Here is a 56521-nt window from a genome sequence, read left to right as displayed (position 1 = left end):
CACGACCAGCGGCCACCGGTCGGCGCCTGCCGCGCCCCGGACCTGGAACACCGGCGTCTCCGGAGTGGCCAGGCGGCCGGCGATCCGGCCCAGCGGGTTGTCCACCCTGGTCTGGTCCAGCGGGGCCAGTTGCTGTTCCTTCAGCGAGAACCGGGCCTCGGGAACGGGCATCAGCAGTCCGGCCACCAGCGCGCAGGCCACCGCCAGCACCACCGGCGGGACGAGCAGCAACAACGGCACCGGCTGGGCGCGCTCCCGTGCCCGGCCGGGATCCGGTCGCTCCCGCCGGGAGGCCGCCAGCAACGTGCCGGCCACGGCGGCGTACCCGATCCCGGCGAGCACCGCGGCTCCGGCGGTGAGCGCCACGTAGAACTGGCTCAGCACCAGCACCAGCACGCTCGGCAGCAGTGACCACAGTGGACTGTCCACTCGGTACAGCAGTTCCAGTCCGAGCACGCAGGCGAACAGCACCAGCAGCGGGACGAACAGCACCAGGTCCGGATCCGCCTGTGCCGGCCAGGTCGACTGCAGCGTCGACTGCCAGGAGTCGGTGACCCCGGCCGCCAGCGCCCGCAGGGTTTCACCGGTGGGCAGCCCGGCGGCGGTGGTCGGCCACAGCACGACCTCGACCACCGCCAGCAGTCCGGCCACCGTGACCGCCACCGGACGCCACGCCGCTCCCGCGGCGCCGCGGGAGCAGAGCAGGGCGGCGAGGTATCCGGCCAGCGCCGGCACGCCGAGGGGCAGGAGAAGTTCGGCGATCCCGAACACCGGGGCGAACAGCAGCCCGGCGACCACGGCCGCAAGCACCACGCAGGCCGCGGGCAGTGCACGCACCGGGCTCACGTCGTCACCTCGTTCCACCGCCGGATCGCCTCCTCCGCGGACCGTGCGGCAAGCACCTTCATCCCGGCCGCGGCGGGCGGGCGCCCGTCGGCGGACAACGCGATCACGAAGACCGTGCCGTAACGGCGGCGCAGCAGGGCGAGCGAACCCAGGTCCGCGGCGGCGGCCGTGACCACGGCGAGGCAGCCGCCGCCGGTCCGCCCCGTCGTCAGCGCGGCCGGGACCAGCGCGGCGCCGCGCTCGCCGTCCTGCCCGAGATCACAGAGCTCGTCGAGCAGCGACCGGGCCGCCCTCGGGCCGCCGGAGGTGGGCAGGTCGGTACCGCCCGAAGCGGCCAGCCTGCTGTGATGCCCTGCCCGCGCGGAGGCCGCGAGCAACGAGGCGGCCACATCGACGGCCTCCTCGAAATCGTTGCCCGGCAAGGAATCCGGCCTGGTGTCCAGTAGTACCGTGAACCGCGGCTGCTCCGGGTCGGCGAGGTCGCGCACCATCAGCCGCCCGGTCCGCGCGGTCGCCTTCCAGTGCATGAGCCGGACCTCGTCGCCGGGCACGTACTCACGGACGTCGGTGAGGTCGATCGAGCCGCGTAGCGAGTCGTCGATGCTGGTCGTCTCGTGGTGGTGCCGGGGATGCCCGCCGACGAGCGCGTGCGCGGGCCACTGCCGCGGGTGCACCCGCAGGGTCACCGTGCCGCCCGCGGGACGGCTGTTGCGGGCCAGGCCGAACAGGTCGACCCGGTGCACGGTCAACGGACCCACGGTCATCCGGCCGCGAACGCCGGTCGGCAGTTCGTAGTGGTAGGTGGCCTCGGCGCCGGGCAGCAGCGGCCGAATCCGGATCGTGCGCTCCCCGCCGCCCTCACCGTCGGTGGCCAGCAACCCGGCCAGCCGCGAGGTGTTCGGGTTGGCGACCTGGAGTTGCGCCAGTGCCGGACGCCCGCGCTCCACCCGATCCGGGTAGACGGCCCGGCGGATGCCGACCGCGGGCTGCCGGATCAGCACCAGCGCGGCGGCGGCCACCGCTCCGAGCAGGGTCGCACCGAGTAGGGACAACAGCGGGAATCCCGTCCACTGGCCGAATCCGAGCAGGCAGACCGCCGAGACGAGCAGGGCGATGCCGCGCCCGGTGAGGCGCATGGTCAGCGCGTCCTCGCATTCATCGCGGGCACCGGCGTCGCACCGAGCACCTCCGCGATCACCTCACCGGTTCTGCGCTGGTTCAGCTCCGCGTCCGCTGTGAGGATCAGCCGGTGCGCCAGTACCGGCTCGGCGACGTCCTTCACATCGTCCGGGGTGACGAAGGTCCGTCCCTGCGTCGCGGCCAGTGCCTGCGCGGTACGGACCAGCGCGATGCTCCCGCGCGGGCTGGCACCGAAGCGGACGGCGGCGTGTTCCCGGGTGGCCGCGGCGAGACGGGCCGCGTAGTCACAGACCGCGCGGTCGATGTGCGACCGGCGGACCTCGCCGATCGCCGCCCGCAGCGCCTCGATGTCCAGCGCCACCGGCAGGTCCTCGGGGCTCACTCCCGCGCAGTCGCTCATGATCACCAGTACCTCGGAGTCGACGTCCGGGTAACCCATCGACAGCCGCATCAGGAACCGGTCGAGCTGCGCCTCGGGCAGCCGGTAGGTGCCCTCCATCTCGATCGGGTTCTGCGTGGCCACCACCAGGAACGGCCGCGGCACCTCGTGCGCCGTGGCGTCCACCGTGACCCTGCCCTCCGACATCACCTCGAGCAGCGCCGACTGCGTCTTCGGCGTACCGCGGTTGATCTCGTCGGCCACCACGATGTTCGCGAACACCCCACCCGGGTGGAAGACGAACGTGCCGTCCTGCTGGCGGAACACGGTGACCCCGGTGATGTCGCCGGGCAGCAGGTCGGGGGTGAACTGGATGCGGCTCCACCGGCCGCCGATGCTGCGCGCGAGGCACCGGGCCAGCGTCGTCTTGCCGACGCCGGGCACATCCTCGATCAGCAGATGCCCTTCGGCCAGCAGTGCGGCCACGGCCAGCCGGACCAGCTCCGGCTTTCCGCGTACCACCTGCTGCACGTTCTGCATCAGCAGCGCGGAGACCTCTCCGGCGCGGGTACCGCTCACTGCTCACTCCACAGGAAATGGTTGGATTCGGCGCCGTCCACCGTGACCCAGACGTGCTGGCCCACCCCGTCGAAGGGGAACCGGTCGTCGATGGTCATCGATCCGTTCTCGTCGGTGGTCAGCGTGACGCCGGGATTGAAGTCACCCCATTCGTCGGCGTGCGGATTGATCGTGTACTCGGTGTCCGGCTCGAAACCGGACATCTCGACCCGCACGAAGGCACAGTTCGGCGCCACGCACTTCTCGTACGTGGTGTCCGCGCCCCGGGACACCGTCACCGAGCGGTCGCCCGGCGGCCCGTCACCCTCGATCAGGGTCACCGCGCTCGCCTCGGTGCCGCGGCCCGCGCTGTTCTCCGCTGCCAGCGTGACGCGGTAACGACCGCCCTCCTGCACCCCGGTCACGATCGCCGACCGGTCGCCCGCGGCCTTGGTGGTCGAGCCGTCACCGCCTGCACCGTTGAGCGAGGTCCAGCTCAGCCGGTATCCGGTCACCTCGGCGCCGTTCGCCGCGGCCTCGCCCCAGGTCACCAGCAGCCCGCCGTTACCGGATCCGGCGAACAGGTCCGGGGGCATGCCCGGTGGGCTGGCCGGCTGCGGTACGGGCGGTTCGGGCTCGGGCGGCTGTGGCGGAGCCGGATCGGGTGCGGGCTCGGGTTCCGGTTCCGTGGTCGGTTCGGGTTCCGTGGTCGGTTCGGGAGCGACGGTGCGCTGCCGCTCCGGGGACGGCGTGGCCTCCGGCGCGGGCGGTTCCACCGCAGGGGGCGGAGCGGGTGCCTCGGCCACCGGCGGCGCGCTCGGCGGCGGCGTCGCGTCCGGCTCGGCGGGTTCCTCCGGCCGGTCGCCCTCGACCAGCGGGACCTCGCTGACCTCGCCGCCGTCGCCGACCACCATCACGTGCCTGCCCTCGGCGCCGTCCACGTACACCCGCTGGTCGTCGCCCTTGGTCAGCCTCGGCTCGCCGTTCTCCCGCGGGACGGGGGTGATCGCGCGCTGCTCGCCGGTACCGGAGTAGACGTGCACCTTGCTGCCCTCGCGGTCCAGCAGGACCACGGAGTCGCCGCTGCTGGCCGGATCGCTGTAGTCACCCGCGGGCAGTTCGACGGTGACCGGCGTGGCGGCGGTCTCGCCGCCACGGGTCTCGGCGGTGTCCACCAGGTGCATCCGGCCGGCACCGGAGTCGAGCACCGGCACCCTGCCCGCGGCGTCGCTGGCGCCGATCTTCGACTCCGGACGCAGATCCACGTTGGCGGGCACCGCGGTGCCCGGCCCTTCCGCGGAGACCGGGATCAACTGGTCCGCGGTGGTGTCGACGAACATGGGAGCACCCGCGGCGACGGTCAGCCCGCCGTCGTGACCGGCCGGCAGCGCTCCGGGGCAGGACAGTTCCGCGGAGTCCTTCGGCAGCATGCAGACCACGCCGGTGCTCTGCCGGTGCAGCCACAGCGTGCCGTCCGGGGCGACGACAGGACTGCCGACCGGACCGCCGGTGGGAATGGTCGCGTGCCGGTCGCCCAGCCGGACCACCCGCCCGGCCTGCCGGTAGACGAGGTACGGGCCACCGGCCGCCTCGATCGTCTCCGGCCGTTCGGGCACCGGCGGGGTCAGCGTGCGCTGCACGGACAGCGTGGACTTGCCGAACTCGATGATGCGCGAGCTGCCGACCACGTACCCGTTCATCGCGCCCTGGACGACCTGGCTGTCCGCCTCGAGCCCGGGCACGTTTCCCTGCGCGTCCACGGTTTTCGCCGCACCGTCCACATGGAATACGACGCCCAGTTCGGGATTGGCCACCCAGTGGCCGGCCTGCGCGAACTCGAGGTCCTGCACCGGTTTGGCCGCGCCGGTGACGGCCGCGACGACGCCTGCCGCGCAGGCAGCCACCAGGAAGATCAGTGGAAGTTTGCCGCCGAGACGGTTGGTGGCAGGTCGTCCGCGTTCTGTGCCGGGTCGCCTGCGCCCAGTGAACCCGAGCATCGCGTCAGCATAGTTGAGCGCCTTCCCGCCACGTCAACCTCGCCGCGGCAGGAAGCTGCCACCCCGGGCCCGGGACGGGGCGGTCGCGACAGACCTAGGCGTCCACCACGGGCAGCGACAGCTCGAAAATGGCGCCGCCCTCCCTGGCGTTGTAGACGGTCAGGGTGCCGCCATGGGCCTGTGCGACCCACCGGACGATGGAGAGGCCGAGGCCGCTGGAGCCACCGCTGCTGCTGAACCGGTCGAAGTTCTCCTCCGCCTTCGCCGCGTCGATCCCCGGCCCGTGGTCGGCCACCGTGACCCGCCCGCCCGCGACGGTGATGTGCACGATCGCCTCGGAACCCGGTATCCGGCCGTAGCGGATCGCATTGTCGAGCAGGTTCCCGATGGCCCGCTGCACCAGGTTCGGATCGGCGAGCACGGTCGTCGGCGCGGTCGTCAGGGTGACCCGGGCCTCGGCCTTCGGCGTCTCCTGCACCACGGCGCCGACGAGCTGGTCGAGCTGGATCGGCTGCCGGTCGAGCTGTTCGACCCCGGCGGCCAGCCGGGCGCGCACCAGCAGCCCGTCGATGATGCTGCCCATCCGCGCGGCCAGCCGCACCGTGCGCGGCAGCAGTTCGGTGCGTTCCGCCGGATTGCGCAGGGCCGTCTCGGCCAGCGCGCGCAGCGCGGCGACCGGCGTCCGCAGATCGTGCGCGGTCTCGGCCAGCAGTACCTCCTGCTGCTCCAGCGCCGCCGCCGCGGGCCGCAGCGCCCGGCCAGCCAGCAGGTACCCGGAGACCGCCACCACCAGCACCAGCAGGAGGCAGCCGCCGACGACCATCCACACCAGACGGTCGTGCCGGGACTGCTCCGGTCCCGCGTCGGTGATCGCCACGACCGCGCCGATGTACTGGCCGGAGTCGGCGAGGAACGGTTCCACCCCGGCCCGCAGCCACTCCCCGTTCTGGCCGCGGATGTAACCGTTGATCAGCGAACCGGACCGCGCCGACTGACCCACCAGCCCGCCCAGCACCGCGGGGTCGACGGTCACGCAGGCCTTCGCGCTCAGGTAGCCCTCGAACTCCTTGCCGCTGCCGGGAAGCACGGCGAACTGGGGGCACTGCCGGTTCAGCGGGTCGCCGTCGACGAGGCCGGTGCGCAGGGTGCCGTCGAACTGGATGAGCCGGGTGACGGTCGAGGTCACCCGGCGCAGCTCGCCGTCCATCCGCTGCTCACTCTGCGAGGTGTCCTCCCGCAGCACCAGCCAGGCGAAGGCGACCAGGCCGATCGCGTTCATGACGGTGAACAGCAGGGTGAGCAGCCAGCGCAGTCGTTGCAGCCGGGCGACCGCGGAGGTGTTCACGAAGCCGCCAGCCGGTATCCGCGACCGCGCACGGTGTGGATCAGCTCGGGCGCGCCCAGCTTGCGGCGCAGCCTGCGCACCACCACGTCGACGACGTTGGACATCGGGTCGGTACTGGAGTCCCAGCAGTGCTCGATCAGCTCGCTGCGCTCGGCCGCCGACTCGGGGCGGGTCAGCAGGAACTCCAGGACGGCGAACTCCTTGTCGCTCAAGGTGAGCAGTGTTCCGGCCCGGCGCACCTCGCGTGCCGCACAGTCCATCTCCAGATCGGCGTGCCGCAGCACCGACGGCCTGCCGTGTCCGGCACGGCGGCACAGCACCAGCACCCGCGCGGTCATCTCCGCCACCGCGAACGGCTTGACCAGGTAGTCGTCGCCGCCGAGTTCGAACCCGGTGACCCGGTCGGCGAGGGTGTCCCGTGCGGTGAGGAACAGCACCGGGGTCGCCCAGCCGTGCTGGCGGCGGCGGTGCACGAAGTCCGCCGCGTCCCCGTCCGGCAGCATCCGGTCCAGGACCGCGCAGGCGTAGTCCGCGCGGTCGAACGCGGCGTCGGCGGTCGCCAGGTCACCGGCCTGGTCCACCCGCAGCCCGTTCGCCGCGAGCTCGGTGACGACGGCGAACCGCAGGTCCTCGTCGTCCTCGACCACCATCACCCGCATGTCGGGGGCCTTCCCGTCCGGTCCGGCTGAGGCCGGGCCCGGGCGTGCGGCGACGGTGCCGCCGGGTCAGCCGTCGGTGTTGTCATCGGAACCTCATGTACACGCGAAGAGAGTAGGAGCCGAACACAGGCGGTCACGACCGGGAGGTGCGAGCACGGTGCTCTTCGAATCCACACGCTCGATCGAGGTCGGCGGCGAGCCCGGGTCCCGTGGCGACACGGGCCTGCCGGTGCCCGTCGGCCACCCGTGGTCGCACATTAGCCGCTCGTCATCGGCTCGTCAGCCGTTGCCGGGCAGATGGCAGGAACCGGTCGGACACGGCCGCCGGATCGGCTGAGGGGAAGCCATGACTGGGGAGCAGGAGGCGCGGACCGCCGGTACGCGCGCAGACCAGACCGGGCCAGGGGGCGCACCCCCGGCCCCCCGGCCGCTGGCGACGGTGTCGGTGGCGCGGCGGACGATGGCGCCGCCACGAGCCGCGGCGCCGGCACCACCGGCGGCGGGGTTCAGGCCGGGTCACCTCCCGGCGGCGGCCCCGCAGGGAGCACAGCGGGCAGTGGCACCCGTGCCGGTCGCGGCCAACGCGCCCCGCGGCATGGCGGCCGGCCGGCCGATGGCCTCGGCCCGGGCGTCCGCCGGTGCCGCCGCGGCCCCGGCGGTGCCCTCGGCCCCCTCGATGCCGCCTGTCCTGCCCCGGCCCGTCGCACCGGCGGCTCCCGCTCCGGACGCGGCGGAGAGCGGCCTCGCGCCGGATGCCGATCCGGAGACCGGGAAACCCGCGGCGTTGCCGTTGCTCCGCATCGTCTGCTGGGAACTGGCCGTGGTGCTGGGTTTCCTGGCCATCGGACGTTCCCTGCCGGTCACCATCGGCCTGGCCGTGGGTGCGGTGACCCTGCTCGCGGTGACCGCGATCCGGGTACGCGGCACCTGGCTGTCCACCGTGCTGTTACGCAGGGCCGGCCTGCTGGTCCGCCGCCGCACGGTGGACCTGGACACCGTCGAGGACGCCCCGGCCACCCTGCTGGACCTGCTCGCCCCGGCGGCGACGGTGCGCACGGCGGACCTCGCGGGCACCCCCTGCGGTCTGCTCAGCCGCCCGGAGGAGGTGGTGGCCGTGCTGCGCGCCACCGAGGCGGTGCCCGGCCTGCTCGCCCGCGCGGCGCTGGCCGGGACGCTGCTTCCCGACCGTGAGCCGGACGGTCCCGAGCCCGCACTGCGGCTGGTGCTGCACCGCGGACCTCGGGAATCCGGCGGGGCGCCCTCCGCGGGCCGCGCCTGGCTGGCCGTGCGGGTCATCCGCGAGGTCGACCTCGCCGAGGACGAGACGCTGCGGGTGACCCTGTCGAACACGGTGCGCCGGATGCGGCGGCGGTTGCGGCGGGCGGGCCTCGAGGTGACGGCGTTGTCCGAGGACGAACTCCGCACCACGCTCACGGCGCTGACGCACACCGGCCCCGGCCGGAGCAGCGTCCGCGAGGAGTGGCGGTGCTGGCGGACCGGCCGGATCACCCAGGTCGGGATCCGGGTCGCCGGGATCGGCGCGCGCACCGGCGCCGACCGAGCCCCCGTACTGGAACACCTGCTGGCCGCCGTTCCCGGCGTCGCCTGCACCATCGCCGCCGACGCGGGTCCGGACACCGGGGCGGTGCTGCGGCTGGCCTCCACCACCGAGGCCGCCGTCGACGCCGCCGTGGAAGCGCTGGACAGGCTCGCGCCGGCGCTCGGCCTTCACCTCGAGCGGCTGGACGGGCTGCACGCGCCCGCCGTCGCCGCCTCACTGCCGATCGGAGGGAACCTCACATGACCGTCCCCGCTCCCACCCGCCTGCCGCGCGGCCCCCAGCTCGCCGTGCTGGGCGGCCGGTCCCCGGCCCCCGCTCCCGCCCCGTTGTCGCTCTCGACGCACGTCCGGGTCGACAGCAAGCTGGCCACCGCCACCCACGAGGTGCTGGTGATCAGCACGATGTCCGACGTGCTGGGCGATCCGACCGCCATGTTCCGCCAGGTCGACCGGCACAACCTGCACCGGGGGGTGCGCTACCGGGTGCTGTTCCCGGACCGGGCGCGCACCAACCCGGCGGTCGCGAAGCGGCTGAACCGGCTGACCGTGGCCGGTGCCGAGGTGCGCACGATGCCGGAGGTACCGGTGAACGCTCTGGTGATCGACGGCAAGGTCGCGGTCCTGCCCAGCGAGCCCGAGGACGGCCGCCCGGCAGGTGTGGCGATGTTCCGGCTACCCAGCGTGGTCCGCACCATCGTGGAGCTGTTCGACCAGGTGTGGCCGGCGGCGGTGGCGCTGTCCGCCTGCCGGACGCCGGACGGTACCGAACTCACCGAACGGGAGAAGGAACTTCTCAGCCTGCTCTCGGCGGGCTGCACCGACGAGTCGGTCGGCGCCCAGCTCGGCATCTCGGTGCGCACGGTCCGCCGGATGGTCTCCGGGATCATGAACCGGCTCGGCGCGCGCAGCCGGTTCCAGGCCGGGGCGAAGGCCGCGGACCGCGGCTGGCTCATGGAGAGGGTGAACTGATGGCGAGCGCGCCCGCCGCGCTGCGCACCGTACTGGTCGACCCGGGGAGGCACGGTGCCTATCCGACGATCGGCGAGGCGCTGGTGGACGCCGCCGAGGGCACCTGCGTCACGATCGCGGCGGGCACCTACGCGGAGACCTTCGAACTGGTCGGCCGCAGGCTCACGCTGTGCGCGGCCGACGGGGCCGAGGTCGTGCTGGACGGCACCGGCGGAGACAGTCCGGTGCTGCTGTCCCGGGGCGGCGCGGTGGAGCTGCGCGGGCTGACGGTGCGGGCGGGCGACGCGGGCGCGATCCAGAGCGAGGGCACCGAACTGACCGTTTCGGGCTGCACGGTGCACGCCCGGATCGGGGCCGGGATCTGCGCGCGCGGCACCGGCCCGGTCACCGTGCGGGACACCACGATCAGCGGTGCCGAGCACGGCATCGTGCTCGAATCGACTTCCGGCCTGCTGGAGAACGTCGTCGTGGACAACGTCTCCGGCGACGGGATGATCATCGGGCTGGGCGCCGACCCGACCCTCCGGTCCTGCACGGTGTCCGGTTGCGGAAACCGTGGACTGTACGTCTACCAGCATGCCCGGCCCGCCGTGGAGGGCTGCCGGATCACCCGCACCGGCCAGGCCGGGATCGCGGTGGCCCACCGGAGCGCACCGGCACTGCGGCACAGCACGGTGCGCGACGCCCTCGGCGTCGGCATCGAGTTCGGCGCGGGCTGCGGGGGCTCGGTGCAGGCGTGCGAGGTGGGGAACACCGCGGAGCCGGCGATCCTGCTCGACCCGGAGGCCACCACCCGCGTGCTCGCCGACACCGGGCTCGCCGGTGGTGGTGGCGAGGGCGGCACGCTCGACGCCCTGCTCGCCGAGCTGGACGGGATGGTCGGGTTGCCCGGGGTGAAGGACTCGGTGCGCGCGCTCGTCGACGAGATCCAGGTGAACACCTGGCGACGGCGGGCGGGCCTTTCCACCGGCGCCGTCAGCCATCACCTGGTCTTCGCCGGTGCCCCGGGCACCGGGAAGACCACCATCGCCCGCGCCTACGGCAGGCTGCTCAGGGAACTGGGCGTGCTGCCGCGCGGGGAGTTCCGGGAAGTCTCCCGGCGCGACCTGGTCGGCCAGTACATCGGGCACACCGCGGAGAAAACGGCGGGTGTGTTCGAGGAGGCGATGGGCGGCGTCCTGTTCATCGACGAGGCGTACGCCCTGTCCCGGCTGGCCGGTGCCGGTGGCGACTTCGGCCAGGAGGCCATCGACACCCTGGTGAAGCTGATGGAGGACCACCGTGACGAGGTGGCGGTGATCGTCGCCGGCTACACGGCCGAGATGATCGACTTCCTGGCGGCCAACCCGGGGCTGGCGTCCCGGTTCTCCAAGACCATCGAGTTCGAGAACTACACGCCGGACGAGCTCGTGTCGATCATGGTCCGGATGATCGGTGCCGGGGACTACGAACTGGACACGGCCTCGCTCCCGGTGCTGGCCGAGCATTTCGCGCGGCATCGGGAGGACGCCGACTTCGGCAACGCCCGGGACGCACGGCGGCTGTTCGAGGGGATGCGCAAGGCCCAGTCGCAACGGCTGCGCAGACTGGGCCGCGTTCCGGAACCGGCCGAGCTACGGGCGCTGCGGGTCGAGGACGCACGTGCGGTGATCGGCGGCTGATCCGATCCCGCCCGGGGCGGGCGGCTACCGTCTGTCCCTGTGCGCGTACTGATCACCGAGGACGACGACGATCTGCGGGTGGCGGTCGAGGCCGCCGTCCGCGGCGCCGGGTTCGCGGTGGACGTCGCGGCGGACATCCCGGCGGCCGACGAGGCACTGAGCGTGAACGCCTACGACTGCGCGGTGTTCGACCGCATGCTGCCCTCCGGCGACTCGCTGCGCTACGTCGAGCAGCGGCGGCGGGCGGGCTGGTGGGTGCCGGTGCTGTTCCTGACCGCACGGGACTCGGTGGCCGACCGGATCGCCGGGCTCGCCTACGGCGACGACTACCTGGTCAAGCCGTTCGAGGTGCTGGAACTGGTCAGCCGGGTGCGCAGCCTGTGCAGGCGGAGCACACCGGAGCCCGCGGCCTCGCCGTCGCTGCGCTGGCGGGAGCTCGCGCTGGATTCGGACCGGCAGGAGGTGCGGCGCGGGGACATCGCGCTGAACCTGACTGCGAAGGAGTTCGCGGTGATGCGGGTGCTGCTGGCCGCGGGCGGCGAACCGGTGCCCCGCGCCGAGTTGATCGCCTCCGCCTGGGACGAGTTCGTGGCACCCGCGTCGAACGTGCTGGACGTACTCATCGCCCAGTTGCGGCGCAAGCTCGGCGCTCCCCCGGTGCTGCACACCGTACGTGGCGTCGGCTACGTGCTGCGCTGACCGCTGCGACATGCGGCGACAAATGAGCGCTTCACCGCGCGATCGCGGCAACGTTCGAATAACGACCGGACCGTTACCCTTGTACCGCGGCGGTTATTTGACTCGGATGGCGAACCATGTTCGCTTCAAGCACGTCGCCTCCCGACGAGTCCGCAGTACATATCGTAGCCGCGGAAGGCGGTGCCCTGTCCGGCATCGAAAACGCAATCAACACCGTGTTCAACCCGGTGTCGGAGTTCATGTCAGGCTTCGTGTTCGCCGAGATCACAGTCTTCGGTGTCACGTTTCCATGGATCGTCTCGTGGCTGATCGTCGCGGCCGCGATCTTCACCGTCTACTTTGGATTCATCCAGCTTCGCGGTTTCAAGATGGCGCTGGACATCGTCCGCGGCAAGTACACCAAGAGCGACGAGCCCGGCGAGATCACCCACTTCCAGGCCTTGGCCTCGGCGTTGTCGGGCACCGTCGGCCTCGGCAACATCGCCGGCGTGGGCGTGGCGATGACCATCGGTGGTCCCGGTGCGACGTTCTGGATGATCCTGGCCGGACTGCTCGGCATGTGCACCAAGTTCGTCGAGTGCACTCTCGGAGTCAAGTACCGGGAGGAGCATCCGGACGGCACCGTGTCGGGTGGGCCGATGCACTACCTGCGCAAGGGAGTCGCCGAGCGATTCGGCAACGGTTTCGGCGTGGGACTCGGCAAGCTGCTCGCCGGTCTCGCCGCCGTGATGATCCTGTTCTTCGGCATCGCCGGTGGCAACATGTTCCAGGCGAACCAGACCTTCGCCCAGCTCAAGGACGTGACCGGCGGGGCGGACGGCTTGCTCGGAAGTGACGGTGCCGCATTGATCTTCGGCCTGCTCCTGGCCGCACTGGTCGGTGCCGTGGTCATCGGCGGGATCAAGTCCATCGGCTCGGTGACCAGCAAGCTCGTCCCGGCGATGGGGATCATCTACGTCGCCGCGTGCCTGGTGGTCATCGGCGTGAACATCGACTCGGTGCCGACGGCGTTCGGGGAGATCTTCGCCGGCGCGTTCACCGGTGAAGGCGTGGCGGGCGGCGCGATCGGCGCGCTCATCGTCGGCTTCCAGCGCGCCGCGTTCTCCAACGAAGCGGGCATCGGTTCCGCCCCGATCGCACATTCGGCCGTGAAGACCCGGAATCCGGTCACCGAGGGATACGTCGCACTGCTCGAGCCCTTCGTGGACACGGTGATCATCTGCACGATGACCGCCCTGACGATCATCATCGCCCGCCCGCAGTTCTGGGTGGACGCGCAGGCCACCGTCGCGGCGGGGGGCGAGGACCCCGACGGCGTCACCGTCACCTCCGAGGCGTTCGCCACGGCGCTGCCCTGGTTCCCCTACGTTCTCACGATCGCGGTCGCGCTCTTCGCGATCTCGACGATCATCACCTGGGGCTACTACGGGCAGAAGGCCTGGACCTACCTGTTCGGGCGCAGCGTGATCAGCGAGCGGGCCTACTACGTGGTGTTCTGCACCTTTGTCGTGATCGGTTCCGTACTGACCCTGGGCAGCGTGCTGGACTTCGCCGACGCGGTGTTGTTCCTTCTCGCTCTGGTCAACATCATCGGCCTCTACCTGCTGATGCCGGTCGTCAAACGAGAACTCAAAGCCTTCCGCGGCAAGGTCCGCGACGGCGAGATCGTCAAGACCAAGTAAGCACCGAACGACCCCGGGTCGTGGTCGAGGGCTCCCTCCGGAGCCCCGGCCACGACCCGTTTTCTCGTTCAGAGCCGATACCTTCGCCTTGGCACGGTCGCCGTGGACCAGTGTCTGTACGAACGTATAGTATACGTTCGTACAGACATTCTTGAACGACCGGAAGGGGTGGCGAAGTGGATGCCGACAAGCGGGCGCTGTTCGCGGGAGCGTCGATGGTGGCGATCGGTTCGGCGCTGCGGCTGACCACCGGGGAGGTACCGACACCGATGGTGAGCCTGCCGAAGATCGGGCTGGTGCTGCTGGTTCTGGGCGTGCTGGAGATCGCCGGCACCCTGATCTGGATGGCGTGGCCGGGTAAGGCCCGCGGCCGGTGAGCCCACCGATCAGGCGGGGCGCACACCTGCTCGACGCCGTCGTCGAGGTGGTCGCCGAGCACGGGATCGGCGCCGTCAGCATGCGCTCGGTCGCCGCGGCCGCCGGGGTGTCGACCGCGCAGGTCCAGTACTACTTCCCCAGCAAGGACAGGCTCGTCGCGGCCGCCTTCGAGCACGTCTGCCAGGGAGTGGAACGGCGCGGCGGCGGGGTCGACACCTCGGGCACCGCCCGGGAGGTGCTGAGCCGACTGCTGCGGCTGTGGCTGCCCTCGGACGCCGGACGCGCGCGCGATGCCCGGGTGTGGCTGGCGTTCACCGCCGCCGCGGCGACCTCCCCCGCGCTGCGGGCGATCAACGACGAGGTCGAGCGTGATCTGCGCGCCGGTTTCGCCGGGTTGCTGCGGGACGCGCGGCAGACGGGGGAACTGCCCCAGGACCGGGATCCCGAGCTGCACGCCGTGGTGCTGCTCGCCGTCGTCGACGGCCTGGTCACCCAGGCCGTGCTGGCACCGGGCACCGACCGGCAACGGTCCGCACTGGCCGAACGTGGCCTCGACGCACACCTGACCCTGCTGTTCGGCAAGGAGCGGACATGACGGCGACAACCGACCTCACCGCACCGCGTGCCCGCACCGGCACCGCGATCGGCCGCGCGCTGCTGGCGGCCGCCGTGATGGCCACCGGGCTGGGCGCGGGCACCGGGCTCGGCGCGGCACTGGCTGCGGCGACCGGTCTCGACGGAGCCCTCGGACGCCTGCTGCCCGCCGTGCTCTGCTGCGCGCTGGTCGTCCCGGCCGTGCTTCTACTGCGGACCCGGCGGGACCGGCTGACGGTGACCGGAATCGGGCTCACCGCCCCTCGATCCGCGATGAGCGGGTTCGCGCTCGGGGTCGCGGTCACGCTCGGCAGCGCCGTCGCCGTGCTCGGCGCCGGGACGGCCGCCGGCTGGCTTCGGTGGGGCCCGGTCGCCCCGGCGACGCTGCTCGCCTTCGTACTGGTCAACGGCCTCACCGCACTGCTTCTGGAGGCACTGCCCGAGGAGGTGTCACTGCGCGGCTACGCCTGGACCTCGATGCGCGAACGGCACCGTGCGCTCCTCGCGACCACAGTGACCACGGCGCTGTTCCTGGTCGTCCCGGGGGCGAGCACGGTGGTGCACGCCGGGGTCACCAGCGTGCTCGGCGGTGAACCCTCGGTTGTCGGGATCGTCCCGGCGGGCGAGGACCCGGTGTCGTACCTGGTGCTGCTACTGGTGTTCGGGCTGACGCTGGTCGCCGCCCGGACGGCGACCCCGTCCCGGTCGTTGTGGACCTGTGTCGGCACGCACCTGGCGTTCCTCACCGTCAACCGGGTCACCTTCTTCGGCGGGCAACGGGAGGCGGGCTGGTCCACCGAACCCGCCACCCCGGACGTCGTGCTCCTCGTCCCCGCCTACCTCGTCCTGGCGGCACTGGCGTACCTGCTCATCGCCCGCCTCCGCCGCCCCACCTGACTGTCAGGCGCAACGGCAGGCCGTGTCAGGCGTCGCCGGTGCGGTCACCGGCTCGCCGGGGACGTGCTCGCCAGGTCCTGGTCGGCGAACTGGGTCCGGTACAGCTCGGCGTAGTGGCCACCGGCCGCGAGCAGTTCGGTGTGGGTGCCCCGCTCGGCGATGCGCCCCTCGTGCACCACCAGGATCTGGTCGGCGCTGCGGACGGTGGCGAGACGATGCGCGATCACCAGCGAGGTCCGCCCGGCCAGTGCGGACGCGAGTGCCCGTTGCACGGCCGCCTCGGACTCGGAGTCCAGGTGCGCGGTCGCCTCGTCGAGCACCACGATCCCCGGTGCCTTGAGCAGCAGACGGGCGATGGCGAGCCGCTGCTTCTCGCCACCGGAGAGCCGGTAACCACGGTCTCCGACGACGGTGTCCAGGCCGTCCGGCAGGTCGTCGAGCAGCCGGGACAGGTGCGCCGAACGCAGCACGCCGAGCAGTTCCTCCTCGCTCGCGGACGGCCGGGCGTAGCGCAGGTTCGCACGGATCGTGTCGTGGAAGAGGTGGGCGTCCTGGGTGACCACGCCGACCCGGGAGTACAGCGAGGACAGGGTCACCTCGCGCACGTCCCGTCCACCGATCCGCACCGTCCCGCTGTCGGTGTCGTAGAGCCGGGAGGCGAGCTGGATCAGCGTGGTCTTGCCTGCCCCGGACGCACCGACCAGCGCGATCATCTCGCCCGGTCCCGCCCGGAAGCTGACGTCGTGGATGACCTGCTGGTGCCGGGTGCTCTCCTGGTGCGCGACGGATTCCAGCGAGGCGAGCGAGACCTTGTCCGAGCCGGGGTAGCCGAAGGACACGCCGTCGAACTCCACCGAGGCGGCGTCCGCGGGCAGTTCGACGGCATCCTCGCGTTCGGTGATCATCGGTTCGAGGTCGAGCACCTCGAAGACGCGGTCGAAGCTGACGAGCGCGGTCATCACGTCGACGTGCACGTTGGACAGCGCGGTCAGCGGCCCGTACAGGCGGGCAAGCAGCGCGGTGATGGCGACCAGGGTGCCGAGCTGGAACCGGCCGTCCACCACGAGGAAGCCACCGAAGCCGTAGGTGATGGCGGTGGCCAGCGAGGCGAGCAGGGTCAGCGAGGTGAAGAAGATGGTCGAGTACATCGCCGAGCTGACGCCGAGGTCGCGTACCGCACCGGCCTTCGCGGAGAACGCGGCCGTTTCCTCCCGCGGACGCCCGTAGAGCTTGGCGAGGATGGCGCCGGAGACGTTGAACCGCTCGGTCATCATCGAGCTCATCTCGGCGTCGCGCTGCATCTGTTCCCTGGTGACCTGCGCGAGCTTGCGGCCGAACCAGCGCGCGGGCAGCACGAAGACCGGCAGCAACACCAGGGCGACGACGGTCACCTGCCAGGACAACAACAACATGGTGGTGAGCACGATGACCAGGCTGAGCGCGTTGGACAGTACGGCGGAGAGGGTCCCGGTGAGGGCGCGCTGCGCTCCGATCACGTCGGAGTTCAACCGGGAGACCAGCGCACCCGTCTGCGTGCGCACGAAGAACGCCACCGGCATCCGCTGGACGTGGTCGAACACCTCGCCGCGCAGGTCGTAGATGAGTCCCTCGCCGAGGCGGGCGGACAGCATCCGCTCCACCAGCGTCAGTCCGGAGCTGAGCAGCGCGACACCGGCGGCCGCGGCGGCGAGCCAGCCGACCACGGCCAGATCCGCCGGGATGATCCCGTCGTCGATGATGGCGCGCAGCAGCAGTGGATTCGCCACGCTCAGCGCGGCACCGAGCGCCACGAGAGCGAGGAAGGCGACCACGAGCCGCTTGTAGCGCGCGGCGTATCCCATGATCCGCCGCAGGGTTCCCCTGGTAAGCCGTTGCCGTGCGACGGAACGATCCGTGGAGTAGGACCGCATCGTCGACCAACCCGCGATTTCTGACATACCCCCAGGATCGCACCTCAAGTATTGTCGAGGTCAAGTCCCGCGTTGCCACAATGTGTCGTTTTGGGGCGGCCCCGGGGCTCGTGGACTGAACCGACCGAGGCCTTGACCACCGGGTTCCCGGGAACTCGATCGGCCCGTTGGTATGGCGTACCCACGGGCGGGAACCGGTAATCACCTACGACCGGAAAAAGCGGATCCGATCGTCCCGCCCGTGGTCATGGGCCAAAGCCCGACGGTGCGCGGTCCCCGGACGGCCCTGATACTGCTCGCACCGGGACCAACCGCGTAGCACCGCGGAACCGGCCGCACCGCGACGCCAGGAGTGACGGATGGATTCGATCGACAAGGGCATCGTGTCCTGCCTGGTCGCCAACGCACGCGCCAGTTACGCCGACATCGGCAAGTCGGTCAACCTGTCCACCCCGGCGGTCAAACGCCGGGTCGACCGGCTCCTGCGCACCGGGGTGCTGCGCGGGTTCACCGCCGTCGTCGACCCGGAGGCGCTCGGCTGGGCGACCGAGGCGCTCGTCGACATCTTCTGCCGGAACAACGTCGCGCCCGAGCGAATCCGGGAGCACCTGGAGCCGTTCGCCGAGATCGCCGCCGCGTACACGGTGACCGGTGCGGCGAACGTCGTCGTGCACCTGCGCGCCCGCGACATCGGCAAGCTGGAAACGGTGCTGGAACGCTTGCGCGGGCTCGACATGGTCGAACGGACGACGTCCACGGTGATCCTGTCCACCCTGCTCGACCGCCGGGCAGGCGTCGGGCCGCGGTGACCACCTCCGGCAATCAGCATTTCGGCTGAGGCGACCGGTGCCCCTGTGTTCCTACGGTGAAATCCGTACGTATTCACGACAAAGGAGACGCTCATGTCCACGACGAACGCGATCACCCGTCGAGCCGAATCCGTCGATGTGCCCTTCGGCAGGCTGCAGGATTTCTACGAGCAGAGTGCCGCGTACACCCCGGCGCTGGCCGTGACCGGCATCGGTGACGTCGCCCTCGCCGCGATCGGGGGCGCTGCGATCGAATCGATGGTCCCCGAGGGCGTTGCGGGCGAGCACGCCTCCGTCCGGGAGCTGGTGTCCCTGCGCACCACGGCGGTCCGCGCCTGAGCCCGCGTACCGCGGGGAAACCGGACCCCGGCCCGCCGTCGGGGTCCGGCCCGGCGGGGGCGGGCACAGCCGGTGACTTGACGCGCCCCCGGCGAATGGGCAGGCTGCGCCCGTGGCCGAAGAAACGGACATATCGGTTGCCGACCGGATGGATTCGGTGATCCACCGGATCGCGCGCGAAGCCGGTCTCTCCCGCGCCCGCAGCGGCAGACTGCGCCGCAGGCTGGCGGAATCCCCGCGCTGGCAGGCGCTGATCGCGCCCGCGCGGACCGACCACGGAGCGCGCCGGGTGCGCGCCCGCGTCATCGCCGAGGTCCGTGCGGAACTGGCCCCGCGGACCGACACGAGCACTCTGCAACGCGCCGTGCACACCGCCGTGCTCCTCGACGAGGTCTCGCTGCTTCCGCCCCGGCAGCGGTACGCCCTGTGGTCCGCGGCGATCGAAGGCAGGCCCGCCGCCGACATCGCCCGCCGGACCGGGTGGACCGCCTCCCAGGTGCACAGGCTGCTCGGCAGCGCGCTGACCACTGTCACCGTCCGCGCCCAGCGCTGGTGACCGGGCGCTCTCAGACGGACGGATTCAGCCAGAAGTCGACGACCTCCAGCACCGCGGACCCGAGTTGCTCCGCCCACGGACCGGCGTAGGTGGCGATCACCAGGTCGCGGTCCCCGCCCAGCGAGCGACGCCGCAGGTCCACCGACCGGCGCGTCGACGCGCCCGCCCCCGGCCACCGCAGCCGGACGACCCTCGGCAGCATCGTCGCCTGCACGGTCTCCGGCGGCAACGCGCTCTCCTCGCCGTAGCGGTACACGACCACCGAGCACACCGCGAGGTCACCGGCGCGGTGCACCCCGGTCTGGGTCACCCGCAACCGTCCCGTGTCCGCCAGGAGTCCTGGCCGCACATCGACATTCCGCTGCTCCATCTCGAACCCCGCAGTCGACGCCCGGCATGTCCGGCATTCGGCGCCGGGTCGCGGGAGGATTGCCGACGACGGTGCTTTCCGGCGATCACGTGGGGCTCGCCGGGTGCCGATGGCAGCCCCGCCGGCGCCACGGTGCCGCGGAACGGTTCGTGGTGTGAAAGGCAGGAACATGACGCCCGGCTCGACTTCCCGCAGGCTCGTCGCGCAGCAGTGGATCTCCCTGGACGGTTACGCGGCCGGACCCGATGGCGAGGAGCGGATCTTCGCCGCCGTACCGGACTTCTCCCCCGGCGAGAAGCACAACCGGGACCTGCTCGCCGAGGTGGACCTCGTGCTGCTCGGACGTCGCACCTACGAATCGTTCGTCCGCTTCTGGCCCACCGCCGCCGAACCCATGGCCGAACTCGTCAACACCACCCCCAAAGTGGTCTGCTCGACGACCCTGGACACCGCCCCCTGGGGCCGGTTCGCACCGGCCGAGGTGGTCGCCGATGCCGTCGGCCACGTCCGGGCACTGCGGGCGGGCCCCGGCAAGGACATCCTGCTCTGGGGGTCGCTCGCGCTCATGCGATCCCTGCTGCGAGCGCGTCTGGTCGACGAACTGGACCTGTTCGTGGCGCCCGTTCTGCTGGGCGGCGGCACACCGCTGGTCGCACCGGAGGGCCCGTACGACCTGACGCAGCTCGGTGGCGACATCTGGAACGGCTCGACGCACGTGCGCTATGCCGTCGGCTACCGGAGGGACCCGGACTGATCCGGACTGACCCATCCCCGCGGGTGACGGGCAGATCGACGGGTGGCCCATCCGGAACGCCGACCGCACCGAAGAACCTGCGTGCGACTTGGTGACCGCCTTTCGGCGATGACGATGCACGCGACCGCCCGGTGGACGGTGCGCTACGGCGCGAACCTGCGGTTCGCGGGTACGGAACTGCCGCGGCCGGAAGTCCGGCGGGTGACGACCCGGCACGGCCGGGTGCCGGTGCACGTCTACCGCCCGCCAGGGCCCGACACCGGGACGGCCGCGCACGTCCACTTCCATGGCGGCGCCTGGTTGATGCGCTACCCGGGAATGGACGACTGGTGGTGCCGCTTTCTGGCCGCGACCGCGCGGGTCGTGGTGCTGAACGTGGATTTCCGCACCGGCCCCTACGTGACGTACCCGGTGTCGCAGCACCAGTGTCACGATGTCGCGGCCTGGGCCGCGAACGGCGGCGGCGACCTCGGCCTGGACAGGGCCCGGATCACCGTCGGCGGCTTCTCCTCCGGAGGTGGGCTCGCGGCCTCGGTCTGCCTGCAGGCCCGGGACGCCGGTTCGTTCCGCCCGGCGTTACAGGTACTCGGCGTGCCGGCCCTGGACATGGCCGCGGAGCTGCCGACCGGTGCGGGGATGATCTCGCCCGCGCTGCGCGGGCTGGTGCGGCGCGTGTACTTCCCCGAGCCCTCCGCACGCGCGCACCCGTACGCCTCGCCACTGCTCGCGCCGGACCTGACCGGACTGCCGCCGGCGGTCGTCCTCACCGCGGAACGCGACACCCTCCGCCCGGACGGCGACCGTTACGCGCGGCGTCTGCGGGAGGCGGGCGTAACGGTCGAGCACGACGTGTCACCGGGCGTCGACCACTATTTCCTCACCGAGGATCCGGTCCGGGCGCGCACGACGATGGGGCAGGTCGCCGATGCCGTCGTCCGCGCCACATCCGGCCCGTCCCGCTGATACTCCCCCATCGGAGTGACCTATGTGGACGGAGAAGAGTCGTCGGCTCCGGGTGTCTCCGGAATCCGGGTGTGCCAGTCGATGTGATGCCCGTAGAGCCAGCGGCGCCGGGCCGGTCCGGTGTCCGGGGCCGCAGAGGTCTCGCGCGCACCGCCGGAGTCCACTTCGGACCGTTCCGGCGGGGGCGAATCGTGCGCGGCGCTCGCCGCGACGAGCTGTTCCACCCTGTCTCGCCGCAACCCTTCGTACGCGGTGAGGGCCACCTCGATCGTCGGCAGGTCGCGCAGGCACTTCGCCAGCGTCACGCTGTCCTCCAGCGCCATCGACGCCCCCTGGCCCGCGGCGGGCGAGGCCGCGTGCGCGGCGTCCCCCGCCAGCACCATGGAATCCCGCCACCAGCGGGGCGTGGACGGCACGTCGTAGGCGTTGCTGACGACGATGTCGCCGGGAGCGGTCGACCGGACGAGATCCGCCATCGACGTGCCGTCCTCGGCGAAAAAGCCTGTTGCGTAACGCTTCCACTCCTCGGCGGTACGCGCCGCCATCTCCTCCCTGCTCAACTCGGAACCGGGCAGTCTGCCGAACCACCAGGTCTCGCCGTCCGGGGTGTGGATGTATCCGAACGCCGCCCGTGCGCCCCTTCCCATGCGGTAACGACAGGTGATGTCCGCCGGGGTGGTGCGGCGCGCGTACCCGTACACGATGTTCAGTCCGGTGTAGCGGGGCGACGGCGCCTCGGCATCGATGATCGTGCGCACCGTGGAATGGATACCGTCCGCGCCGACGAGCAGGTCGCCCTCCGCCCAGGAACCGTCGTCGAACCCGACGTGTACGGCGCCGCCCCGGTGTTCGGCCCGAGTGACCCGCTTACCGTGCTCGACCCGGCATCCCCGGTCGACGGCCGCGTCCTGGAGAACCCGGTACAGCTCGCTTCTCCGCAGGGTCCGGGGGCCGAGATGGGCGCCGGGATCGTTCTCGTACTCGCGCAGGCCGGTCCGCAGACCGCCGGCGTCGAGGATCTCGACGCTGTCCGCCGGAAAGGAGGCCTCGGCGACAAGGGTGCCCGCGTCGATCGCGGACAGAGCGTTCATCCCGTTGTGCATGATCGTCAGGAACGCGCCCACGTCGTCCGCACCTGCCGGGAACGCCTCGTGGATCGTCGAGCTGATCCCGGCTTTACGCAGCGCAAGGGCGGTCGCCGCCCCCGCGATCCCGCCACCGGCGATCAGTGCGTGCGTCATCCGCCACCATCCCTCGAATACTCGTGTGCACGCGCGGATTCGCGTCCGCGCGCAACGCCTGTCCACTCTGGACGTCCTTACCGGTAAGAGTCTTCCACCTGAAGGAGGTTGATCGCGTGAAGCTCACGCGAATCGCCGTGGTCGCCGTCACCCTGTCCGCCGTGGTCGCCGGACCGGCGGTCGCGGCGGCGGACCCCGGCCCCGCACCGGTGATCAACGAGTTCACCCCGCAGCAGCGGGCCGAGGCACTCGAACACTGGACCCCCGAACGAATGGACGGCGCAGCCCAGGACGAGGTGTCCGGCGACACCGGACCACTAACGCAGGAATGGGAAGGCGAGCCCATCCAGAACGTGGGCAGGTTGTTCTTCACCAAGGACACCACCGGGGAGGACAGCTACTGCACGGCGACCTCGGTCGGCGGGCCCGAGGGCGACACCGTGCTCACCGCCGCGCACTGCCTCACCCGGCCGGGTACGAAGTACGGCGCGTACCAGGACCTGGCGTTCGCCCCCGGGTATCACGACGGGATCGCACCGTTCGGCGTGTTCCCGGTTCGCGTGAACACCTATCCGCAGTCGTTCACCACGACCGATCAGGCCGGGTACGACATCGGGGTGGTGAAGGTCGATCCGGTGGCGGAACGCTCGCTGCGGGACACGGTGGGCGCACAGGAGGTCGATCTGTCCGGTGTGGTCGGAGCGGACGTCACCGTGTTCGGTTACCCGATGACCCGTCCGCAACTCGGCCAGAAGCAGTTGTTCTGCGAGAGTGCCGCGCCCGCCTCGCCCACCGAGGGCAACCTCCGCACCGAGTGCGACATGCGCGGCGGAGCCAGTGGCGGTCCGTGGTTCCGCGACTTCGACCCGGCTTCCCGTACCGGGACGCTGGTGTCGGTCACCAGCGCGGGTGTCGGCCACCTGGACGGGCCGATACTCGACGACACCGCCGTGGGCCTCTTCGACGCCGTCGCCGCCGGGTGACCTCCGGCTGAGCACGTCCTCCGGGGGTCGCGATTCCTCGACCGATCGCGGCCCCCGAGTGCGGGGGCTTGACATACTTCTCGCATGGCTGCCCCCGGTGCGCGATCGATCGTTCTGGTCGAAGGAGTGAGCGACCAGGGGGCGGTCGAAGCGCTCGCGGCCCGATACGGGCGTGACCTCGACGCGGAGGGGGTATCGGTGGTGGCGATGGGTGGTGCGACAAACATCGGGCACCATCTCTCCCGGCTCGCCGAGAACACTCCGGAGGCCACGGTCACCGGCCTCGTCGACGAGGCCCAGGCCCCTGTGTTCGTACGCGCGCTGCGCCGCGCGGGCCGCGGTGAGGATCTCGCGGCGGCGGGATTCTTCGTCTGCGTGGCCGATCTCGAGGACGAACTGATCCGCACCCTGGGTACCGATCTGGTCGAGCAGATCCTGCACGATGAGGGTGATCTGCTCTCGTACCGCAAGTTTCAGCGTCAGCCCGCCCAGCGCGGCAGACCGGACGACGCCCGGCTCCGGCGGTTCATGGGCACCAGGGGTGGCCGAAAGATCCACTACGGACCTGTATTGGTGAACGCCCTCCCGCTCGACCGCGTCCCGCTCCCCTTGCGGAACCTGCTGACACGCATGTGATCCTCGGCATCGGCCGACACTATCCAATGTGGACACTTGTCGGGCCGGATCGCGATCCGTAGCCGCCTTAACACGAGAACCGTACGCCGCGCCAGTGACGTGAGTTCCCCTCATCGCCCACGGATTCCGGGAACGAACTACGTAGTTCTGCCGATTTCCACGTTCGTCCTTTACCGGCCTGTTCGGCGATTCTAAGCTCACCGACGTTCATGAACGGGTGGACGGGAAGGGGCGAACCGTGCCGGACGGTACCGAAGCCGAGTGTTCCGAAGTCAGAGTGCCGTCGCGGAGCCGTCGACGCAGCCGGGGGACGTCATTCTCCGTGCGCGCGGGGGTCGGCGCCGTGGCCATGCTGGCCGTGTTCCCTTCCGCGCCGGCGTACGCCGAGCCGCCCGGGGCTCTCCCGTCCAGTGTGGAGGGTGACGATGCACGATGGCAGCCGGCACTGGATTCGGACACCGACAGTTGTTACTCGACCCCGGCGATCGACTCCGCGGGCAAGGTCGCCGAGGGACTGGAGCCCACGGGTGACATCGTCGCCGACTGCCGCGACGAGGCGGATCTGCGCAATACGAACACCTACGTCCGTTCGAAGTCGAACAACGGCTGGACGGCGTACCTGTACGACTCGTACTTCGAGAAGGACCAGTCGGTCGACGGGTCGGCGAGCGGCCACCGGCACGACATCGAGCACGTCGTGGTCTGGGTCAGCGACGGCCGGGCGAAGTTCGTGTCGACCTCGGCGCACGGCAGCTACACGACGAAGGCCGCCGACGAGGTGCCATGGGAGGGCGACCACCCGAAGATCGTCTATCACAAGGACGGTGGGTCTACGCACGCCTTCCGGCACGCCACCGCGAATGACGAGCCACCGGAGAACCACGACGGAACCTGGCAGCTTCCGGCCGTGGTGAGCTGGAACAAGTTCCCCGAGGGGGTACGGGAAACCCTGCTCTCCGCCGACTTCGGCGCCGCGCAACTGGGAATCAAGGACACGGACCGGGACGGCAAGGACAAGTTCACCAAGGAACTCGACAAGGCCGAGCCGGACGGCATCCCCTTCGACCCCTACGCATGATTCCCCCGATGCCCTCGCCGGGCCGCGCGGAAGGGCGGCGCCGCGACAGCTCCCGTCCGCACCTGAGGTAACCGCGATACGTCGAAATAAGGCGGTGGCCGATGGTCGCACGCCGAGCGGTCAGGTGCGGCGGGCGTCCGGGCGGTGTGGTTCGACGTCGAGGCGGGAAAGCCCGCGGAAGAAGAACGAGCCGACGTAGTCCGGGTCGCCTCCCGGCGCGAGCGCCAGGTCCGGCAGCCGCCGCGTCAGTACCTCGACGGCCACCCGCGCCTCGGTGCGCGCGAGGTGCGCGCCCACGCAGGTGTGCATGCCGTGACCGAAGCCGAGATGCCCGTCGGCGCCGCGCAGGCCGGCACGGTCGACGTCGAACGCGTCCGGGTCCGGGAAGTGCCGCTCGTCCCGGTTGGCCGAGCGTAGAGCAGCGACAGCCGCGAACCGGTGGGCAGCGCGACCCCGTCGAGTTCGACGTCCGTGGTCGCGGTGCGCAGCAGACCGCGGTGCGGGGCGTCCCGCCGCAGGGTCTCCTCCACCGCGTTCGGCACGATCGAGAGATCGGCCGCGGCGGCCCGCCAGGAGCCGGTGTCCAGCAGTGAGCGGACCGTGCTGGTGATGGCGTCGCGGGTGGTGTCGATCCCCGCCGCGTAGAGCAGATCCTGGACCTCGGCTCGGGGCTCCCGTCCGCGGAGAACACCCATGAGGCGGCGGCGCGGATCAGCCCGGAGACGAAGGTCGTCTACGTACTTCCGCACCCGCGGCGAGATCGAGGCGATGTTCCACGACCTGGTTTTCGTCTCGCCGGGTCTGACGCTGCTGCCCGACTGGTGGCCGGACGGTCCCCGCGTGCGCCCGCTCGAGGACGTGCAACAGCTCATCCTCGGCGGGCTCGCCCGCAAGCCCTGACCTCGCGTCGCGGGGCGGACACGGCATCCGCGCTCAGGAGGGCGCCCCGGCCAGCGCGTCCAGCGTGCTGATGGTGGCCTGGTCCAGGCGGACACCGGCGGTGGCGACGTTCTCGTCGAGGTGGTCCGGGTTGGACGTACCGGGAATGAGCAGCACCTGCGGCGCGTGCGCCAGCAACCAGGCCAGGCCCACCTGCGCCGCCGTGGCCGAGCACGCGCTCGCCGCGGCCATCACCGCGGGGTGTTGAGTCACCTTGGGCACGTCGGGGAACGCGGAGCCGAGCGGGAAAAACGGCACCCAGGCGATGTCGTGCTCGCGGCACAGGTCCAGCAGCGGCTCGGCCGAGCGGTCCAGGACGCTGTAGGCGTTCTGCACGCAGGCGATGCCGACGGGCAGCGCGTGACGCAACTGGTCGAGCGTGGCGTTGCTCAGCCCGATGCCGCCGATCTTGCCCTCGTCGCGCAGCGCGGACATCTCGGCGAGCTGGCTGTCGAGATCGACGGGCGGCCCACCGGCCCCGTCGCCGTCCATCAGCCGCAGGTTGACGACGTCCACCTGTTCCACGTCGAGGCTGCGCAGGTTGGCCTCCACACCGGCGCGGAGTTGTTCCGGGCGCTGGGCGGGGACGAACGCGCCCTGGTCGTCGCGCACCGCACCGACCTTGCTGACCAGAACCAGGTCGTCGGAGTAGGGGTGCAGCGCGGCGTGGATCAGCTCGTTGGACACGCCGTCGCCGTAGAACTCGGCGGTGTCGATGTGGTCCACGCCGAGTTCTACCGCCCGCCGCAGCACCGCGAGTGCGAGGTCCCGGTCCCGGGGCGGGCCCCACACGCCCGGTCCGGGAAGCTGCATCGCGCCGAACCCGATGCGGGCCACGGGCCGTCCGGCCAGCGTGCCCGTTCCGGCGAGCGCGGCGGGCCGCCCCTGGGACGGGTTCGTGCCGGTGCTCCCGGCACCGTCGAGGTCCGACATCCGACTCTCCTGTCCGTTCGCCTGCGATGGACGGGCGATCCGCGTAGGTGCGGTGGCCCGCCGTGGCCGCGGGCCACCGTAACGCCGGGTGCGTCCGGGCGCATCGGCTGACCCGTGCGACCGGCGGTCCGGGCTTCGCACGGCGATCGAGTCGCCGTCCATGGTGGGTCGCACCCGGCGAGAGCACCGGCCCCTCACTACGCTGCCACGGTGAGCACCCCCGCAGCCGAAGACACCGGGAGCGACCTCGACGAGGCCGGAGGTGGCGGGCGGCGCGGACTCTCCCTCGACCTGCTGGCCGTCGGCGGCGGGGTTCTGCTCGTCCTGACGGCCGCGCTGGTCGGCTGGGACCTGATCGACGACGGCGTGAACATCTTCCTGTGGTTCCCGCCGCTGCTGGCGAGCTGGCATCCGCACGCGGGAGCCGGGACGGTCGCCGCGGTCATCGTCGCCGCCGTGGTCGTGCTGTACGGCCCGGCCGCGGTGGCGCGGATGCGGTGGCGGTGGCTGCTGGTGGTGGCGTGGCTGATGTCGGTGGCGTGGACGTTCTCGCTGGCGATGGTCGACGGCTTCCGCGACGGCGTGGCCGGGCGGCTGGAGACCGACGTGGAGTATCTGCGCGATGTCCCGAGGGTCGACGACATCGGCGTGATGTTGCGCGAGTTCAGCGAGCACATCCTCTACACCCAGCCCGAGCCGTGGGGCCTGCACGTCGGTGCGCACCCGCCCGGGGTGCTGATGGTGTTCGTGTGGCTGGATCGGCTCGGCCTCGGCGGCGGCGGAGCGGCGGGGGTCTTCTGCATCCTGGTGGGCGGCTCGGCCTGCGTGGCGGTGGCGATCGCCGTGCGTGCGCTGGGGTCGGAGGCCACCGCTCGTGCCGCGTTGCCCTTCGGGGTGTTGTTTCCCGGGGCGGTGTGGGTGGGTGTGTCCGCCGACGGCATGTTCGCCGGGGTGCTCGCCTGGGCGGTGGCCATGCTGGCGCTGGGCGCGACCCGCCGCGGCTGGCGTGCCGCTCTGTTCGCGGTCGCGGGCGGGATGCTGCTCGGCTTCACCGTGCACCTGTCCTACGGGCTGGTGCTGGGCGGTGTGTTCACCCTCGCCGTGCTGGCGGTGACCCGCCGGATCGGGCCGCTCCTGTTCGGACTGCTCGGCTTCGCCGCCGTGGTGGGGGCCTTCGCGGTGAGCGGTTTCTGGTGGCTGACCGGCTACGACCTGGTCAAGATCATCTACGCGGACAGTATCGCGAAGACCCGCCCGTACGCCTATTTCGTGTGGGCGAACCTGGCGGCGCTGACCTTCGCACTGGGGCCCGCGGCGCTGGCCGGCATACGCCGTCTCGCCGCGCGTCCGCGGGCCGTGCCCGCGGGCGCGGCGCTGTTGTGTGCCGCCGCGCTGGTGGCCGTGCTGGCCGCGGACATCTCCGGTCTCAGCAAAGCGGAGGTCGAGCGGATCTGGCTGCCTTTCGCCGTCTGGCTGATGGTGCCGTGTGCACTGCTCCTCCGGCGGCAGACGCGGGCCTGGCTCGCCGCGCAGGCCGCCCTGACGCTGGCCGTCGTCCATCTACTGTGGACGGTCTGGTAGCGCCACGCCGTACGGTGGCGCCGGTCTACGGGTCGATGAGCTGCAGGACTCCTTCGGTCGTGCCGGTGACGAACAGGCGACCGGTGCCGCTGTCGACCGCGACGGTGTTGGGCTGGCGCACGGTGGGGATGCGGGCGGTGATCGTGGGCGGCGAAGTGGCCAGGTCCAGCCCGACGACCTCGTTCTGGCCGGTCAGCGTGACCCACATCCGGTCGCGGACCGGGTCGTAGGTGATGCCGTACGGCGATCCGGGCAGGTCGAGCCTGCCGACCTCGCGGACCTGCGGGGCCGATGCGTAGACGATGATCGCGTCGCCACGGGTGTCGGCGACGGCGTACTGCCCCCGCCGGTCGGCCAGTACGTGGGTGGGCCCGGCACCGGCCGGAAGCTGGGCGATCCGCTCCAGACGCTGCGCGTCGTACACGCTCAGGTCGTTCTGCCGTACGTCGACCACCCCGACCAGATCACCCACCGCGGCCAGGCCACCGGGCTGGGTCTGCCCGGTGAAGGTCTGGACCACCGCCCCGTCGCGCACCGCCGCGACGGTGCCGCCGAACTCGTTCGCGGCGAACAGCAGGCCGTTGCCGGAGCGGGTGGCGTCGTGCGGGAACACCCCGGTCGGCACCTGCCCGCCCACCTGCCCGGACGGGAGGTCGACGGTGACCAGCGAATCGGAGTTCTCGGCGGGTACCAGGACGGGGCCCCCTGGACCGGCGAGCTGCAGGTGCCGCAGATGCCCTGGCAACGGCGTCTTCGTGCGCACCTCGCCGGTGCGGCCGTCGACGAGTGCGAGGGCGTTCGGGTCCCGGACGCCGACAGCGACGAGGCCGGTCTCCGAATCGGCGACCGCTCCCTCCGCCAGCGCGCCTACCGGGACGACCTGCCCGGCCGGCGGAACCGCCGGTGGCGGCGACACGGCCGGTTCGGCGGGTGGCGGCAGCGGTGGGGGGTCCGCCGGGACGGGGGCGTCCGCGCAACCGGCCAGGACGAGCGCGCCGCTCAGCACCGCGGCGAGGCACCGCAACCGCCGTACCGCACCGGCCGTGGCCCGCCGCCCGGCACGGCCGCGCCGATCGTCGAGTTCCGTGTCTGACATGGCGTCACCAATCCTTGTCTGTGCGCCGCGTCCGGACCCGCGCCGCTCCGATCGTCGCGTCAGTCGGGTCCGGAACCGTCCGGTGACGGTGGCCTCCGTGCCGACCGGACGGCGGAGGCCAGGTAGAGCAGCGCACTGGTGGCGAAGAAACCCGCCGTCAGCAGGAGCCAGCGGGCGAGGAAGGGCTGCTGGTCCTGACCGGTCGCGGCCAGGTAGGTGTCCTGGCCCTGTTCGATGATGCCGGGGAAGAACAGCAGGAGCAGCAGGCCGGACGCGAGCGCCGGGACCCGCAGGTGGTTGAGTGCGCGCACCGAACGCGGGCTCGCGGGGCCACCTCCGCGTACCGCACGCGCGGCGACCCGGTCGGCGAGTGCGTAGCCGGGGAACAGCACCAGGTCGTGTGCGATCACGCAGCCGCCGAACCACAGCAACATCACCGGCAGGGTCGGGTCGTCCACGATCCGCAGGGCGACGTAGCCGGTGAGCGCGAGACTGCCGAGTATCGCGACGGCGTGCAGGGGATGCGCGCCGTAGAAGCGGCGGACCCGTTCCGGGATCGGCACCATGGTCAGCCCACCCGGAATTCGATTGAGCGGACCCACTTGGTGTTGTGCACCCCGGGCATCGCGGGAACGATGATTCTCGCCGGGTAACCGTGATCCATGCTCAGCTCGGCTCCGTTGACCCGCAGGGCCAGCAGCGAATCCGGGTCCAGCACCTGGTTTCCCTGCAGCAGCGCCTGGTTGAACGCCCCGGCAGATTCGAGGGACAGCACCCGCGCCGACGCCGGGGCCGGGACCCCGGCCAGCCGGGCCAGCTCGCGCAGCGGCACTCCGGTCCAGACCTGTGTGGTCGACCATCCCTCCACGCAGGCGATCGGGAGTTCAGCCGAACGCTGGGCCATCGCCGTCAGCCGGTCCCGGTTCAGCGACAGCGGCGTGGTACCGCCGAGGATTTCCAGTGCCCAGTCGGCGCCGGTGGCCGCCGGATCGATCCCAGCCGCGGTGGCGGTGCGGTTGACCGGGAAGTCGTTTGGCCCGTCACCGGAGTCGCGGCCGCGGGGCAGCAGCAGCGCCGCGTGCCGGGTGGCACCGCCGAGGGTCTGCCCGGCGGTGAGGACGGCGATCAACAGGGAACCGCCGCCGACCATCGCCAGCGCGCCGCGGCGGCTCACGGTGGGCGCGGCCGGTTCCGGCGCGACCAGGCCGTGCTCGTCGGGTGGCTCGGGCGTGGTCCCCGCGCGGCCGGTGCGCAACTCGGTGCGCAGCGATCGCGAGCGCAGGCCCCTGATCATGTGCGGGAGTTTCAGCGCGACGTGGACGACGAAGGCGCCGATGAACACCCAGCCGCCATAGAAATGTGCGGTGTAGAAGGAAAAACCGAACAGGTAGTCGTACTGGATGTTGAGCACACCGGTGACGATCTCGAACAGCAGCCCGCCGACCAGTAACAGCAGGGATACCCGCTCCAGCACCTGCGCCATCGAGCGGACCGGCGGCCAGGCGAACAGTTTCGGTACCACCGACCACAATTTGGCCAGCACCACCGGAATCAGCACCAGGCCGAGGCCGACGTGCAGTCCCTGGGTCAGGCGATAGAGCCAGGAAGGTCTGGTGGGCCAGTCGAAGTACGGCAGCCGGAGCCAGCCCACGTCGGCCGGAATGGCCTGTCCGAGGTGCGGGCCGTACGCGGCGTACGACAACAGCCCGGTCACGACGACGATCGGCAGGGTCACCAGCAATACGGCGCCGAACACCGAGGTGAGCCATGGTCCGCGGATCGGGCTGCGCCATACTTCCGGCCGGAACGGCCCCGGCGGCCTGGCGCGGGCGAGCCGGCGCCACAGCGCGGCCGGAAACCCGTACTCCGGCCCTCCCGGCTCTCGGTCCGGGCCGGGCGAGGTTTCCTTCGATGTCATCAGGACCCCCGGCTGCCCAGTCCGTCCGCTTCGGAGGCCGTGCGGCGGGAAAGCCGCGCGAAACAACGACTCGAACCACGATGTACGTCCACCATGGACAGTTCGGCTCCCCGCGCGAGGTCGGCCAGCCGGGACAGATCCAGAAAGGCCCACGGGAACCAGGAGCCGACGACCCCACCGGAGTCATCGTGCAGGCATGCCTGCCCGCTCCACCAGCCCGAGGCCGAGGTTCCGGTCTCGACCAGGACACTGCCGTCGCGGTTCAGCAGGGAGGCCGCCCGGCGCAGCAGTGCGAGGGGATCACCGCCGATACCGATGTTGCCGTCCGCCAGCAGCACGTGCTGCCACTCCCCCGACCGCGGCAGCGGGCCGAACACGTCGCCGTGCACGACCGGTACGCCACGGGCACGGCACTGGCTGACCGCGACCGGCGAGCAGTCGACACCGAGCGCGGAGACCCCGGCGGTCAGCAACGCTTCCACCATTCGTCCCGGCCCGCAGCCGAGATCGAGGGTCGGGCCGTGGCACTGGCGGAGCAACCACTGATCGGCCTTGCTCGCCGCGGCGTGCCATCGCCGGGCGGGGAGCGTCACACATCGGCCGTCGTCCAGGCAGAGCCGGGATGACCTGCCCGCCAGCGCGGCGTCGAACGCACCGTGGCCCGCCGGTGCGACCGGCCGGATGAGGCCGGGCCTCACCAGGTACGCCGGGTGTCGCGCGGTCGCGGACATCGCACGCCGGTGGCGATCACCGTCGTCACGCGAGGCGCACCGTCCACATCGGACCTGAGCAGCGCTCGCGGGTCGCCGTGAATGCCGACGGAGGGTCCGCGGTCGTGGCGAACGTGCCGGTATCGGCGGGAGCGCGGCGTGTGGGAACCCACTCGGCTCGACGATGCCGGTGTGCCGGGCACGTCGTGCGCCGGACGTATCACCGTCCCGGAAACCATTGTCACGCGGCTGAAATCCACAAAGACCTCCCGCTGGGTGCCCAACGTGGCGAACGCGAACCGCCGGGGTCCGGGGCGGTAACGGACGAGCGGATCGCCGTTCGCCACCCGGGCATCGTCCGTGACGATCATCTCCGAAGGCCGGAACCTCCGCAACCGGAGCGCGGTCGCCCCGGGCCGTGAACGAACGACCCGCATGGACGTGACCACGGAGTCGGAAATCGGGCGATCACCTGCGGCCGGACCGCGACAAAACACCGCCTTCGACCGGTCGGCCCCAGCTCACCGGGTGTCTCGCGTCGTCGCGGGCTTGCCGAGCATGGCGTCGACCTCGAGCGTCCCCTCGGCGACCATGCGGGCGGTGATCGACAATTTCTGATTGTGGTTCCGGGCGTAGGAGCGCAGCGTGATGAACGCGGCTTCCATGTCGAGGATGTCGCTGTGCGCGGACAGGATTCCCTTGGCCTGCTCGACGATGACCCGGCTGTTGAGCGCCGTCTGCAGTTGTTCGGACAGCGTTTCCGCCTCGTGGACCGTCCGCTGCTGCAGCATTCCGATGGTGGCGACGTCGGCGAGAGCCTGCCCGATCGTGGTACTGGCCGCGTCGACGCCGGTGTGGTCATGATTGAGCAGGGTGAGCGCACCGATGACCGCGCCGCGCAGTCGCATGGGAACCGCCTGCGCCGCGTGGAATCCGCATTCGTGTGCGGCCGCGGTGAAACGTGGCCAGCGTGCGGTGTCGCCGGAGAGGTCGGTGCTGGCCACCGGTGCGCCGGTACGGATGCAGTCGATGCACGGGCCGTCCTCCGTCTGCACAGCGAACAGTTCCAGCAGTTCGGCGCGTTCCGAGGAGGCCGCCGCCATGCGCAGGCCACCGCGCTGGTCGCTGAGGACGACGCCGGCAGCGGCCACGTCCAGCAGTTCGACACACCGTTCGCACAACATGCGCAGGAAGTCCAGTGCGTCGAAATCGTCGACCAGGGTGTCCGCAAGCGCCACGAAAGTCCGGGCCAGACGATCTTCTCGTCCCCTTTCGGTTTCAAGTTGTGGCGGAGTCTCGCCCGGGATGGTGTCGGACATGGCAGATCAGGCTCCTGTCTCCAGGTAGAGATGACGGTGGACGATCTGGTGTGCGACATCGTCAAGGGCGAGCTGATGCGAGAAGGCGTGCGCTCGGATGCGTACCAGCGCCTCGCTCATGGTCAGACCGAGTTGGGCGGTGACGATGCCGGTCGCCTGATGAACTTCGGCGTGGATGTCGGGCAGCCAACCCATGTCGATCGCGTCCTGTCCGGCAAGCACGTTCAGCACCTCGTAGGTCGCGATGTCGGCGAGGATGAGCGCATCGCCGAACTCCGCCCCCGACAGCGGCCCCGCGGTGGTCCGGTACGTGTCGAGCACACCCACCCGCACGGCACCGACCTGCAGGGGGAAAGCGAAAACGGCGGCGGCACCCGCTTTCTGGGCTTCCATCGTGAAGCCGGGCCAGCGGGCGCCTTCGGTGGTCAGGTCCGGGACCAGCACAGGCCCCCGGTCCGTGTGCGCCGTCGTTCCCGGCCCCTCCCCGACTGTTCGTTGCACGTCGTCGAGTTGCTCACTGATCGAATCGGTGGCCCACGCCAGGGCCATCGCGGTGTCCGCTCCGGTGCCCGTGCCCTGCACCGTGATCGACGCTCCGGAGACCGAGCACTCGGTCACGCAGACCTCGCACACCCTCCGCAGAACGGCGTCCGGGTCCCCGGACACGGCACCGCACAGGTCCTGTAGTTTCGCGCGCCGCTCGGCTACCACCGTGTGCCTCCGCATGCTCCAGGTGCCATGGCGCTCGCCGTGTCCGTGCGACGGGCTCGTGCCCCGGGCGGGCTCCCGCGGGCGACGAGTGGATCTCGCCGACCGGGCGGCTCCCCGCCGGGGGCGCGCCTCCGGTGACGACGCGGCGGCCGCCTTCGCGCGTGATCCGCGGTTCACCGGCAGGATGATCGAGTCGGCGAACCGGTGACCGGGATCGGTTCGGCCGGCGACCGCACCTCGCGCATCGGCGGGGTTTCGAGGCCCGCGACGAGCTCCATGGCCCGGCGTACTCCTCGGGGCCGCCCGAGGAGCTCCCACGGTACGCACGCGGCCTCGGCACGCAGCAGCAGTTCCGTCAACTGCACCGCGCCGTCGATGGAGCAAAACGAGACCCGGGAAAGATCGACCACCAGCGTCTCCACCTGCCGTTCGGGCTGAGCCCCGATTCCCAGGGTGAGCACCTCGGTGGTGAACGCGTCGATGTCTCCGACGATCGAGACTTCGGTGCGGCTGGTGCCCGCACCGGCGATGTTCACCACCAGCCGCCGGCATACCCGGGAACGGAACTCGACTGTGGTGACAGATTGACCGGGAATGCCCACATCGACTCCTGCTCCGATCGTCCGCCACGGACGCCACGGCGAGGACGCGGTGATCCGGCCGACGGCCATGAAAGATCAAGCAGGGCGAGGTCCAGGCCCAATTCCTCACGAGACTACCCCGGTGCCATCCGGAGTGGAACCATCCTGATCACCATCGGTGAACAACGGGTCCCGGCCGTCACCTACCCGGGGCCGAGCAGCAATTTGCCGACCAGGCCTTCCAGGTCGATCCACTCGGCTTCCGCGCCCAGCGGAACAGTGTGAAAGGTCAGCCGGAGGAACTCGGCCACCTCGTGGGTGGACGCGTCGAACACGGCGGCGCCGCCCCGGACCTCGATGAGCAGGCATTCGGGTTCTTCCGGGGATCGCCGGACGCGGACGTCGCCATCGCCGGCAGCGCGATCGAGACCCTCCACCAGCAGATCGCGGGACAGCTCCCACACGGTGCGACCGTCCTCGCCGGCCGGGGCGCAGGTGATGGTGACGGCGTACGGGACGCGGGTGTCGTATCCCAGTTCCGCCTTGACCGGAACGACGGGCGTGGGTGGCGCGATCTGGGCGAGAATCGTGGTGGCACTGACTGTCGCGTGATCGTGTCGCATGTGGCCTGTCCTCACGGTCACGTCGCAGGGGCCGGCGACGTCAGCTTTCCCCCGCGCCACAACGGTTTCGTGCGAACTGGCACCGTCGCGACAGATCACCGGCCGACGGCCGGGTCCCGGCGGGAGTCGCCATGTCACCGGTACGAGCGGCAAGCAGGGGTATCCGGCCTCCTTCGTCCGGTCCTTCACAGGTGACATGTCACCGTTGTCGAAGGTCCGTACACCCGGACGTTGCACTGTCTACTCGCGAATACTCCGAACGTCAAACCCTTACAGGCGAACAGAAAGCGGCATCGGACCCAACGATAACGAACTTACCGGCTGGTAACGCCACGCACACTGCGTAGTCCGCCGTCGGAAATTCTCACCCCCGTGACCGACCGGAAATCGCGTCGGGCCTGCGACGGTGTGACCAGGGCGGGCGCGCCCGCACCGGTCGCACAGGGTGATAGTTCGTTTCAGCACCAATCCAACGCTGCGAGGCCGCCGGATCGCGGACAGGGAGCGTGGCACCAACCCCAGGAACGGGGCGGGTCGTGAGTCCGGACGCCGGACCCACGGAACGTGCCGAATCGCCTGTCCGACCCCCGGCCGGAGTGCGCTCGCCCCTCCTCCTGTCCGTGACGGACTCGAACCGCCGAGTGAGCGGGCAGGTGTCCAGGATCCATCCGGCTAGCACGGAAGTGAGGCGAGGCGTCATGGGCGCATCGGATTCGGAGGAACTGTTCGACGGCCATCAGGTCATCGAGTTCGCGGACGGAACGGATCGACGTAATTTCCTGCGCTGGGCCGGTCTGGTCGGGGTGGGCGCGAGCCTGGCTGTGGGCAGCGGGATCGGCGCTTCGGCGGCCGCGGCCGCACCACGCCCGGCCACCGGCACCGGGACCCAGAAGAGCGCGAGCGACATCGACATCCTCAACTACGCGCTGACACTGGAGTATCTGGAGGCCGACTTCTACACCCGTGGTATCGACTGCGGGCTCCTGCGCGGACGGGAACTGGAACTCGTCACCCCGATCCGCGACCACGAGGTGGCACACGTCGCCGGGGTCACCGAGGCCATCTCGATGATGGGTGGCACTCCGGTGGCGAAGCCGAAGTTCACCTATCCCAGGGCGACCTTCGTGTCCCGGCTGACGTTCCTGCGGCAGGCGTCCCGGTTCGAGGAGCTGGGCGTGAACGCGTATCACGGTCAGGTGCCCCTGATCCAGTCCGGTGACGTGCTGGCCGCGGCGGCCTCCATCGCCGGGGTCGAGTCCCGGCACGCGGCGATCCTGGCGACCCTGAACCTGCGTCAGCCGTTCCCGCGGCCGATCGAGCAGCCCAAGCCGATGGACGAGGTACTCGCGGAAGCGGGCAAGTTCATCGACTCCGGCAACTGACACCCGCAAGCGAACGGAGGAAACGCACATGAGCAGGCAAGACTTCGTCAAGGGCCAGGCCACTGACGTCAAGCCGGCAATGGCCCTGGGCGCACTGAACAATCGCTGGGCACTGGCCCAGCAGGGCGACTTCGCCGACGACATCGAGGTACTGAACTACGCCCTGCTGCTCGAACACCTCGAGGCCGAGTTCTACCGGCAGGGCAACAAGGCCGTGTTCCTCGGCGGGTTCGAGTTCATCTATCTGCGGCAGGTGGAGAAGGACGAGGCGTTCCACGTCAAGTTCCTCGCCGACACCATCACCAAGCTCGGCGGCACCCCCGTAGCCAAGCCCGAGGTCGACTTCGGCGGTGCCTTCGAGAACCGCGAAAGCTACCTGACCACCAGCCACACCTTCGAGAACGTCGGTGTGGGCGCCTACCTCGGCGCGGCCGGATTCATCAAGGACAAGACGATCCTGCAGGCCGCCGCCGGAATCTTCGGTGTCGAGGCCCGGCACGCCGCCGTCGTAGGCAACCTCCTCGGCCTGCCCGCGGAGGGCGGTGTGTACATGGGGGCTCTGGAAACCCCCAAGACCAAGGCGGAAGTCCTCGCCGCGGTCGATCCGTTCCTGCCCTGACGGATACGGGCCCACCCCGCTCCGTCCGTCGGAGGGACACCGCCCGGTGTCTCCCCGGCGGGCGTTCGGGCGGGGCTCCTCTCGCGCTCCGCCCTAGGATGACCGGGTGGCAAGAACCGACACGGCCTTCCGGGTGATCGCGGTCCCGCCTGCTCGCGCGTTCGCCGCTCTCGTCGATCCGGCTGCGCTGACGGCGTGGCTCCCACCGGAGGGGATGAGCGGCCGGTTCGACCACTTCGACGCGCGGCCGGGCGGGGCGTACCGGATGGTCCTCACCTACGCCGACGCCTCCGCCGCGCCGGGGAAGGCCACTCCCGGTTCGGACGTCGTGGAAGCGCGCTTCGTGGACATCGTCCCGGGAGTGCGGGTCGAGCAGGCCGTCGATTTCGTCTCCGAGGACCCCGCGTTCGCCGGGACGATGCTCATGGTCTGGGAAGTGACCGGAGTCGAGGGCGGCACCCGAGTGGACATCCGTGCGCACGACGTCCCCGCCGGGATCTCGGCGGAGGACCACGCCGAGGGACTCGCGTCCTCGCTGGCGAACCTTGCCGCCTACCTGGAACGGTGAGCCGGCCCCGCCAGGCGTCTCCGGGTGGGCGTCCGGCTCGCGCCCGTGACTGAGACCCGTGCGGGCCGGTCACGAACGCGAGCGGACGGCGATCAGCCGAGCGTCAGCTCGACCTCCGTGGTGACGGTCGGAACGGTGAGTACCGCGTCGAAGGCGTCGACCACCCTGGTGGGCATCTGGTCGCTCTGCGCCCGCATGCTCGACAGGTTGATCGCGGGGTCACCGCGCAAGGGGCGCAGATCGCACAAGGAGTTGTGCCCGGCCAGTCCCGCGGCACTGAGCTCTCCCTCGACACTGCCCGGCGGCGGTGGCCCCACGGCCGTGTCGACGATCGTGAACCCGATCGGCTGCGCGGCGTCGGGAACCATCTCCGGCACCGACTCGGCGGTGTGGGTGAAGGCCACGGCCGTGTAGTCCGAACCGAGCGCCTCGGCCAGGTAGCAACCCAGCGAGTACGCCAACGGCCCTTCGAATTCCACCGGGGTCTTCTGGATGTGGTTGTTGTGGGCCATCAGCACGATCCGGGTGTCCGGGTCGAGCCGTTCGAGGTGCCAGAGCAGCGAGTCGGCCATCAGCCGGTCCCGGACCGAGGAGTCCATGGGCAGGACCTGCCCACCGAACAGCAGGCCGTGGATGGTGGCGAACATGTAGTCGGCGTGCGTCGCCACCGCCAGGTGGTGGCGAGCGAGTTCGTACCCCGCCCGGTCACCGCGTCGCAGGTACAGCGGTTCGAGCGCCCGCATCCGTACCGACAACCGCGACAGGGTCGAGGTCAGCGCCGTCTGCTCGGCGACCGGAAGGTCTGCCCACCGCGCCGCGGCGGCGGCGATCGAGTCGCCCTCGATGCGCGCGTCCACCGTCAGCAGGGAACGAGCGAGCTCCGCGTTCTCGGGATCGACCTCGGACAGGTAACCGATCAGCGGTTCGAGGACGGGACGCAGGGTGCCACCGGCGACCGGCGTGTCGAGGCCGACAAGGCGCACGGGGTGGGCGCTGGTCGTGTTGTGCAGGCGAAGCCAGCGAGCCATGGTGCTGTTCAGGCCCGAGTTCGTCGTACCGATCATCCGGCTCAGGTCGGCATCGGCTCCCTGACCGTGCAACCAGGCGTCCAGCGGGGCCGCCTCGGCGAAGCCGAACTCGAAGGCCAGCACCGAGAAGCCGCAGCGAGTGGCCAGGTAGCGCAGGAGGCGCCGGCGGGCGGCACCGAACTCCGCACCGAAGTGCACGCCTTCGCCGAGGGCGACGACGCGGGAGTCGCCGACGATGTCGGCGAGAAGCTCCAGCTCGGTGTCGGTGTCGGTGTCGAGTGAGGACAGGGTCAGGGAGTGGGCGCGCAGGGACTGTGCGGCGGCGGACAACGGGGTGTGGCGTGACATGGGGAACTCGACTTTCGATTGGACGAGAAGATGGTCAACCGAAGTCGGAAGCAGACGGGCAGGACGAGTACGCCCGGGCACCAGAGGTGCCGGGTCTGCTCCCGACGGAGCGTCCTCAGAGAAACAGACTGCCTGTAGCCACGGATCGACGGTAGATCATCAGCCGGATCCGGGCCACCGGATTCACGGGCACGGTCGGCGCACCGGGAACGGCGGCGGCCGCCGAAGCGACCGACACGGCGTGCCAGAACGCACGACACGAGCGAAGGAGATCGACCGCGACGTGCGCTCGCTGAGCGAAACGTCGTACTGTTACCCTCCAACATAGAGAACATAGGTAACTATATTTGGGAGACACGATGACCGATCCCACCTCGCACGTGAACCTGGTCCGCACGACGCTTCAGGCCGCGGACTCCGGCGACCTCGACGGCTGCCGGGCAGGCATGCACCCGGACCTGACCGTCACCATCGCCGGTGTCCCCACGCCGATCGTCGGACGTGAGAACTGGCTCGGCAGTGTCGCCCAGATGGCCGAAGCGTTCCCCGACCTGAAGACCACGGTGGCCGATGTGGTCGCGACAGGAGATCGAGTGGCGGTCCGCACCATCATCACCGGAACCCATCGAGGCGCGTTCCACGGCATCGAGGCGACCGGCCGCCCGATCGAAGTCATGAGCAACGACTTCTACCGGGTCGAGAACGATCGGATCGTCGAGGGCTGGATCGTGACCGACACGGGCACGTTGTTCTCACAGATCAGCTGAGGGGCACCGGGCAGCCGAAGCCGGGCATTCAGGGTGCGCTTCGGGGCGCTACCCGCGTCGCAGGACGCCGAAGCGGGTGCGTGGCCGGGGCGGCGGAATCAGGTCGCCTGGACGGTGACACGGGGGTGGTTGTTCTCCCTCGGCTCCGCCGGGTCGCGGTAGAAGCCCTGCAGGGTGAATTCGAACTCCGCGCTGACGGGTGCGTCCGCGGTGACCCACAGCTCGATCGACGGGCCGACCGCGCCCGGCTCCAGAGTGCCCGCGGTGTTGCAGACGACGGCCGGGAAGTCGCTGATGTGGCACTCCCAGCCCGGCGAGGGACGCGGCTCGACGGTCAGCCCCGCCGGGACGGTGGCGCTGACCGTGTCCCCGGTCTTCGCGACCTCGCCGGGGTTGTAGTAGTCGAGCCGGAGCGTCGCACCGGACCGGCCGGCCCAGAACTCGGCGTGCGTGGGCGTCGCGTCCAGCGCGACGTCCGGTACCGGTTCCGCCGCCCGGGCAGGCAGTGCGCCCAGGCCGAGCGTGAGCAGGACACCCGCCCCTGCCCCCAGTACACGCTGTCCTCGGATCGTCATGGTGCTCCCCCATCTCTCGGCGGTCCGGCCACCGGAACGTACCGGTCCCGGATTACTCACGCATGACCGTGCGGTCCGGTTGCCCGGCCGACGCCGACGGCCAGGCGTGTCCATCGCGGATGCCGATTCTCCCGCCGGGCAAGCCAGGCGGGGACGTACCGAGGAAAATCCATAGTGGACGGTTGATCGAGCCAGTGGTACCGCGACCGCCGGTGACCCGTCACGGTGGTTAGGATCGTGCGATGTACAGGGCAAACCAGCTTCGCTGGGTCGGTTTCGTCGGTGTCCTGGTGCTCACCGCGGCAACGCTGGCGGGGGAACTGCCGAGCGAGCCCTGGCCCGCCGCCATGCCGATGCTGGCGGCGGCGGTCGCCGGGATGGGCCTGCTGGTGCTGGCGTGGACTCTGCTCGGTCGCGTGGTCACGGGTGCCGCGGACGCGCCGGACTCCCGGTGGCTCCGGTGGACGCTGGTGCTCTGGGGTGGGCCGCTGCTCGTCGCCCCGCCGTTGTTCAGCGAGGATGTGTACAGCTACCTGGCGCAGGGCGAGATCGCCGCCAGGGGGCTCGATCCCTACGCGGCCGGCCCGGCCGAGGCGCTCGGGCCGTCGTCCGCGATCACCGAGCGGGTGAGCGACTACTGGAGCGAGGCCCCCTCGCCGTACGGGCCGGTCTTCGGGGGGTTCCAGCGGGGAATCGCCGAGATCACCGAGGAGAACGTGGTCGCGAGCGTGCTCGCGTACCGGCTCGTCGCGGTCGCCGGCCTGGCCCTGATCGTGTGGGCGGTACCGCGCCTCGCCGACGTGGCCGGGGCCCGCGCGCCCGTCGCGCTCTGGCTCGGCGTACTGAACCCGTTGGTGCTGTGGCATTTCGTCGCCGGGATGCACAACGACTCGCTGATGATCGGGCTCATGCTCGCGGGTACCGCGTTCGCCCTCCAGGCGCTCGGGGAGCGGTTCGATCCGGCCCGGCTGGCATTGGGCGTGGCGCTCATCGCGGCGGGCGCCTCGGTGAAACTGCCCGCCGTCGTCGCGCTCGCCGTGGTCGGCACGGCCCTCGCCCGCCGCCGGGGTGGCGGCCCGGTCCGGCTGGCCGGCAGCGGGGCCGCCATGGTGCTCGCGGTGCTTCTGGTGGCCGCCGTGGGTTCGCTGCTCAGCGGGCTGGGTTTCGGCTGGCTCGGCACCCTGGGCACCTCGGGTGGCGTGAACAGCTGGATGGCACCGACCAACTGGTTCGGATTCCTCACCGGAGGAATCGGCTCCCTGTTCGGCGCGCAGATCACGCAGACCATGATCGGCGTCGGCAGGATCATCGGTTACGTACTGATCGTCTCCGGGCTGATCGTGGTGATCCGGCGGCAACTCCAGGGACGCATCCCCGACGTGGCCGCCCTTGGCGCGATGCTGGGTCTGGTCGTGGTGTTCGGGCCGGTGGTGCAGCCGTGGTACGTGCTCTGGGCCGCGATTCCGTTCGCCCTGTGTCTTCCGTCCGGCCGGGCGCGCACCGCGCTCGCCGCGGCACTCACGATCTTCTCCGTGCTGATTCCCCCACTCGCCGGTGACTTCACCGGCAAGGTCGGCGAACTGGTGCTCGCCTACGTGGTAGGACTGCTGGTCGTCGGCGGATGTTTCGCGTTCCTGCGGGCTTCCTCGCGCCACGAGACCACCGAGGTGAGTCCGCGGCGATGACGTGCCCCCTACGGCGAACCGGTGCGGGCGGCGGCCGTACCGGCAGGGTGGACTCATGGCTGACATCACCGTGGCGTACCCACCCAGTCGTCCGACGCCCCGTCCGCCGTTACCGACACCCGGGACCGGCAGCGCGCAGCCGCAGGCTCCCCGGCGATCCGCACGGCTTCGGTGGCGACGGCCGGCCGTCCTCGTCATCGGTGGTGACGCCGATGTGGACGGGATCGGTCCGCACCTTGTAGCCGTCGCTCATGGATGCCTCGCCGGCAGGGAGCCAGGAGGCGCACCGGCGCGTTTCACTCGAAACCACCGGAAACGGCGGGTGTGCCCCGGATCACGTACGCCGAGGCTTGAGTGTGCCGCTACGGCCGGGTGTCTGCTGACTTCCAAGCAAACGCCGCCACCGGCACCATCTCGGATCTGGAGGATCCCATGAAAAGATCCCGTACGGCCGTCCTGACCGCCTCGGTGCTCGCCGCGGCATGCGTGGCCACCGGCACGGTGGTGGCCACCGCCACGGCCGATCCAGGACCCGCCGCGGTCGCCACCGACGGCGACCCGGTCACGCACGCGGAGAACGACCGCGTTCCCGAGGGTGCGGCCTGGACGCAGCACTACTTCCCGTCCTCGGACGGATCCGGCACCGAGCTGCACGCAGACGTCCTGCTCCCGGAAGGACTCGCCGAGGGCGAGCAGGTTCCGGTGATCATGTCGGCGGGCTCCTACTTCGGGCACTCCGGCGAGACCGAGAACGAGAACCACCCGCACACCGGCCCCTCGGACCGTTTCAACGACCTCATCGAGGGCACCGACCTGTTCAACCGCGGCTACGCCCTCGTCATGGTGGACGTCCGCGGTTACGGCGGATCCACCGGCTGCCTCGACTTCGCGGGCCCCGGCGAGCAGGCCGACGTGAAGGCGGCTATCGACTGGTCGGCGAACCAGCCGTGGTCCACCGGTGCGGTGGGCATGTACGGCAAGTCCTACGACGCCATCACCGGCCTGGTCGGCAACAACCTGAACCAGGACGCGCTCAAGGCCGTGGTCGCCCAGGAACCCATCTGGGACCTGTACCGCAACATCCATTCCAACGGCGTGCCCCGCACGACCATCACCAACACCTCCAACAGTTACAACAAGATCGCCACGCTCCCGCAACTGCCGGACGACGACCCCCGCTACACGGCCAACGCCAAGTACGAGGAGGCGCACCCGGAATGCCTGCTGGACAACACCGCCGGATACCAGACCGGCGACCCGCAGTCCCAGTACTGGAAGGACCGTGACTTCGCCGAGCAGGCCAAGGGCAGCGACACCCCGCTGTTCGTCACCCAGGGCTTCCTGGAGTGGAACACCGAGGCCGAGGCGATGCAGGAGTACCTCGACAACCACCAGGGCCCGCAGCGCGGCTGGCTCGGCCAGTGGGATCACAAGCGCGGCAACGACCGTGCCGCCGACGGCAGGCTGGAGATGGGCCGCGAGGGCTGGTTCAACGAGACCATCTCCTTCTACGACCAGCACCTCAAGGGCATCGAACCGTCGGTCCAGTACCCGAACTACTCGGTTCAGGACAGCAACGGAACCTGGCGCGCCCAGGACGACTGGCCGGTCGCCGACCAGTCCGTGACCGTCCCGGCCGGCCGCGGGTCCTATGTGGACGACGGTGCCGAGAACGGCCCGACCGAGGAGAACACCTTCACCACCTTCTCCGAGCCGGTCCAGCAGGACACCAGGATCACCGGCACGCCACGGATCTCACTGGACACCGAGGGACGCGGCAACGCCATGGTCCAGCTCTACGACGTCGCCCCGGACGGCAAGGCCGTCATGTTCGACGAGCAGGTCACCGTACTGGGCTCGGGCACCACGACCGTCGATCTGAAGTCGACCGAGTGGACGCTGCCCGCCGGCCACTCGCTGGCGGTCGGTATCGGCAGCATCCAGCCCGGCGGCGCCGAGGCACCCTTCCGGGACTGGATCGACTCGCCCTCCCGCGAAACGGTCAAGGTCAACGACGCCCGGCTCGACCTGGCTCTGGACAACCCCGCAGACGACACGGCCACCGAAGGCGGCCGGGCGGTGTGGCTGGACACCTACCTGCTGCTGAACACCAAGCAGCTTCCGATCGGCGCCCCGTCGTTCACCCTGCCGACCGGCACACCCTGATCGCCGGGACACACCGGCCCCGCCGCTCCGACCGGGACGGCGGGGCCGGGCCGGAATCGCCGCCGGCTCACCCCGGATGCCGTTGAAACGTCACCGAGAACGGTCGGGCGGCATCGCGACAGGACCGGGATACCGCGGCGAATCGGGGCACGGGCTGTGTTCCAATGCTTCCGGCAGCAGGCCCTCGTTTCGCCGCCACCGCGCACTCCGCCCCGATCGACCACGTGAGTAACGAGACCGAGGAGACGACATGGACCTGACGTTGCCGCAGCGGCTTTACCTGCTCATCTTCAATCTGGAGAAGAACAAGCTCGATTCCGCCAGCGCGCTGGTTCGCGGTCAGCTCATGCGGGCGGCCGCGGTGGGCGAGCTGACCATCACGGGAGTGCTCCGCGACGTGGGCGGCAAGGCCGTCCGGGACGCGGCCACCCCGCCGCCGAGCGACTCGTTCCTGGCCGAGGTGTTCTACGACGTGTCCCCGGAGAAGCCACGCAAGTGGTTCTCGCTGGTGGACGAGAATTGGCACAAGGCGGAAGCGACGGTGCGGGACCAGCTCGAGGCGTCTGGGGCGATCACGGTCGACCGAAGCCGGATGCTGGGGATCTTCCCGACCCGCCGGACCACACCCGGCGATCCGGCACAGGTGAGCGCCCTGCGAGAGAACATCCGCAACGCGGTGCTGCTGGCCCGCGATCCGGCCACCCTCCCGCCGGAGGACGCGGTGCTGGCCGTGCTCGCCGCGGACGGCGACCTCTACAGCGTGTTCACCCCCAGGCAGCGGCGCGAGAACAAGCAGGCACTCACCGCCCTGCGCGATCACGTCGACGCCACGATGCCCGGGCTGCGCAGGGCGACCGGCCTGTCGATGGCGGCCCGCCGGGCAGGCGCGGCCTGACGGTCTCCCCGCCGCCCCCTTGACCTCGACCATAGTAGAAGTTCTACGCTCGGCAACCATGAGCGGCAGACCACTGTGGACCCGAGACCGACCGCCACGCCAGGGCCTTGGCCTGATGCGCCTGCGAGATGCCGGCGGCGAGGCCGTGGACGCCGACCGCGATCCGGTCGCCGTCGTGCACGCGGCGCTCGACGCCGGCATCACCCTGCTCGACACCGCCGAGTTGTACGGCAACGAGGAACTGGTCGCCCGCACCATCTCCGGCCGCCGGGACGAGATCACCCTGTGCACCAAGTTCGGGGTGGTGTGGGGCGGCGCCGGGGACGACTGGAGCGTCCGCGCCGACGCCGCCTCGGTGGTGGCCTCCTGTGAGGCCAGTCTGCGCCGCCTGGACGTCGAGACGATCGACCTCTACTACCTGCACCACCGCAGTGAGGAAACCCCGATCGAGGAGACCGTCACCGCGATGGCCGGACTCGTCGGCAGCGGCAAGATCCGTGCGATCGGGCTGTCCAACGTCACCGCCGAGGACGTCCGCCGGGCGCACGCGGTGCACCCGGTCCTCGCGGTGCAGGAGCAGTGGTCGCTGGCTTCGCGGGACGTGGAGTCGGCGATGGTGCCGGCCCTGACCGAACTCGGTGTCACGCTGGTCGCCCACTCTCCGCTCGGGCACGGCGTTCTCGGCGGAACCTCGGAGTCGCCGTCACCGGACCTGGCCCGCGCCCTGGCCGGCATCGCCAGCGCGAACGGCGTGAGCGCGGGGCAGGTGGCGCTGGCGTGGGTGCACGCTCAGGCCGAGCGGTGGCAGCACCCGGTGGTCCCGCTGCCGGGCTCGACCAGCGTCCGCCACGTTCACGCCAACGCGCTCGCCGCCACGCTGCGGCTCGGCGACGAGGAGCTGGCCGCGCTGGACGAAGCCGCCCTCACCGCCGGACCCCGCTGAGGCCACCGTCGCGGACGTGCCGGACCTGCCTAACGGGGCAGGGCGGCGTCGACCTGGTGCAGGTGCACCAGAACGTCGTAGCTGTCGAGCAGCGCGGTGCGCGGCGCCTCGGACGCCCAGTAGAGGCCGTAGGACCGGGTGGGCCGGGCGGGGGTGAACCAGTCGCGCACGGGCGCCGGGGCGGTACGCAGGTCGAGGGCGAAGTCGCGGTGGCCGACCTGGTCGAGGGTGTGCTCGGTGTGGCCGGCCGGTGCGGGCGGCACGGGGTAGGTGGCGGGCCGGTCCGCAGTGGGGTCGGGGAGCGCGCCGATGCTGCCCTGGTGGAACGTCAGTCCGACGTTGACGTACCGGTCGCCGAGACGCCTGCGCAGTTCCGCCCCCGCCGGTTCGGGGAACTCCGGATCGGCGCTGGTGTAGGCGAGGTGGCTGTTGTTGGACGCGAGCAGGATCCTGCCGGCGTCGTGTTCGAGCCACCACGCGGTGTTCTCCGCCATCGTCCGGTCCCGGTATCGCATGCGCTCGGCGAATTGCTCGTCCGAAAAGGCGTACCCGGTGAAGCTCTGCTCGATCGCCGTCGCGTTGCGCAGGGCCCATTCGTGACCTGGCGCGGGGTTCGTGGTCCCGTGTTCCCGGATCAGGGCGGTGGCCGCGCGTGCCCGTTCGGCCTCGGCTTCCCTTCGCGGCTGTTCCTTGCCGAGTTGCGCGACCATCCACGCACCGGCCTGTGTTCCGGGCGCGGGCCGCAGATCCGCGTACAGTTCGCCGATCCGGTCTGCCAGCTCCGGTTGGTGTGCGGCGAGGTAGTCGCCGACTCGGTCGAAGGAATCCGGCCCTGGGTAACCGAGATCGTTTCCGACGAACCGCAGATCCGATTCCGCCGGGTGGGCCAGGTTGTACTCGCGCATCCACCGGACGAGATCGAGATAGTCGTCGTTGTTCCAGAACACGTACTGGCCCTGAAACTCCTCAGCCATGATGGCGGCGGGATCACCGATGCCGTGCACGACGTAGTCGTCGAGCCGCAGTCCCGTGCTCCAGCTCGTTTCCAGGGCGAAGGTGGTGAATCCCCTGGTGGTCACCAAGTGCCGGAACATCTCGCCCTTGAGCGCGAAGAACTGTCGCCCGCCGTGGCTGGCCTCGCCGAGACCCACCACTCGCGCGTCACCGGTCAGTCCGGCGAGCGCTTCCGGGTCCAGCGGCAGAGCGTGGTCCTCGATCGCGGCCACCGGCCCGGTTCCGGAACCGTCCGAAACGGCAGCCGCCGATCCGCTGCCGGACGCGGCGCCCTCCGGTGCGGCACACGCGGCGAGGGCGATCACCGCGGCGGTGGCGGCGGTGGCGCGGACGAGGCCGCGGCGGGACACAGAACGTGTGTGTACCGAATAGGTCGACATGGCGATGATTCTCTGGGCGGAGCGCGGGGAACTCGATCACGCCCGCCCCCGGAATCCGGGTGGGGACAACCCCACTGTCCGGCGGGCCCTGTCCCCGGCGCAGGACGCGGCAGGGCGGTGTGTCATCCCGGTGGGACCGTCGCGGGTCCGACCGGTTGCCGGAGAATGGTGCGCCGCTTCTCGGCGGCGACCTTGCGAGCGTCGCTGAGATAGATCTCGTGGTGCTTGCCGACCATGCGGAAACCGTTGCCGGGGATGAACTCCTCGTGCATCCGGGCGAGCACGTCCGCCTCGTCGTCGTAGGAGCCGATGTGCAGGGTCTGCACGCACCGTCCCTCGGACAGGGTCTGTTTGCGGAGGTCGGCGAGCCGGGCCGGGGCGTTGCGGGCCCCGGCCTGCTCGACGGCGGTGTTGAACATGTCCTCGTCGATCCAGTCCGGCAGCATGATCATCAACGTCCAGTCCCAGCGTGACTTCTCCCGGGAGACGGTGAAGGAATCCATGTTCTCGGCCCACCACAGCCCTTCCAGCGGCATCACCACGTAGTCCCGGCCGAGCTCGCGCTTGCTGGCGAACTTCAACTTGTAGGCGACCGGATAGAGCGCTTCGACCGCTGCCGCGAACTCCGGGGAGGTGTTCGGATCGCCGTGCCCGTCGATCATCAGGTACTGCAGTTCGGGCACGTCCACGACCCGGAACCGGCCCCGTTTCGCCTGATAGGCGTCGAGGTCCCGTTTGAAGTCGGTCTTGTTCGTCATCGCCGCACCTCGGCTCGGGGAGCTTCTGCCTGGGACGACGCTACCTCGGCACCGTCGACCCCGGCAGTCCTCAGCGGACGGAGTGGGCGCCCGGCTGTCCCGCGCCGCCGGGGAGGCCGGACCAGAGGTCGCAGTGATGCGCGGCCCAGGCGTCCATCGGCGCGTTCGCCTCGGCTTCGGGTGCGAACGAGCGGACCGGTGCCGTGGCCGAGTCCGGTCGCAGCGGGGCCCAGTCGAGCCTTCCGGTACCGGCGAAGGTGGTCCAGGCGTCGATCATGGTGTCGCCGAGTGCGCGCTGCTGCCCGGTGAGTTCGACCTGCTGGAATCCCGGCCCCCACGGGCCAAGCTCCAGGTCGAACAGGTACGCCAGCTCGGAGGCGTGCGCGGCACCGGCGGGCAGGTCGGTGAGGAAGGGGCTGTAGGTGGGTGCGCCGCGGTCGGCGAACTCGTAGCCGTAGGTGGGGACGTGCCGCGCGAGTGCGCGTCCACTGGCCAGTTGCGTGCAGGCGAACGTCCGGTCGGTGTCCATCGCCGCGAACGCCAGCCGGGGATCGTTGCCGTGCTCCGCGACCGGGTAGGTCTCGCGTACCCGGCCGGCGTGCTCGCCGAAGGTCCGGTCGATCACCTCGTCCAGGCGCTCCTGGGTGATCGGCCCGCTCGTCGCCCCGATGACGTCGGTGACCAGCCGGGATTCGTCGCGGGTGGTGCCGGAGAGCACCGGGACACGGTGGAAGCGACCCTCGGCCAGCGCCTCGTCCGGCGGCATCGGCAGCGTCGGGGTACCGGAGGCGATCCCGAAGACCTGGTCGTAGGCGCCCACCAGCTCGTCGGCGGGCTGCCCGCGCAGGCAGTCCACCGGGTCCTCGGTGGCACAACCCCGCTCGGCCGCCACCTCGCCGCCGACCTTCCGCATCTGTTCGACCGGGGACCAGAAGTCACCGCGGTCGAGCACGACCTGGCTGCCGTCGTGATAGGCGGCGATCTCGGTGGAGCACGAGCCGCTCTGCAGAATGACCTTGCCGAACAGTCCGCGTGCGGCCGGGGAGGTGAGCTGGGCGCAGGTGTCGATCCCGCCCGCGGACTCTCCGAACAGCGTGACCTTGCCAGGGTCGCCGCCGAAGAACACGGCGTTGCGCTGCACCCAGCGCAGCGCGGCCTGCTGGTCCTGGAGCGCGAACGTGCCGGAGCCCTCCAGCCCGGGGTGGCTGAAGAAGCCGAGCATGCCGAGCCGGTAGTTGACGGTCACGACGACGACGTCACCACGATCGGCCATTCGTGCCGGGTCGGTCTGCGAGCTCGTGCCGCCGGTGTTGCTACCGCCGTGCAACCACACCATCACCGGCTTGCCCGCGCCGGGACGTGCCCGCGGAGTGGTGACGTTGAGCGAAAGGCAGTCCTCGCTGGTTCCCGCCAGCGGTCCCTCGTTGCCGAGCTGCGGACAGGCCGGACCCGGCTGGGCGGCCTCGCGGGGCGAGGTCCACGGCCGCGGCTCGCGAGGCGAGGCCCAGCGCAGGTCGCCGGTGGGCGGGGCGGCGTAGGGGATCCCCTGGTAGCGCTCGACCGCCCCGGCCCGCTCGCCCACGACCGGGCCGGAGGTGGTGGGCACGAGTGGACGGTCCGGGTCGCCCGCGGACGAGGTCGCCGTGACCGCGGAGCCGATCGTCAGTGCCGCGAACGCGACGATCAGCGTTCGCTTCTTCCAGGGTGCGATTCTCTGCCGTGCCGGCATCGGTTCCTCCGAGTGAGTGGCGCGCGAGATCGGTTGCCCGCCCCGGACCGTGCGGCCGGTACCGGGGTGTCTCGTGCTGTCGGTGTCAGGCCCCGTCGAACCATCGCGAGGCCATGATCGCGAGTTCGGTGCGGTTGCCGCGGCCGAACCTGCGCATGAGCTTGGATACGTACTGTTTGACCGTCGCCTCGCTGAGGTAGAGGCTGCGCCCGATCGCGGCGTTGGACGCCCCGGTGGCCACCAGCCGCAGCACTTCCCGCTCGCGGTCGGGCAGCTCCGGCAACTCCGGAGTCGCGGGCGGAGCGGCCACTGACGCCGCCGGTGCCTCGCCCGCGCCCGGGGCGTGGATCTCGATCCGGGCCACTGATCCGGTGCCCGCGGGCTTCCCGGTGAGCGCCCGCCCGGCGACCTCGCGCAGATCGGCGGCGACCCGGCGGGTCGCCGGATCCTCCGCCGACGCTTCGAGTTCGTCACTGCGCAGGGCGACGATCGCCAGGGCACGCCGGGCCGCGTCCAGGGTCCCGGGCAGCGCGGGTCCCTGCTCTTGCTCGCCCCCGGCTCCGGCTGCCGCCGGGTCCTCCGGCCTGCGTACGCGGTCGGCCCTGGCGTCGCGCAGGTGCAGCATCGCGGCGGCGAGGACGCCGAGCAGGAACGGAACACTGGACGCCAGCACGGCCAGGGTCGCCGGGACGCCCCCGCCGACCATGACCCCGACGACGCCCGCGAGGCCCAGCGCCAGCGCCGCCGTTCCCACGAAGATGGCTGCCCAGCCCGTCGCGTTGCGGTACAGCGTCAGCGCCCCGGTCGCGACTCCCCAGGCGATCCACGGGATGCCACCGGTGTAGGCGAGTTCGGCCAGCCGGTCGTCGGTCAGGGTGCAGCCGAGGATCACCGCGGCGAGGGCGGCGGCCCAGCCCACCGGGTAGCGCGGGGCCAGTCTGCCCAGGGCGGTCACCAGCAACTGGATCGCGGCCATCGCGATGACGAACGGCCAGGCTCCGGGGAACGCGAGCACGCCGATCACCGCACCGGCGAGCGCCGCGACCGACAGTCCGCAGAGCTGCCAGCCCAGCTCCCGGTCGCTCTTCGCGCTCACCGCGGCCTCCTCCGTGATCGGCGTCGTGACCCGCGGGCGCTCGCCGGGGACGGGCGACCTCACAGCAGCGTCGCGGCCGCGAGATCCTCCCGGACGGCGGTGACCAGCTTGCCGAACCGCCGGGCGAGCCGAACATAGATGATCGGCCCCCCAGCGGCGATGTAGGCGGCGCCCAGTGTCTCCTGGCTCAGCACCAACCGGTGTTTGCTCTCGTCGAGGCGGACGGCGACGCGCAGCCGCTGGGAGACGCCGACCGCGACCCCGCGTACCGGTCGCCCGTCCTCGCTGGCGACCGCTGTCAGTGGCTCGGTCTGCTCCCAGTGGTAGCCGCGGACCTCGCAGGTCTCCCGGACCACGGCCAGCGCGGACGAGGGCTTCGTGTCCTCGTTCAGTCGGATACGGGTCACGGGCGGTCCTCTCCTCGGTTCGGCCGGAGTGACCTGGCGAGCAGAGAACACCTTCGCCACACCCCGGTCCGGCCGTCGTCGTCCTCGTCACCTGACCACAGCAGCAAACAGCAGGTCAGCGCCGCAATTAACTTTCGTTCGCGGCGGGATCACGAAGGTCTGTGCCGCCAGGGGAGCCGGTCCGGGCCGCGGGTTCCCAGCGTCATCGCCCGGTCACGGGAGAGCCGGTCGGCGGGCCGAGGGTCAGAGGTGGACGCCGGGCATGTGCGGGTTGAGTGCGCGCACCAGTCCGGCGAACTCGCTGACCTCGACGACGTCGCGTCCGGCGTCGCGGAGGCGTTCCGCACCGTTACAGGCGACAAGCGGGTCGGGCTCGCGCCAGGCGAACACGATCCGGGCGACGCCGGCGTCCAGGATGTGCTGGGTGCAGGTGACCGGACGCGAGGTGCGGGCCGTGCACGGTTCCAGCGAGGTGTAGATGGTCGCCCGGCGCAGCCGCGGATCGCGCGGGGCGAGTTTGCCGATCGCGGCCTCCTCGGCGTGGATGTGCGGGTCCGACTCGCGGGAGTATCCCGTCGCCAGCACCTGGCCGTCGCCGGCGACGATCACCGCGCCCACCGCGAACGCGTCGTCCTCCCGCGGGCACGCGATACCGAGGTCGATCGCCTGCCGCAGTAGCGCCCGGTCCGTTTCGCTCACCTGGTTCCGCGCCATGGGTTCTCCTTCGGCAGATGGCGCGACAGGATGCGGTCACCGTGCTGCCGCGTCCCCGTCGACGCCGTACGTGCACAGGGATTCTGCGGGAACACTCGCGCTCGCACAACGCCCGGTATGTGGAGGACTCGGTGTCACTCGTGCCCGGGATCCGTGCCGGTGCGGCCGCCGAGATGCTCGGCGAGGTGCCGCTCGATCGCCCGATGGAACCGCACCTGGTTCTCCGGGTTCTCGAAACCGTGTCCCTCGTCCTCGGCGAGCAGGTACTCGACCGGCACTCCGCGCTGCCGCAGCGAACCGACGATGTTGTCGGACTCGGCCTGGACCACGCGGACGTCGTTGGCGCCCTGGGCGATGAGCAGCGGGGTGCGGATCCGGTCCGCCATGGTGATCGGCGAGCGGGCCAGCATGTCGGTCTCCTGCTCGGGGATGTCGGGGTCGCCGACGTAGCGGTACCAGTTGTTGATCAGGTGGGGCCGCAGGAACGACGGCAGTGTGCGCATGAAGTTCGCCAGGTCCGAGATGCCCACATAGTCCACCGCCGCGGCGAAGTAGTCCGGGGTGACGGTGACGCCGACCAGGGCCGCGTAGCCACCGTAGGAACCGCCCACGATCCCGATACGCGCCGGATCGGCATAACCCTGTGCCACCGCCCAGTCGGCGGCGTCGATCAGATCGTCGTGCATCGCCCCGGCGAACTCGCCGATCGCACTGGTGACGTGCCGCCTGCCGTACCCCGTCGAGCCGCGGAAGTTGACCTGCAGCACCGCGTAGCCGCGGTTGGCCAGGAACTGCGCCTTCGGGGCGAAGGTCCACATGTCATGGGCCCACGGTCCGCCGTGCACCAGCAGCACCAGCGGCAGCTTCGCCGGCTCGACGCCCACCGGCAGCGTCAGGAAACCGTGCAGCGGCAACCCGTCCCGAGCGGGAAACCGCACCGCCGTCATCGGAGCCATCTCCGCCGGATCCAGTCGCGGACGAGGACGGAACAACACCCGGCTCTCCCCCGTACCGTGATCGTAGAACCACGTCACCCCCGGATCCCGATCGTGGACGAACGTAGCCACCCACCACCGTTCACTATCGTCCGAGGACACCGAATGCAGCACTCCGTCGGAGCGCTCCGACAACGCCGCGAACACCTCGGCGAAATGCGGGTCCAGCACCTGGAGTGTGGGACGGTCGCCCACGAAACGGACCGCGGTGACCTCGCCGGTCCGCCTGCTGGTGAACAGTGACGCGGGCGTGCTGTGGTGCAGCGGGCCCATCGTGCACAGGCTGTGGCCTTCCATCGCGGCGACCACGGTCTCCGCACCGGTTTCCCGGTCGATGCGGACGAGCCGCAGGTCGTCGGAATCCTGGTAGCTGCTGACCAGCAGTCCCTTCCCGTCGGGCGTCACGATCTGCAGCGGCACCCCCAGCGGATGCTCCGGGCCGCCCTGCCTGCACAGCAGGCGCTTCTCTCCGTTGCCCGGCTCGATCGCGTAGAACTCGTGCAGCCCGTCGCCGGCCAAAACCGAATAGAACGCCGCCTGCCCGTCACGATCGAGGAGAACGTTGCCGTTCGGATCGGGCTGCTCCACGTGCACCGTCGTCTCGCCGGCGGCGACGTCGATCCGGAACGCATCGATGAACATGGGCCGCCGGTTCATCCAGGCAAGCACGCTGCCCGGTACCGAATTCATCGGTTCGACGGCGACCACGCGCGATCCGGCGGGCAGTGGGGTCAGGTCGAGCGCGGGCTCGTCCGGCGCCTCCAGGTCCACCCGGTACAGATGCCAGTCCTCATTCCCGTCGGTGTCCTGCAAATACAGCAACCAACGCGGATCGTCGGTCCAGTAATACGTCTTGATACCCCGCCGGGAATCCCGCGTCACGCATACCGCGTCTCCGTGCTCCTCGTCGACACCGCGCACCCACACGTTCGTCCGCCCGTGTTCCGGGGCCAGATACGCGATTCGCGCACCATCCGGCGAAATCGACGCCCCCGAGAACTCCGGATCCGTGAAGAACTCCTCCACCCCGATCACCCTCGGCACCGATTGCACTCGACTTGGCGTCCCGGCCATTCTGCGCTCCAATCAGCGGTGCTGTCGGCGTTCTCGGCTTCGGCGGAGAACGGCCCCTTGCGCCACCGATGAAACACCCCGACGTCGCGTCACCCTCAAGCACGAACGAGCATGACCCGCGCCACATGCCCGGCCGTGGGGATCCCGTCAGACGGTGGACTCGGCGCCGTAGCGCGGGATGGCGATCAACGCCAGCACGATGATGCCCGCCATCACCGCCCCGCTGAACAGGCCGGTCATCGCGAAGGCGTCGGTGAAGGCGGCGCGGGCGGCGGAGGCCAATCGCTCCCCCGACTCCGGGGGCAGGGTCGCCGCGACCGAGTTCGCCGCGGCCACGCCCTCGGCCGCCTCGTCCGCTGCTCGCGCGGGCAACCCGGCGGGCAGGTCCGAACCGAGGCTCGCGCCGTACACCGCGGCCACCAGTGTTCCCGCGGTGGCGACGCCGAGCCCGACGCCGAGCTCACCCGCGGTCTCCGAGACCGCGGCGGCCGCGCCCGCACCGTCCGGTGGGGCCGCGGCGACCACCAGGTCGGTGCCCAGCACACCGGCGGGCGCCATCCCGACCACCGTCAGCGACACCAGTGCGATCAGCGCGCCGAGTCCGGTCTCCGGCCCGGTGAACCCGATGGCGACACAGCCCAGCAACGCGATCAGCGCGGCCACGGCGAGTACGGAGCGCTTGCCGAAGCGGTTCGCCAGCCGGGCACCGGCGAGTGAGGCGAACACCGAGGCGGCCGCGATCGGCAGCATCCAGAGCCCGGCCTGCAGCGGAGACGAGCCGCGAACAAGTTGCAGGTACTGCGGCACGAGGTAGAACAGCCCGTTCACCGCGATCGTGCCGAGCAGCATCAGCAGTACCGCCGCCTGGAACGCCCGTCGGGTGAACAGGCGGACGTCCAGCAGCGGGTCGGTCAGCCGCCGTTGCCGGAGCACGAACAGGGTCCCGAACACCGCACCGGCGGCGGCGGACAGCGTGGACAGTACCGCCGGGCCGTGTGCCACCGTCTCCTTCAGCCCGTAGACCAACGGCAGCATGGTCATCAGTGACAGCCCGACGCTGAGCAGGTCGACCGGCTCGCGCGGGCCGCTCGGCCGGTGTTCCGGGAGCAGCACCCGTCCGAGCACGATCAGCAGCAGCATCGCCGGGATGGCGAGCAGGAACACCGAACCCCACCAGAAGTGCTCCAGCAGCAGTCCGCCGACGACCGGTCCGACGGCCACCCCGGCGGAGAAGGTGGTCATCCAGATCGCGATGGCGAACGAGCGCTCCTTCGGCACCGGGAACATGGTGCTGATCAGCGACAGGGTGGACGGCATCAGCGTCGCCCCGGCGACGCCGAGCACCGCCCGGGCCACGATCAGCAGTTCCGCGGTCGGTGCGAAGGCCGCGAGAGCCGAAGCGGCCGCGAACGCGCCGCCGCCGAACAGCAGCAGCCTGCGCCTGCCGATCCGGTCGCCGAGCGAGCCCATGGTGATCAGGAATCCGGCGATCAGGAATCCGTAGATGTCCAGGATCCAGAGCTGCTGAGTCGCGCTCGGCGCGAGATCGGCGGTCAGCGCCGGCGCGGCCAGGTAGAGCACGCTGACGTCGATCGCCAGGACCAGCAACGGCACGGCGAGCAGCGCCAGGCCACACCATTCGCGGGCGCCCGCCCTGGCCGGTTCCACCTCCGCGCCATCCACCGGCGCCGCCTGCTCGGTCACTCCGCCGCACCCGCCGGGTAGGCCCGCCGTTCCCGCTGGGCACGCAGCGCCTCGCCCCACCAGACCAGCTCGTCGAGCATGCCGTGCGCGACCTTCGCGTAGCGCTCCTCGTTCGCCGGGGTGCCGGCCGTGCCGAAGGTGTCCGGGTAGTTCGGGAAGCTGACGCTGGTGCGCATCGAGACGGCGTGCAGCTCGTTGAGCACCGGCCGCAGTGCTTCGACGGCGCGAGTGCCCCCGGCGAGGCCGCCGTAGCTGACGTA

At 70.8% G+C, this 56521-nt stretch carries 56 protein-coding genes and 2 pseudogenes (2 of these 58 cut by a window edge); 27 read left to right on the top strand and 31 right to left on the bottom strand.

Going from position 1 to position 56521, the window contains the following annotated elements:
- The 6 genes from CFN78_RS21315 to CFN78_RS21290 all read right to left on the bottom strand — a co-directional run.
- Positions 1–846: the beginning of a transglutaminase TgpA family protein gene (locus tag CFN78_RS21315; protein ID WP_133116410.1), read on the bottom strand. 1302 nt of this gene lie to the left of the window's left edge; 846 of the gene's 2148 nt are visible here — the first part of the coding sequence; the start codon lies at positions 844–846; the stop codon falls past the left edge of the window.
- Positions 843–1982, bottom strand: a complete 1140-nt coding sequence (locus tag CFN78_RS21310) for a DUF58 domain-containing protein (RefSeq protein ID WP_094864627.1) — start codon at positions 1980–1982, stop codon at positions 843–845. Before CFN78_RS21310 ends, CFN78_RS21315 begins: the two co-directional genes overlap by 4 nt.
- A gap of 2 nt (positions 1983–1984) precedes the next feature.
- Positions 1985–2905 (bottom strand): AAA family ATPase, encoded by a 921-nt coding sequence (locus tag CFN78_RS21305; protein WP_094864659.1) that lies wholly within the window; start codon positions 2903–2905, stop codon positions 1985–1987.
- Positions 2906–2940: 35 nt separating this feature from the next.
- Positions 2941–4920 (bottom strand): fibronectin type III domain-containing protein, encoded by a 1980-nt coding sequence (locus tag CFN78_RS21300; protein ID WP_094864626.1) that lies wholly within the window; start codon positions 4918–4920, stop codon positions 2941–2943.
- Positions 4921–5014: 94 nt separating this feature from the next.
- Entirely contained in the window at positions 5015–6265 is a 1251-nt protein-coding gene (locus CFN78_RS21295; protein WP_094864625.1) for a sensor histidine kinase, read from the bottom strand.
- Positions 6262–6924, bottom strand: coding sequence for a response regulator transcription factor (locus CFN78_RS21290; protein WP_240519597.1), 663 nt, complete (start codon positions 6922–6924; stop codon positions 6262–6264). The genes CFN78_RS21295 and CFN78_RS21290 overlap by 4 nt, the downstream gene beginning before the upstream one ends.
- A gap of 556 nt (positions 6925–7480) precedes the next feature.
- Between CFN78_RS21290 and CFN78_RS21285 the strand changes: the two genes are divergently transcribed.
- The 8 genes from CFN78_RS21285 to CFN78_RS21250 all read left to right on the top strand — a co-directional run bounded on the left by CFN78_RS21285 (position 7481) and on the right by CFN78_RS21250 (position 15364).
- Positions 7481–8728: a type VII secretion protein EccE gene (locus CFN78_RS21285; RefSeq protein WP_094864624.1), complete on the top strand. Its 1248-nt coding sequence runs from the start codon at positions 7481–7483 to the stop codon at positions 8726–8728.
- Positions 8725–9453, top strand: coding sequence for a helix-turn-helix transcriptional regulator (locus CFN78_RS21280; RefSeq protein WP_094864623.1), 729 nt, complete (start codon positions 8725–8727; stop codon positions 9451–9453). The genes CFN78_RS21285 and CFN78_RS21280 overlap by 4 nt, the downstream gene beginning before the upstream one ends.
- Positions 9453–11114 carry a right-handed parallel beta-helix repeat-containing protein gene (locus tag CFN78_RS21275; protein ID WP_094864622.1) on the top strand — a complete coding sequence of 554 codons (1662 nt, stop codon included), beginning with the start codon at positions 9453–9455 and terminating at the stop codon, positions 11112–11114. Before CFN78_RS21280 ends, CFN78_RS21275 begins: the two co-directional genes overlap by 1 nt.
- Before the next feature lie 39 nt (positions 11115–11153).
- Positions 11154–11813 (top strand): response regulator transcription factor, encoded by a 660-nt coding sequence (locus tag CFN78_RS21270; RefSeq protein WP_094864621.1) that lies wholly within the window; start codon positions 11154–11156, stop codon positions 11811–11813.
- Positions 11814–11929: 116 nt separating this feature from the next.
- A complete protein-coding gene (locus CFN78_RS21265) occupies positions 11930–13495 on the top strand; it encodes an alanine/glycine:cation symporter family protein (protein ID WP_094864620.1) in 1566 nt (521 codons plus the stop codon).
- A 176-nt stretch (positions 13496–13671) separates the two neighbouring features.
- Positions 13672–13872 carry a DUF5708 family protein gene (locus CFN78_RS21260; protein ID WP_094864619.1) on the top strand — a complete coding sequence of 67 codons (201 nt, stop codon included), beginning with the start codon at positions 13672–13674 and terminating at the stop codon, positions 13870–13872.
- Complete coding sequence (locus tag CFN78_RS21255; RefSeq protein WP_094864618.1) at positions 13869–14468, top strand: TetR/AcrR family transcriptional regulator; 600 nt, start codon at positions 13869–13871, stop codon at positions 14466–14468. Before CFN78_RS21260 ends, CFN78_RS21255 begins: the two co-directional genes overlap by 4 nt.
- Positions 14465–15364 carry a CPBP family glutamic-type intramembrane protease gene (locus CFN78_RS21250; protein WP_094864617.1) on the top strand — a complete coding sequence of 300 codons (900 nt, stop codon included), beginning with the start codon at positions 14465–14467 and terminating at the stop codon, positions 15362–15364. The genes CFN78_RS21255 and CFN78_RS21250 overlap by 4 nt, the downstream gene beginning before the upstream one ends.
- 44 nt (positions 15365–15408) lie before the next feature.
- On the opposite strand, the gene CFN78_RS21245 is transcribed toward CFN78_RS21250, so the two are convergent.
- A complete protein-coding gene (locus tag CFN78_RS21245) occupies positions 15409–17301 on the bottom strand; it encodes an ABC transporter ATP-binding protein (RefSeq protein ID WP_094864616.1) in 1893 nt (630 codons plus the stop codon).
- Positions 17302–17633: 332 nt separating this feature from the next.
- Here CFN78_RS21245 and CFN78_RS21240 point away from each other — a divergent pair, with 332 nt between their 5' ends.
- The 3 genes from CFN78_RS21240 (at position 17634) to CFN78_RS21230 (ending at position 18978) form a co-directional block, all read left to right on the top strand.
- Positions 17634–18083 carry an Lrp/AsnC family transcriptional regulator gene (locus tag CFN78_RS21240; protein ID WP_094864615.1) on the top strand — a complete coding sequence of 150 codons (450 nt, stop codon included), beginning with the start codon at positions 17634–17636 and terminating at the stop codon, positions 18081–18083.
- A 93-nt stretch (positions 18084–18176) separates the two neighbouring features.
- Positions 18177–18422 (top strand): hypothetical protein, encoded by a 246-nt coding sequence (locus CFN78_RS21235; RefSeq protein WP_094864614.1) that lies wholly within the window; start codon positions 18177–18179, stop codon positions 18420–18422.
- Positions 18423–18534: 112 nt separating this feature from the next.
- Positions 18535–18978 carry a sigma factor-like helix-turn-helix DNA-binding protein gene (locus CFN78_RS21230; protein ID WP_133116409.1) on the top strand — a complete coding sequence of 148 codons (444 nt, stop codon included), beginning with the start codon at positions 18535–18537 and terminating at the stop codon, positions 18976–18978.
- Positions 18979–18988: 10 nt separating this feature from the next.
- On the opposite strand, the gene CFN78_RS21225 is transcribed toward CFN78_RS21230, so the two are convergent.
- Positions 18989–19348: a hypothetical protein gene (locus tag CFN78_RS21225; RefSeq protein WP_094864612.1), complete on the bottom strand. Its 360-nt coding sequence runs from the start codon at positions 19346–19348 to the stop codon at positions 18989–18991.
- Positions 19349–19517: 169 nt separating this feature from the next.
- On the opposite strand from CFN78_RS21225, the gene CFN78_RS21220 reads away from it, so the two are divergent.
- Positions 19518–20102 carry a dihydrofolate reductase family protein gene (locus CFN78_RS21220; protein WP_165777647.1) on the top strand — a complete coding sequence of 195 codons (585 nt, stop codon included), beginning with the start codon at positions 19518–19520 and terminating at the stop codon, positions 20100–20102.
- A 108-nt stretch (positions 20103–20210) separates the two neighbouring features.
- Entirely contained in the window at positions 20211–21065 is an 855-nt protein-coding gene (locus CFN78_RS21215) for an alpha/beta hydrolase (protein WP_094864610.1), read from the top strand.
- 20 nt (positions 21066–21085) lie between these two features.
- On the opposite strand, the gene CFN78_RS21210 is transcribed toward CFN78_RS21215, so the two are convergent.
- A complete protein-coding gene (locus CFN78_RS21210; RefSeq protein WP_094864609.1) occupies positions 21086–22306 on the bottom strand; it encodes an FAD-dependent monooxygenase in 1221 nt (406 codons plus the stop codon).
- A 116-nt stretch (positions 22307–22422) separates the two neighbouring features.
- Between CFN78_RS21210 and CFN78_RS21205 the strand changes: the two genes are divergently transcribed.
- From CFN78_RS21205 to CFN78_RS21195, 3 genes are all read left to right on the top strand, one after another.
- Positions 22423–23289: a trypsin-like serine peptidase gene (locus CFN78_RS21205; protein WP_094864608.1), complete on the top strand. Its 867-nt coding sequence runs from the start codon at positions 22423–22425 to the stop codon at positions 23287–23289.
- A gap of 84 nt (positions 23290–23373) precedes the next feature.
- Positions 23374–23925 (top strand): TOPRIM nucleotidyl transferase/hydrolase domain-containing protein, encoded by a 552-nt coding sequence (locus tag CFN78_RS21200; RefSeq protein WP_094864607.1) that lies wholly within the window; start codon positions 23374–23376, stop codon positions 23923–23925.
- Between the two features lie 322 nt (positions 23926–24247).
- Entirely contained in the window at positions 24248–25003 is a 756-nt protein-coding gene (locus tag CFN78_RS21195; RefSeq protein WP_240519596.1) for an NPP1 family protein, read from the top strand.
- Between the two features lie 120 nt (positions 25004–25123).
- On the opposite strand, the gene CFN78_RS29905 is transcribed toward CFN78_RS21195, so the two are convergent.
- A complete protein-coding gene (locus tag CFN78_RS29905) occupies positions 25124–25267 on the bottom strand; it encodes a cytochrome P450 (RefSeq protein ID WP_240519595.1) in 144 nt (47 codons plus the stop codon).
- A gap of 45 nt (positions 25268–25312) precedes the next feature.
- A pseudogene (locus CFN78_RS30365) lies at positions 25313–25576 on the bottom strand (hypothetical protein); the annotation flags it as partial.
- A 77-nt stretch (positions 25577–25653) separates the two neighbouring features.
- Between CFN78_RS30365 and CFN78_RS30360 the strand changes: the two are divergent.
- Both CFN78_RS30360 and CFN78_RS29585 read left to right on the top strand, forming a co-directional pair.
- A pseudogene (locus tag CFN78_RS30360) lies at positions 25654–25698 on the top strand (hypothetical protein); the annotation flags it as partial.
- Complete coding sequence (locus tag CFN78_RS29585) at positions 25697–25903, top strand: SAM-dependent methyltransferase (RefSeq protein ID WP_094864605.1); 207 nt, start codon at positions 25697–25699, stop codon at positions 25901–25903. The pseudogene CFN78_RS30360 and the gene CFN78_RS29585, both read left to right, overlap by 2 nt.
- A 33-nt stretch (positions 25904–25936) precedes the next feature.
- Here CFN78_RS29585 and CFN78_RS21175 read toward each other — a convergent pair whose 3' ends face one another.
- The gene (locus tag CFN78_RS21175; RefSeq protein ID WP_094864604.1) at positions 25937–26875 is read right to left on the bottom strand and encodes an oxidoreductase; all 939 of its coding nucleotides are present in this window, start codon (positions 26873–26875) and stop codon (positions 25937–25939) included.
- Positions 26876–27085: 210 nt separating this feature from the next.
- Between CFN78_RS21175 and CFN78_RS21170 the strand changes: the two genes are divergently transcribed.
- Positions 27086–28456, top strand: a complete 1371-nt coding sequence (locus CFN78_RS21170) for a hypothetical protein (RefSeq protein ID WP_240519594.1) — start codon at positions 27086–27088, stop codon at positions 28454–28456.
- A 25-nt stretch (positions 28457–28481) separates the two neighbouring features.
- On the opposite strand, the gene CFN78_RS21165 is transcribed toward CFN78_RS21170, so the two are convergent.
- The 8 genes from CFN78_RS21165 to CFN78_RS21125 all read right to left on the bottom strand — a co-directional run bounded on the left by CFN78_RS21165 (position 28482) and on the right by CFN78_RS21125 (position 35414).
- Entirely contained in the window at positions 28482–29552 is a 1071-nt protein-coding gene (locus tag CFN78_RS21165; protein WP_240519593.1) for a YncE family protein, read from the bottom strand.
- A gap of 59 nt (positions 29553–29611) precedes the next feature.
- Positions 29612–30118, bottom strand: a complete 507-nt coding sequence (locus tag CFN78_RS21160) for a hypothetical protein (RefSeq protein WP_094864603.1) — start codon at positions 30116–30118, stop codon at positions 29612–29614.
- 2 nt (positions 30119–30120) lie between these two features.
- Positions 30121–31470, bottom strand: coding sequence for a molybdopterin-dependent oxidoreductase (locus CFN78_RS21155; RefSeq protein ID WP_094864602.1), 1350 nt, complete (start codon positions 31468–31470; stop codon positions 30121–30123).
- Positions 31470–32201 carry a methyltransferase domain-containing protein gene (locus CFN78_RS21150; protein ID WP_094864601.1) on the bottom strand — a complete coding sequence of 244 codons (732 nt, stop codon included), beginning with the start codon at positions 32199–32201 and terminating at the stop codon, positions 31470–31472. Before CFN78_RS21150 ends, CFN78_RS21155 begins: the two co-directional genes overlap by 1 nt.
- Before the next feature lie 500 nt (positions 32202–32701).
- Positions 32702–33418, bottom strand: coding sequence for a GAF and ANTAR domain-containing protein (locus CFN78_RS21140; RefSeq protein ID WP_240519592.1), 717 nt, complete (start codon positions 33416–33418; stop codon positions 32702–32704).
- A gap of 87 nt (positions 33419–33505) precedes the next feature.
- Positions 33506–34210, bottom strand: a complete 705-nt coding sequence (locus CFN78_RS21135) for an ANTAR domain-containing protein (protein ID WP_133116408.1) — start codon at positions 34208–34210, stop codon at positions 33506–33508.
- Positions 34211–34383: 173 nt separating this feature from the next.
- Positions 34384–34749 (bottom strand): STAS domain-containing protein, encoded by a 366-nt coding sequence (locus tag CFN78_RS21130; protein WP_165777646.1) that lies wholly within the window; start codon positions 34747–34749, stop codon positions 34384–34386.
- Between the two features lie 245 nt (positions 34750–34994).
- Positions 34995–35414 (bottom strand): SsgA family sporulation/cell division regulator, encoded by a 420-nt coding sequence (locus tag CFN78_RS21125; protein WP_094864596.1) that lies wholly within the window; start codon positions 35412–35414, stop codon positions 34995–34997.
- A gap of 698 nt (positions 35415–36112) precedes the next feature.
- On the opposite strand from CFN78_RS21125, the gene CFN78_RS21120 reads away from it, so the two are divergent.
- From CFN78_RS21120 to CFN78_RS21110, 3 genes are all read left to right on the top strand, one after another.
- Positions 36113–36796: a ferritin-like domain-containing protein gene (locus CFN78_RS21120; RefSeq protein ID WP_094864595.1), complete on the top strand. Its 684-nt coding sequence runs from the start codon at positions 36113–36115 to the stop codon at positions 36794–36796.
- Between the two features lie 28 nt (positions 36797–36824).
- Positions 36825–37415 (top strand): ferritin-like domain-containing protein, encoded by a 591-nt coding sequence (locus CFN78_RS21115; protein ID WP_094864594.1) that lies wholly within the window; start codon positions 36825–36827, stop codon positions 37413–37415.
- A 106-nt stretch (positions 37416–37521) separates the two neighbouring features.
- Positions 37522–37983: an SRPBCC domain-containing protein gene (locus tag CFN78_RS21110; protein WP_094864593.1), complete on the top strand. Its 462-nt coding sequence runs from the start codon at positions 37522–37524 to the stop codon at positions 37981–37983.
- Between the two features lie 92 nt (positions 37984–38075).
- Here the strand turns inward: CFN78_RS21110 and CFN78_RS21105 are convergent, their stop codons facing one another.
- Positions 38076–39359: an erythromycin esterase family protein gene (locus CFN78_RS21105; protein ID WP_094864592.1), complete on the bottom strand. Its 1284-nt coding sequence runs from the start codon at positions 39357–39359 to the stop codon at positions 38076–38078.
- Positions 39360–39718: 359 nt separating this feature from the next.
- Between CFN78_RS21105 and CFN78_RS21100 the strand changes: the two genes are divergently transcribed.
- Positions 39719–40126, top strand: a complete 408-nt coding sequence (locus CFN78_RS21100) for an ester cyclase (RefSeq protein ID WP_094864591.1) — start codon at positions 39719–39721, stop codon at positions 40124–40126.
- A gap of 98 nt (positions 40127–40224) precedes the next feature.
- On the opposite strand, the gene CFN78_RS21095 is transcribed toward CFN78_RS21100, so the two are convergent.
- Positions 40225–40701 carry a hypothetical protein gene (locus tag CFN78_RS21095; RefSeq protein ID WP_094864590.1) on the bottom strand — a complete coding sequence of 159 codons (477 nt, stop codon included), beginning with the start codon at positions 40699–40701 and terminating at the stop codon, positions 40225–40227.
- 242 nt (positions 40702–40943) lie between these two features.
- On the opposite strand from CFN78_RS21095, the gene mptB reads away from it, so the two are divergent.
- The 4 genes from mptB to CFN78_RS21075 all read left to right on the top strand — a co-directional run bounded on the left by mptB (position 40944) and on the right by CFN78_RS21075 (position 46390).
- Positions 40944–42386 carry a polyprenol phosphomannose-dependent alpha 1,6 mannosyltransferase MptB gene (gene mptB / locus CFN78_RS21090; protein WP_165777645.1) on the top strand — a complete coding sequence of 481 codons (1443 nt, stop codon included), beginning with the start codon at positions 40944–40946 and terminating at the stop codon, positions 42384–42386.
- 432 nt (positions 42387–42818) lie between these two features.
- On the top strand, positions 42819–44552 hold the full coding sequence (locus CFN78_RS21085; RefSeq protein WP_094864589.1) for a CocE/NonD family hydrolase: 1734 nt from the start codon (positions 42819–42821) through the stop codon (positions 44550–44552).
- A gap of 250 nt (positions 44553–44802) precedes the next feature.
- Positions 44803–45447, top strand: coding sequence for a GOLPH3/VPS74 family protein (locus tag CFN78_RS21080; RefSeq protein ID WP_094864588.1), 645 nt, complete (start codon positions 44803–44805; stop codon positions 45445–45447).
- A gap of 58 nt (positions 45448–45505) precedes the next feature.
- Positions 45506–46390, top strand: a complete 885-nt coding sequence (locus CFN78_RS21075; protein WP_205660601.1) for an aldo/keto reductase — start codon at positions 45506–45508, stop codon at positions 46388–46390.
- A gap of 29 nt (positions 46391–46419) precedes the next feature.
- Here the strand turns inward: CFN78_RS21075 and CFN78_RS21070 are convergent, their stop codons facing one another.
- The 9 genes from CFN78_RS21070 to CFN78_RS21030 form a co-directional block, all read right to left on the bottom strand.
- On the bottom strand, positions 46420–47754 hold the full coding sequence (locus CFN78_RS21070) for an erythromycin esterase family protein (protein WP_165777644.1): 1335 nt from the start codon (positions 47752–47754) through the stop codon (positions 46420–46422).
- A 152-nt stretch (positions 47755–47906) separates the two neighbouring features.
- The gene (locus CFN78_RS21065) at positions 47907–48542 is read right to left on the bottom strand and encodes a GyrI-like domain-containing protein (RefSeq protein ID WP_094864586.1); all 636 of its coding nucleotides are present in this window, start codon (positions 48540–48542) and stop codon (positions 47907–47909) included.
- A gap of 70 nt (positions 48543–48612) precedes the next feature.
- Positions 48613–50271, bottom strand: a complete 1659-nt coding sequence (locus CFN78_RS21060; protein ID WP_094864585.1) for a carboxylesterase/lipase family protein — start codon at positions 50269–50271, stop codon at positions 48613–48615.
- A gap of 85 nt (positions 50272–50356) precedes the next feature.
- Positions 50357–51367, bottom strand: a complete 1011-nt coding sequence (locus tag CFN78_RS30155; protein WP_133116406.1) for a helix-turn-helix transcriptional regulator — start codon at positions 51365–51367, stop codon at positions 50357–50359.
- 59 nt (positions 51368–51426) lie between these two features.
- Positions 51427–51774, bottom strand: coding sequence for a hypothetical protein (locus tag CFN78_RS21050; protein ID WP_094864583.1), 348 nt, complete (start codon positions 51772–51774; stop codon positions 51427–51429).
- 243 nt (positions 51775–52017) lie between these two features.
- Positions 52018–52488 (bottom strand): deaminase, encoded by a 471-nt coding sequence (locus CFN78_RS21045; protein WP_094864582.1) that lies wholly within the window; start codon positions 52486–52488, stop codon positions 52018–52020.
- Between the two features lie 134 nt (positions 52489–52622).
- A complete protein-coding gene (locus CFN78_RS21040; protein WP_240519591.1) occupies positions 52623–54527 on the bottom strand; it encodes a S9 family peptidase in 1905 nt (634 codons plus the stop codon).
- Positions 54528–54704: 177 nt separating this feature from the next.
- Positions 54705–56261, bottom strand: a complete 1557-nt coding sequence (locus CFN78_RS21035; protein ID WP_240519590.1) for an MFS transporter — start codon at positions 56259–56261, stop codon at positions 54705–54707.
- Positions 56258–56521, bottom strand: partial view of an NADPH-dependent FMN reductase gene (locus CFN78_RS21030; protein ID WP_094864581.1) — the 3' portion only. The gene runs 333 nt beyond the window's last position; only the last 264 of its 597 coding nucleotides appear in the window; the start codon falls outside the window, past its right edge; its stop codon occupies positions 56258–56260. Before CFN78_RS21030 ends, CFN78_RS21035 begins: the two co-directional genes overlap by 4 nt.

The sequence above is a fragment of the Amycolatopsis antarctica genome, assembly GCF_002262875.1.
Classification (GTDB): Bacteria; Actinomycetota; Actinomycetes; order Mycobacteriales; family Pseudonocardiaceae; genus Amycolatopsis; species Amycolatopsis antarctica.
This window is presented reverse-complemented; position numbering and strand designations above follow the sequence as displayed.

Excerpts from the sequence above, each read along its gene's own strand:
- CFN78_RS21310 (WP_094864627.1), bottom strand. The coding sequence starts at position 1,982 with ATGCGCCTCACCGGGCGCGGCATCGCCCTGCTCGTCTCGGCGGTCTGC.
- CFN78_RS21305 (WP_094864659.1), bottom strand. The coding sequence starts at position 2,905 with ATGCAGAACGTGCAGCAGGTGGTACGCGGAAAGCCGGAGCTGGTCCGG.
- CFN78_RS21300 (WP_094864626.1), bottom strand. The coding sequence starts at position 4,920 with ATGCTCGGGTTCACTGGGCGCAGGCGACCCGGCACAGAACGCGGACGA.
- CFN78_RS21290 (WP_240519597.1), bottom strand. The coding sequence starts at position 6,924 with ATGCGGGTGATGGTGGTCGAGGACGACGAGGACCTGCGGTTCGCCGTC.
- CFN78_RS21280 (WP_094864623.1), top strand. The coding sequence starts at position 8,725 with ATGACCGTCCCCGCTCCCACCCGCCTGCCGCGCGGCCCCCAGCTCGCC.
- CFN78_RS21275 (WP_094864622.1), top strand. The coding sequence starts at position 9,453 with ATGGCGAGCGCGCCCGCCGCGCTGCGCACCGTACTGGTCGACCCGGGG.
- CFN78_RS21265 (WP_094864620.1), top strand. The coding sequence starts at position 11,930 with ATGTTCGCTTCAAGCACGTCGCCTCCCGACGAGTCCGCAGTACATATC.
- CFN78_RS21250 (WP_094864617.1), top strand. The coding sequence starts at position 14,465 with ATGACGGCGACAACCGACCTCACCGCACCGCGTGCCCGCACCGGCACC.
- CFN78_RS21245 (WP_094864616.1), bottom strand. The coding sequence starts at position 17,301 with ATGTCAGAAATCGCGGGTTGGTCGACGATGCGGTCCTACTCCACGGAT.
- CFN78_RS21240 (WP_094864615.1), top strand. The coding sequence starts at position 17,634 with ATGGATTCGATCGACAAGGGCATCGTGTCCTGCCTGGTCGCCAACGCA.
- CFN78_RS21235 (WP_094864614.1), top strand. The coding sequence starts at position 18,177 with ATGTCCACGACGAACGCGATCACCCGTCGAGCCGAATCCGTCGATGTG.
- CFN78_RS21225 (WP_094864612.1), bottom strand. The coding sequence starts at position 19,348 with ATGGAGCAGCGGAATGTCGATGTGCGGCCAGGACTCCTGGCGGACACG.
- CFN78_RS21220 (WP_165777647.1), top strand. The coding sequence starts at position 19,518 with ATGACGCCCGGCTCGACTTCCCGCAGGCTCGTCGCGCAGCAGTGGATC.
- CFN78_RS21215 (WP_094864610.1), top strand. The coding sequence starts at position 20,211 with ATGACGATGCACGCGACCGCCCGGTGGACGGTGCGCTACGGCGCGAAC.
- CFN78_RS21210 (WP_094864609.1), bottom strand. The coding sequence starts at position 22,306 with ATGACGCACGCACTGATCGCCGGTGGCGGGATCGCGGGGGCGGCGACC.
- CFN78_RS21200 (WP_094864607.1), top strand. The coding sequence starts at position 23,374 with ATGGCTGCCCCCGGTGCGCGATCGATCGTTCTGGTCGAAGGAGTGAGC.
- CFN78_RS29585 (WP_094864605.1), top strand. The coding sequence starts at position 25,697 with ATGAGGCGGCGGCGCGGATCAGCCCGGAGACGAAGGTCGTCTACGTAC.
- CFN78_RS21175 (WP_094864604.1), bottom strand. The coding sequence starts at position 26,875 with ATGTCGGACCTCGACGGTGCCGGGAGCACCGGCACGAACCCGTCCCAG.
- CFN78_RS21165 (WP_240519593.1), bottom strand. The coding sequence starts at position 29,552 with ATGTCAGACACGGAACTCGACGATCGGCGCGGCCGTGCCGGGCGGCGG.
- CFN78_RS21160 (WP_094864603.1), bottom strand. The coding sequence starts at position 30,118 with ATGGTGCCGATCCCGGAACGGGTCCGCCGCTTCTACGGCGCGCATCCC.
- CFN78_RS21155 (WP_094864602.1), bottom strand. The coding sequence starts at position 31,470 with ATGACATCGAAGGAAACCTCGCCCGGCCCGGACCGAGAGCCGGGAGGG.
- CFN78_RS21150 (WP_094864601.1), bottom strand. The coding sequence starts at position 32,201 with ATGTCCGCGACCGCGCGACACCCGGCGTACCTGGTGAGGCCCGGCCTC.
- CFN78_RS21125 (WP_094864596.1), bottom strand. The coding sequence starts at position 35,414 with ATGCGACACGATCACGCGACAGTCAGTGCCACCACGATTCTCGCCCAG.
- CFN78_RS21120 (WP_094864595.1), top strand. The coding sequence starts at position 36,113 with ATGGGCGCATCGGATTCGGAGGAACTGTTCGACGGCCATCAGGTCATC.
- CFN78_RS21115 (WP_094864594.1), top strand. The coding sequence starts at position 36,825 with ATGAGCAGGCAAGACTTCGTCAAGGGCCAGGCCACTGACGTCAAGCCG.
- CFN78_RS21105 (WP_094864592.1), bottom strand. The coding sequence starts at position 39,359 with ATGTCACGCCACACCCCGTTGTCCGCCGCCGCACAGTCCCTGCGCGCC.
- CFN78_RS21100 (WP_094864591.1), top strand. The coding sequence starts at position 39,719 with ATGACCGATCCCACCTCGCACGTGAACCTGGTCCGCACGACGCTTCAG.
- CFN78_RS21095 (WP_094864590.1), bottom strand. The coding sequence starts at position 40,701 with ATGACGATCCGAGGACAGCGTGTACTGGGGGCAGGGGCGGGTGTCCTG.
- mptB (WP_165777645.1), top strand. The coding sequence starts at position 40,944 with ATGTACAGGGCAAACCAGCTTCGCTGGGTCGGTTTCGTCGGTGTCCTG.
- CFN78_RS21085 (WP_094864589.1), top strand. The coding sequence starts at position 42,819 with ATGAAAAGATCCCGTACGGCCGTCCTGACCGCCTCGGTGCTCGCCGCG.
- CFN78_RS21080 (WP_094864588.1), top strand. The coding sequence starts at position 44,803 with ATGGACCTGACGTTGCCGCAGCGGCTTTACCTGCTCATCTTCAATCTG.
- CFN78_RS21075 (WP_205660601.1), top strand. The coding sequence starts at position 45,506 with ATGAGCGGCAGACCACTGTGGACCCGAGACCGACCGCCACGCCAGGGC.
- CFN78_RS21065 (WP_094864586.1), bottom strand. The coding sequence starts at position 48,542 with ATGACGAACAAGACCGACTTCAAACGGGACCTCGACGCCTATCAGGCG.
- CFN78_RS21060 (WP_094864585.1), bottom strand. The coding sequence starts at position 50,271 with ATGCCGGCACGGCAGAGAATCGCACCCTGGAAGAAGCGAACGCTGATC.
- CFN78_RS21045 (WP_094864582.1), bottom strand. The coding sequence starts at position 52,488 with ATGGCGCGGAACCAGGTGAGCGAAACGGACCGGGCGCTACTGCGGCAG.